The following is a 57,671-nucleotide window of genomic DNA, read 5'->3' on the forward strand; positions in this document are numbered from 1 at the left end:
GTACACTGCTAGGTGCCAGGTCCACTGAAAATCTCTTCTGCCCAGCTTTTTATACATTTCATCTGCATATTGAAAGTGTTTTTCTGCCGTTTCTTTATCTCCTAAATCATTGCAAATTAATGCCAACTGATGATATGCCCGAGGTAAATCATCAATTAAACCAAGTCTCTCTTTAGTACTAATTTCTTCTTGGATTAGTTTAAGAGCCTTGTCCAACTCACCCCAATCTCTATATATGCTTGAAAGAGTTGTTCTTTGCGAATATCTCTCCTCTTCAAATTCTGAAATCGAATCGTATTCAGAAAAATATTGTTCTCTCGATGCATTATAGTATTCTATAGCTTTAAAATATTCCCCCAGTGCGTAATAGGTAGCACCTATATGCTCTAAAAAATAAGCAATTAATTTGTGTTCCTCATCACGTTTTGCAAATTCAATTCCTACTTCTAAAGTTTCAACCGCATCATTTAATTTTCCACTCCATAATAGTGTATTTACTTTTTCCAATACAACTTCATACCATTTTGTAATATGAAAAGTGTTAGCGCTAGAAAGAATTTCGTTTAACACTTCTAAACTTTCATTGATAAGTCCTGCTCTTCGTAGAACAACCGCTTTTTGAAAACATCCATTTAGTAAATTTTCCTTATCATTATGGAGAACAAATAACTTCAAAGCCTCGTCTATTTGTATAAGCGATTTATCCAACATCCCCTTATGATTATAGATAACACCTTTAAGTAGCATAACGTGTGGAGATTTTTGAATAAAGTCCTTAGGAATCTTTTGCAACCAGCGACTTATGGTCTGCCAATTACCTAATTTAATCATCTTTATACCTGATTTTTCAATAATTGAAACAGCTTTTTCATAAATGTCCGCAAGTATGTAACTTTCTACAGCTTGCTCATAATATTCTTTATCCGCAAAGTATCCTCCTGCTTTCTCTAAAAGCATTTTCTTTCTATCACCTAAATGTTTCTCTAAGAAACCTTTAAACAAATGATGATATCTGTAAGATACTTCTTCTCCTTCAAATTTAGTCAGAAAAATATTTTGCTTTATTATTTTTTCCAGCAAATCATTACTATCTTCTCTTTCAGTTAATATATTGCAAATATCCGGTGTTATAAAATCTAATACAGATGTATCGATCAAAAACATTTGTAATTCTATAGGTAATTTTTGAAACACTTCTTCTGCAAAATAGTTATAAATCTCTTCACGATTTTTCCATTGTATAAGTGTATTTTTTTTACTATTTTCCAAACTTAAATCTGTAGATTTAATTAACGATAAAGCAACTGCCCAACCATCCGTTTCCAATTGAAATTTTTCAATTATATCATCTGTATAATTACTTTCTTTTTGAGAATTAAAAAGTGTAATAATCTCTTCTTTACTAAATCTCAAGTGACTATATGTAATTTCATTAACTAGTCCATGGGCCTTTAGCCGAGCAACATTTAATGGCAATGCATATCTACTTGAAACTATAAGATGTACACCTTCAGGGAGACATTGAATAATTTCTTCAATAAATTTATGAATTAGTTTTTCATTAATGACATGATAATCATCCATGATAAATGTAAGCCCTTCTTTTGCTCTTGCTTGTAACTCATTGACAAGCAATGCAACAATTAATCGTACTTGTTGTGAAATATCTTCATTTTTTTCAATAAAATCTAAAGTTTGCATCCCAAAACGGGGGATTTTTTTTGAAATTCCAGCTATAAGGTATTTAATAAATAAAGTAAAGTCATTATCAAATTCATCTAATTGATACCACACAACTGGATTATTTCTTGTAGATGCGAATTGTGAAATCAATACCGTTTTACCATATCCAGTAGGAGCTGATACTATAGTCAATTTCTTATATTCAATACCAATAAAGTTTTCAATTAATCTTTTACGCCAAATAGTTTCCATTCCAATTCTAGGTGGATTCATTTTTGAATAAAGTATTTTATCTATAGATTGCACTTGATTAATCTCCTTAATTATGTAAAATTTTTAATGTAATATCGACCGCCACCATTTTTTCGATACATACAGGGCTTGGTCAGTGCACGAATATAGGCATATGTACTGTAATTGTGATAAGCTATACATTTTGACAAATTATTTTCCTTTATTTTATCAGCATAACCGACAAATTTCCAGTAAAACTTATTTTTATCTACTGATGATTAGCTATATATTTTTGTATGTTGCTAGAAAACATAAAAAAAGGAACCAAAATTTATACAATCTTGATACCTTTGATTTTACATTTTATCTTATTACTTATTACAGCTAATATTACATTTCAATCTCAAAATAAACAGCCGATGCATCGTCACTTTTTTTAAATCTAGGATATTTTATACCTTCCTTATCTAGATTTTCTATATTTCTAAGATTTTCGTATAGCAATGGGATACCCTTCTCTTCAACTTGCAAAATAAAATTTTCTTTTTCAATTACATGATATTTATCAACTAACGCTGAAAATCCGTCACTTGCCATCAATATCTTCATAGGCTCACTTATTTCTAAAATACCTTGCGAGGCTTTATTGACTGCTCTTATATCAAAACCTAAAATCCAATATCCTTTTTCTGTATTAAGCAGCATTCGGTGATTTCTAATCATTGGAAGAACAAAACTTTTTGCTTCCCATGCTGAAATATTATGCTCCAAAATTGTTTGATTTATTGCATCATAAACTTTTTGATCTAAAACAGATACTTTTTTATCTGTTATTTCTTCCATACTATCTTTTTTTTGTATTAAAATAGGAGAGTCTCCTAAGGAAAAATACTCTATACCATTATCATGCCATTTTAAAACTGCAATTGAGCTTGAAGGATAATCAAGCTTACTGCATGGCTTGCCATTTACAGCTTTATGAAAGTCTATTTTCACTTGAAGTATTCCATTTGTAATGATTTCACAAAGCGGAATATCATTTTTCAAATTGTTCGATAAATATAAATCCCACCATTTCGTATACCATCTTGCATCACTTTTTTCACCGGTTAATTTAGCACCACTAAGTCCAGTGGCTCCATCTAATAACCAAGCGCCATACTCATTGATACCCGCCACATCTTCGTTAGCAAAATCACCAGCTTCACATAAAATCTGTTTATTTATAATTTTCATATCCGTCGCTATTTATAGCTACCTCCTACAATATTTCTTTATCTAATTTTAAAATCAATGTCATAGCTAAAAAACAAATAAGTATAGTCAATACTCCATATGACATAGAAAGACCAATATCATACTCTTGCATTGCGTTTACCATTGCAATTGAAATTGTACGATTATATACTCCATAAAGCAAAGCAGACATGGTATACTCCCCTATAGTTTTTATAAATACCAAAGCACTTCCTGAAATAATAGCAGGAGATATAATAGGTGCTGTAATTCTTTTGAAAGTGTAAAGTGGACCAGCACCAAGGCTTCTTGATGCATGCTCTAAAGAAGTATTAAAACTCTCAAATGCAATAATATTCGTCCTCATAAAAAGAGGAAGTGATGTAATAATATATGCTATTGGAAGAATCCAATAAGTTCCAATAAGAATATGATTTAAAATAAAGATGTTTTTTACATTAAATGCATTAATCAGGTTGATTGCGATAGTGCTTACAGGCATTGCAAGCGGCAACATGATAAGAAGTTCTGCAATTCTATTTATTTTGTTTTTCCTTTTTGTTGTTAAATATGCTGTTGGAATCGAGATACACAGCCCAACTACAACTGTTATGATGGACATATTAATACTGTTTAGAAATGGTTTAAACACTCTTCTTTTTGAAAATAATTTTTTGTAATTTAATAAACCAAACTCTTTAGGGAAAATATCCATCATCATGGAACTTGATTTTACAAAAGAAAGCAAAAATATAGCTATTATTGGAACTATAATCAAAATAATCGTGGCTCCAATAATAATATTGACTATCCATCTAAGCAAAGGCATCTCAATTTTCTGTTTTGATATTGGAACTACCCTTATCATCGACTCCTGTGCACACTTACTTTCATAATATCTTATAAGATACATAACAGAAATACCCATAATCATTAAAATAACAACTTGCATAGAAGCAATATTCATGTAGTTATTTGCTTTTGCAATCATAATCTGTGTGCTTAAAACTCGATACCTACCACCTATGAGATTTGGAGCAGAAAATGAGCTAATTCCAGAAATAAAAGTTATAATAGCAGATGATAATAGGGCAGGTAAAACTTCAGGAAATAAAATAGATGTGAATATTTTCCACCTGGATGCACCAAGTCCTCTTGCAGCATCTATAGTTGAATAGTCAACATATTTCAACGCAATATAGACATTAAGGTAAAAGTAAACATACTGAGTATAAGTATGTACAAACATGATTCCTCCAAGCCCGTTAAAATGAAACGGAATATTTTTCAATCCTAATATTAGTTGTATAGATTTTGTCACTAATCCGCTCTCACCATAAAGCTGGATAAATGCTATTACTATAATTACCCCTGGTACCATCATGGGACTCAAAAGAATCATATGAATAAACTTCTGATTTTTCACCTTTATAAAACTCATATAAAAGGCAAGAGTTGTACCTACGATTCCACATAATATAATAGTAAGGACCCCTAAAAACAAAGTATTTTTAATTACATTCAGATTGTTTTCCAGTGAAAAATAATCCACATAATTTTGTATATCTACCCCTGACTCTGTATGAAAGCTTAATCCAATGGTGTTTAGCATTGGAACGACAATAACTCCTATTAAAACCCAAAACAAAACAAAGTAGCAGCATATTTTTAAAATAGCACTAAAAGAATTTTTTTTCATCCCACATTCTTCCTCCTATTTTAATTCTTTGGAAAAGACAGATATACAATACAATTAGGCTGTTTCTTTTCAAGATTTTCTCCAGTATTAAGTTCTAAAACTTTAACTAATTTATTAAAAACTATAAGGTCATATTCTATTGTACTTCCATTAAATATTGTATTTCTTATTTCACCTTGGATTGAAAAAATATCTGATTTTTTAACATTCATTTTAATCATTTCGGGTCTTATAAATATTTCTTCTCTTCCTGATATGTTTTGATTGATTCCAAATGTATTTATTTCACTCTGCGTAAATACATTGGATTCACCTATAAAATTTGCTAGAAACTGATTGGTTGGACGCATATAGATTTCTCTTGGAGTACCAATCTGCAAACACTCACCATTCCTTAAAACTGCTACTGTATCTGAAATTGAAAGTGCTTCTTTTTGATCATGTGTAATAAATAACGTTGTAATTTTTAGCTTCTGTTGAAGAATATGTATTTCTTCTCTTGTTTTATCACGAAGGGCTGCATCCAAATTGGACATTGGCTCATCTAATAATAGTACTTTAGGTTCAATTGCAAGTGAGCGTGCAAGAGCAACTCTTTGCTGTTGTCCTCCAGAAAGTTCTGGAATTTTTCTTTTTCTATACTCATACATGCTTACAAGATCTAAATATTCTTTAGCTTTTTCATCCATTAATTTTCGAGATAACTTTTTTAATTTCAGACCATATAAAACATTTTCTTCAACGCTCATGTGGGGAAACAGTGCATAGTTTTGAAATACTGTCCCGATATTTCTTTTTTCTGGTGGAAGGTCTGTAATATCCTGCTCTCCAAGAAAAATTCTTCCATTTGTTGGCTTTAGAAACCCTGCTATAATCTTAAGTATAGTTGTTTTTCCACATCCTGAAGGCCCTAACAACGTATAAAGCTCACCATCACGAATTTCTAGATTTATATTTTTTAAAACCAGATTGTCACCAAACTTATGCTCAATATCTTTAAGTATAACTTTCACAACTATTTTTCACCTCAATTTAATGTTTTAATATTGTTAATATAAAAAAGAAAGGCTGTCTAAAAGAGTAAAGTAAAATAATTATCTTAAAAATGATAATACACTTTTAAATTTCTTGTAGATAGCCCTTTGCATTCTATTTATTATTCTTTTTTTAAATCTTTATCTGCATTTCTGATTTCCGAATCCCATTTCTGTAACCATTCGCTTTGTTTTTCAGATAAAACTGACCAATCAACATCCATTGCTTTATACTCTGTCTGCATCCATTCGGGACAATCTTTGAGGGCCGAGTTCAAAGTTGGTATTCTGTTGAACTCATTAGCAAACATTGCTTGTATTTCTGCACTTCCTGCAAATTCAACAAATGCTTTTGCAGCATTTGGATGTGGTGCACTTTTTATTGCAGCAACCCCATCAGTAATAATAACACTTCCACTTTCAGCATCTATTATTTCTAAAGGCATATTATTTTGGGTAATATTATCAATAATAGAACTTTGTGTTGCATAGCTAATTGCAGCTTCTTTCTTTCCAATAGATTGGAACAACATTGTTCCACTATTATAATAATTTTTCATATTTGTATCTAAATTTTTTAAGAAACTCCACGCTTCGTCTATTTTATCATTTCTATATGACTGGAATATTAAACTCATCATTGTAGAACGAATAGAAGAGGATGCTGAATCTCTTGAAACGATAAGTCCTTTATACTCTTCTTTTGCTAAATCAGCCCAATCCTTTGGTGCTTGCTCATTAGTTAACATTTCCTTATTATAAAACATCATTACTGGTGTTTTTATTGTACCGTACCAGTTACCTTCCGAATCCTTGAACATTGAATCTAATTCACCTGCCCACGTAGGAGTCGTAGGCTCAAAAATTCCTTCTTCTGTCATCTCAATAAATAAAGATGAAGCTCCACCAAACATAATATCCGCCTGTGGATTTTCTTTTTCTGCTCTAACACGGTCTGCAAGTTCTCCTTTTAAATTGATAAATTCAACTTCTACTCCTGTTTTTTCAGTAAATGCATCAGATACTGCCTCTAACATTTCCTCTGAATGAGTAGAATAAATTACTAATTTGTCCTCTAATTCTGACGATGCACCTGTTGGTGTTTCAGCTGATGCGTCATCCTTAGGTGTATTGCTATTGCATCCAGCAAGTCCAAAAACCAGAACTAAAGATAGCAATAGTATTAATACTTTTTTCATTTTGTTTCCTCTCTTTCGTAAATCTATTGTAATTTTTTATAATCAACAACATATTAAAGCAAACTGCAAATTCAATATATATTGTTTTTCCAGTAATTTTAACATCATTACTAAATTTTGTACAATAAATTAATTTCATAGTAAATATGGTTCGTATGACAATCTTCTATAAAAGAGTTGCTAAATTTACGCTAAGAGGACCTCTATATAAGAGTTACTATACTGCAAAGGATTGGTGCTATGATGATTGCGGGAAGATAATTTGCTACTTTAATTTTTGTAACCCCTATTATATTTAAACCAAGAGCTACTATCATAATAGAACCTGCACATGTGATTTCTGCTATAGCATATGATTATCCTTTCTTTTTTTTATAATTTTACTATTGATGTTAATAATTGTAAAGTTTTATTTGTAGAAATTGATTGGAAATACCAAGTCACAGTAAATTAACTAAAAACATTAGTCATAAACCCAAAACAGCATCCAAAGTAATACTCAGATGCTGTTTATCATGATTTTTTGATTTTTTGTTAATATTTACTTTTTAATTATATCAAGCTCGACTTCTTAAGAAGCCTCTGAATCATAACGGCTACCTCTGCTCTTGTTATATTATCATTAGAAGCTATCTTGCTGTCCCCTTTACCTGAAGCTATACCTGTTTTTAAACAAGAAGCAATATAGGTTTTAGCATAATCTGCAGTATTAAAGGAATCAGTAAAGCTCTCCAGAATTTTTTCAACTTCATCTGTTTCAAATTCTGCTTTTAATCCAGTTATTTTCATTGCTCTTGCTATCATGGTCATTGCTTGTTCTCTTGTAATTTGAACTGTTGGTGCAAAATTATTCTCATCAATACCAGATATAAGTTTGTATTCATGTGCTGTTTTAATATATCCACTGTACCATTCACTGTCTTTAACATCGATAAACGGGTTATCTCCCATTCCTGGTTTCAATCCCAGTGCTTTAATCATAATAGCTGCAAATTCAGCTCTTGTTATATCTCTGTCCGGTTCAAATTTACCATCTCTCATACCGCTTATTACCATTCTTGACCCCATGTCATTCACTGCATCTTTAGCCCAGTGATTGTCTACATCTTCGAATTCTACAGAGTTGTAGATAACTGAGTAGATGCTGTTGGTCAAGCTATTGATTTTTGCATAATATTTACCGTCTATTTCAACAATCTGTGTAGGTACGTGAGAGAATGTCCCATCTTCATTTAATACTACTCCAGTAGTTATCCTTGAAGGTTCTATTTCTTCTAGTATGGCAATGGTTCTTTCTATGTATCTTTTGAATTTGGATAATTCTATTGCTTTTTCTCCATTTGCACATGTTATTTTAAATTCTATTGGTTTTGCTATAATTTGATAGCTATTATTATTAGCTGTATCTTCTACTATTTTGGCTAAGTCTTCTAGCGGTTCCGCTACGCTTACGTTTATTTTTATATCCTTAAGCTCAATTTGTCTGCCTAATTCATCCGACACATTGTCTATATTTATTTCTGAAGCAGGTAGTGTATATGTTACTCCTTCTGTTTTTATTTCTAGTACTGCTTCTTTTATTTCCATGTTTTTAACTGTCTGTCCGTTTAATTGACAGTCTACAACTTTTGCTTCATTAGTAGGCGATATTGTAACGACTGCATTATTTTCTTCATCTTGTAGTTTTTCTTCTATTTTTTTATTGTCAAGAATAATCGTTGTAACAATTCTGTTTTCTACTCTTGTTGTGCTTTCTGTTGCTGCCATTTCTCTTCTACCGTTAACTAGAACTTCCACTCCATTTTCTTTAGAGTGACTTCCACTTGATGATTTATGTGGAGTTACTTCATTGGAAGCTGATGATTCTATTCCAGATCCCTCTATATTAACAGCTTTTACTGTAAAAGTATAAGTAGTACCATTTGATAATCCCGTTACGGTAATAGGACTATCTGTACCGTTAGCTATTATATTGCCTGGGCTTGAAGTTACTATATATCCTGTTATTTCACTTCTACCATTGTCAGTTGGTGCAGTAAAACTTATTATTGCTTGTCCATTGCTTGCTATCGCTGTTATTTCAGTTGGCGCTATAGAAACTGTTCTTGGTATAGCACTAACTTGAGCAGTATTGGTAACCCTGTGTTCAGAATCCAAAACTTTTACGGTAAATGTATACAAATTTCCGTTGGTCAATCCATTGACATTGTAACCAAATACACTATCAGCTACAGATGTTCCATTTCCTAGGTAGTCATCTCCACTGTATACAGCGTAGGTCACCGCACCTGGAATAACAGACCATCTAAGTTTTATTGTTTGGTCATCTGGCTCTGTTGTGATAATTAATGTACCAGGTTCATCAACAGTGTATTGTTTGGTTAATATACCGCTGTCAATCATTCCTGTTTTTTCCGCTATTGCTTTCACTTTAACAACAGTACCTGGATTTCCTGTAATGGATATTGGACCGTTATATATTTTACTGCTATAAGTTGGTATACTTCCATCCATAGTATAATGAATTGCTGCTCCGCTGGTTGTTGTTGCCAATGTTACATTTGTACCTGAAAGTATTCTATCTTCTGCCGGGTTTACTGTAGGAGTCAACACGGTTCCTGCTGGAACAATATTTCCAGTTGCTGTAAATGTTGATGTAGATAGTTGATAGTTTTTTGCATCATCACCAACAAGTTTGATACCCGTTACATTTACACTTTTACTGTTGCCTATGTTAGCATCTGCAAATACTGCACTTGACGTAGTAACATGTGCATAAACATCATCTCCAGCAGCTTTCCAGCTAATAGTAATACTTTCAATAGTTGCTGCTTTTGAACCATCATATACTTTGTCACTAATCACAATATTGCTAACTTCTACACTCTTTTTTTGTATATTAGCAGTAAGAATAGGTTGTTGCAAATCATAATACAATGCATCGGTGCCATCTAAGGTGTATCCGCTAACCGTCACAATTTTGTTTGTTCCTACATTTTTATCTGAGAACTGACCTACTACATTACTTGCATCCAGCTTTACTTCATCACCAGCGTTAACGTCTCCTTCCAATGTTCCACCAGTAACTTCCGAACTAGTAGCACCGTCATAGACTTTACTTGCTGCACTTGATTCTGTGACTGCCAAATTTTTTTTAGGCTGAATGGTATAACTTAACATAGTTGTAGAACTGTCTTCATACCCCACTTCTACTCCATAAACCTTCAATATTACTTTATCTCCTGGATTACCAGTTATGGTAACTGTCCCTCCGCTATTTATATAGTCGTCATCAATGGTAGGATTCTCTGGTGCTAGTCCCATCGTATAGTAGAGTGCAGCTCCATCATTACCTGCTGTCGTCAGCTTAACACTTGCCCCACTTTTGATTACTGCATTGTCTACAATGTCAGATATAGGTGTCGTGACAATACCAATATTAGCAATATTTCCAGTAGTAATATAATTATCACTAGCAAGTGTATAGTTTGCTTTGTCACTGCCGCCCAATGTCAGACCTGTCACCGATACCTGTTTTTCATTTCCCACCAAAGCATCTTCAAAAGTTGCTACTGCTGGTGTCGTACTATAATCAATAGCTACATCATCCCCGTCCACCTTTCCAGTCAATGTTGCTCCTGTGATTGTGGCTGTTGTATTTCCATCATAAGATTTATTAGCAATTGTTATACTGTCTACTGTTACTGTTCTTGCTTTTATATTTCCAGTAGCAGTTCCTATGGAAGATATACTATAGTTTGCACTGTCTTCTCCTGTAAGTTGAATATTGCTAATCGATGCGGCGGCGCCTGTTGTGACATTAGCATACCCATCATATGTTGCCACTGCCACAGGTACATTTACTGATACGTCATCTGAGTCAACTATACCGATGCTAATTGGAATACTCGTGACTATCGCATCAGTAGTTCCGTCATATATTTTATCTTCAATTACGATAGTGCCCAGAGTCAATGCTTTTTTTATAATATTTGCGGTTAAGGTTGTATTTAGCGTGTAATATTCTGCATCAATACCCTCCAATGAATATCCGCTGACCACCGCAATTTTTTCATTTCCAGCATCTGCTGTAAGAATAGAAGCACTTGGTGTTCCCGAAAGAGTTACTAAATCCGTTCCAATTATCCCATTTAATCCTACACCTGTGAAATCTCCGGTTACATCTGTATTCCCATTATATTCTTTATTGTTCAGTGTAATGCCTGTCAATGTCAATTCTGTTTTAGATTGAACTGTATAGGTCATATCTGCTACTACGCTGTCTGACTTACCTGATACTGCTGCAATAGCTTTAATTTTTAGAACATCTCCATATTTAAGTTCAGGCAATGTAATAGCACCACCGTTTGAAATATGTGTAGATGTTAATATCGTTGGCTCATCTGGTGTTGCATCATTCAGAGCCGTAGTATAGTAAATGGTCGCTCCCGTTTCGGAAGACAAGGTTATTTCTGCATTTTTCTTTATAGTGCCGTTGTTCATAATTACCGACCCTATTGGTAATTCAGCTATGTCTAGCTCCAATACATTGCTTAAATTCCCTGCTTTATCCTTCACACGAATGTAGATACCCTTTGTTCCTGAAGATAAGCTTGTCAGATTAACTGTGTTTTCGCCAATTATACATGCTTTTCCGGTTACGCTTGTATCAATTGTTGGTGGATCCTCTCCATGTTCCACAATTTCATAATAATATGTACCCACCTCATTTGATGTAAATTTTAGAGTTGCATTTGTATTACTTGTTCTACTTATTTCCCCTAATGTAATAGAAGGTTCCGTATTGTCTACTATAAATGAATTCACGCTACCTGCGCTTCGTGTGTTATCATCCGTTTGATACAAATATAATTTGTACGTTCCTTCTTCAAGTAGGTTCGGAAGTACTACCGTTGAACCCGATGCATAAGTTAAATCAGTAAAGGCTACACCATCCTTACTAATTTGGAGCTTTTTATTTACCATATCGCTAATTGAACTTAACTTCAACGTACCACCTTGCTTTATATTTTGACCAGAATATATAATCGGCCCATTTTTCAGAACAGACAAATAAAAAGTACGATTATCGCTTCCAATGACCATTTGTTTTGCACTATTATTAACTGCTGTATCTCGAGTAGCAGTTGTTGCCCATTTATCAAATTGATAGTCTGACAACAAATAGGAAAGATTAATAATAGCTTTAACAATTCCATAATCTCCATCTATACTGCTGATTTCATTATAACCTGTAGAACTGTTTAAAGCACCTTTTACTGTTATTTCAGCACTATTCTTACTCCATACAGTCACGTCATATAGTGTTATTTTACCTGTATCATCAGATGCTGTAGATATTGACTTTATAACTTTTGGTGATTTTGAAATAACCTTTCCATTTGTGTTTACATTTATTATTCCATTTATATTTGAAATTGATGATCCATTATTGTATTCAGATTTAACCGTACCACCTGTGATGTTTATTGTACCACTGTAAACATTTATTGTATTGGCATAGGAGGATAACATTGCATTACCACTGATATTTATTGTACCAACACCAGATTGGAACACTGCCATACATAGAGTGTGAGCTGAATCTGCCCTAACATTCCCGCCTGAAATATTCACTGTTCCTTGACTGTTACTAATTGCATAACTTTGTGATGCTGAAGTTGTTTCGACTGTTCCTCCTGTCATATTGACTACACCTGAAACATTATAAACTCCATAGCCCATTTTAGCAGTTGCTCTAATTGTACCTCCTAAAATATTTAATGTACCTGCTTGATTCCTTACTGCATGTGCACCATTAATATCTGTTGTAAACACTCCATCTTTTATATCAACCGTTCCTCCATTGTTAAATACGCCGTTTGAATATATTGGTACAGTTGTAATAAGCGTATTAGGTCCATCTATTGTCAATTTTGAGTCCGTACTATTTATATATACAGCCTTTGATCTATTGCCAGAAACACTATATCCGCTATTATTTGTAATTTCTATATCATAAAAAGCGACTTGTTCGCCACCATTAACCACTAACAAATATTCATTATCTACGCTGCTTGTAACCTTTCCTGTATATGTGGCAGCTTTAAGATTGTTATTGTTTTCATTATCTTTGGAAACAGTTGGAATAGAAAGTGCAGTTGTACCATCCCCAAATTGAATTACTTTTTCACCTGCTCCATCACTTATAGCCAGCGAAATAGCATTACTAATATTCGGTGCGGTTCCAACCTGTGTACCTCCACTTGTGCCTGTATACACATCGTAACTGGTTCCGTTTGCAATAATTCTATGGGTAACAATAACCTCAGCACTTACATGTGAAGTCATTCCCAAAAGAATCACCATGATTATTATTGTTCCCAATATCTTGCTTACTTTGTTAAAAATATTCTTCATATTTTTCTCCTTTACGTTGATTTTCTAAACAATATTAAAAGCTATATTATCTTCCAATGTTACTTATAATTTCATCAATAGTTATCTGACATAGACTGTCCCATATAAGGATATTTTCGTTTTTAACCCAAACAGCTTTAAATCTGTTTATATCAGCAAGCTGGCTGAATCTGACTGTTTGCAATCTTGGTTTCATATCATATATAATTTTATGGTGGTTATTGAGTTCTATTGTCAATGTATAATCATCACTGGGTAATATATTTAAAATTTTAGCCATATCTAACATCCCTTCATAAATGCAAATTAAAAAACTCCACTATAAAATTATAGCAGAGTTTTTTAATGCGGTATATTATCGCATAAGATACCTTTTTTCTATTTAATTCTACGTTATTCTATTAATTTCCTTTATCTACATATAAATTACATTTTACACTTTATCCAATAAATTGAGTTCCAACGCTTTTTTAACAGCAGAAGCTCGTCCATTTACATTCATTTTACGATAGATCGATGTAATGTTCTTTCTTACAGTGACCTCTGCAATATAAAGTTCTGAGGCAATATCTCGATTGATTTTTCCTTCAACAATAAGCTGTAATACATCCTTTTCACGACTCGTAAGTATAGATAAGGTCTTTACGCAAGTCTCCTTATCATCCAGATGCTTACAATAATTTGATGTATATTTTAACAATTGTTCAAAATAAATATCTTTAGAATCATTCATATGAAACTTATAGAGTATTGGCAATAAATATTTTCCATATTCAGCAAACGAAAGAAATATATTATCTGCTCTTCCGATTTCCAATGCTGATAAAATAGATTTTTTAGCTGTCTCTATTCCATACAAATAATATTTAGCTATAGCATCCATGATATGCATATGAAGATAACCAAGTTGGTTGTTAAACTTATGAAAAATATGCATCATCTCTTCACATAAAACTTCTAATCTCAAATAATTCAATTCATGAAGAAGGTATCTGCCATAGATTATATAGTTGAATCCCATTCCCTGATATAATATATCACTAAATCCGATATCCCCTATGCTAAGCCATTTTGCAAAATATGCTTTCTCACCTGTTATACTTGCAATATATCCTGAGCATAAATCAAAGGCACTAGTTAAAATAGGACTGTTACAAGTCTCTACTTCAGAATTCAAGTCATCCATAATCTCAAATGCTTCCTCGAATTCTCCTTTCGCAGCACTGACTCTTGCAAGAACAAATTTAGCACATATAATAACAGATACCTGTTCCATAGTATTGGCCTTGTATATTGCTTTATAGGCATATCGTTCTGCTTCATCGAGATTTCCTGTCTCAATGCAGTATTCTGCTCTTATTTGATATTCAAAACCCATGCCACAGCCGCTTGCCATTTCCGTATAATGGGGAACATACGCTTCTAAATGCTCCATTGTCAAACGGAACTTTCCTAGATCACGATAATACATAAACAATACATGTGGTGAACCAAAAGTGAAAATTTTATCTTTATTCGCAATTGAAGAATGTCCCTGCAACATTTCATGTGCCTTTCGAAGGCTATTATGCATCAAAGTTAAATCGTTAAATGAAGTATACGCACGAATTAGTTCTGCCTCCCCCATAATTCTCTTTTTAATATCAGGAGAGACATCTTGAATATTCTGATAACGTTGTTCAAAATCATGTAACAGGTTAGTCCCTTCAACACTATTAACATTCGTGACATAAAAACCAATATAAGCAAGATATCCCATAGGATAATTATATTTTATTTCATTTGGAATATGTTCGAATAAATCTAATATGTATTGAGTGTTGCTATCAACAATTCTGGTCAAGTTTTTTTTCTCAAATTCATTAAGAATCATACCATATTCTTTTGCCTTTAATAAATAATTTAAACCTGATAGAATATCTCCATTCTGTATACACCATTCTCCTGCACGCTTATAAAGTTCCTCCACTGTTACTTCTAAAGGATATTGCAGTAATAAATTCTTTAAATAATTATTAAAAATATTATGAATTCGATACACGCATCCTTGTTCATCAAAACGAATAAAGGAATTTTCATAGCTTAGTTTTTTGACAATCCATTCAGCTTCTGCATTCCCGGTTACATATATAGCCTGCTGTGGTGAAATACTATCCAATACACACAAGGATTTCAAGATCATTACTTCTACGTCCGAATAACGACACATAACTGCAGTTTCGATTAGTTTCTCAAGGTTTCTTCCAGTCTCAACTCTATTAATTTCACCATATCTTTGCATGATCAAATAGATTGCCGATATCCACCCCTCTGATATCACGTAAATCTGCTTAGCAATGTCATCAGAAATTTCAAGCCCATATAGCATAAAATAATCAATAATTTCACCACTGTTAACCTCAAATAAATCACTTTTAATATGATAACAATATCCTTTTAAGCATAATTCTTCTATGCCCATTTCCGGAATTATCCTTGTAAGAACAAGAACATGAAGACCCTCTATATCTGCTCGAATAATACGTTCCATCATTTTGTCAAATTCATTTGATTGACATAAGTGATAATCTTCAATCACTAAAACAAAATTTTTATTATAGGTATAATCTTCAATAATTTTCAAAAACTTCTCAACTTGTGAGTAATCATTCGGAAACCCTAATGTACGAAGTTTACCACCTATCTCTGGATTCGTTTTTGCCAATTGTCTTGTCAAAGAGTCCCATATATACTGTGGTGATTTTTCTTCACTTTCAATTGACAAATATGCATATTCTATATCTAAAGAATTCAAGAAATCTCTCGCCGCAGTAGATTTTCCGTAACCCATAGCTGCTGTTACAATTGTTAACGGGTAATGCAGTATATTCTTAAGTTCATCATTAATACTTTCTCGCTTCAAAACATGTTGTCGATTTAACATTTTCTTCCGCCCTTCTGTCATATTTAGTAAAATATCTTTTCATCTTTATATGAAATTATAATAAATACTCAATTGTCGTTATATTTTCTATTTATACCTGATTTAACTTAACTTAATCAAGCTTGTACAGTTAAATATTTTGCGCAAAATCTCTTTATACTCTATCTTTTCTTGTAATTTTACTATTTATGTTAATAATTGTAAAGTTTTATTTATTGATAGTAAAGAAGACCAATCTTACATTGGCCCATGCTCCTCTACCCTTTTAAGTTATCTTGTATTCCATAAAGTCTTTTATCATTAAATAACTTTATGTAAGGAACACTTTCCCAGTACTCATCGTAAAATTCTATGACAATTTCGTATCAGCTATTTAAGCATCTGATTATTCTGAAAGAAGCCTTTCCAAGGATCATCTCCTGCAATTCTCAAAAGTGCATCTGACATGTTGATACCGTCTGGGGCAACTGTGTCAAGTTCATCCCACGCAATGGGCATGGACACTCTAGCACCTTTTCTCGCTCTCAGTGAATAAGGGGCAATACTTGTAGCTCCTCTTCCATTTCGAATCCAGTCAATGAATATCTTATTTGTGCGCTTAGCTTTTCTGACATTACTTGTGTATCGTTCAGGCCACTTTTGCTCCATAACTTCAGCAACGCGTCTTGCAAAATCATGAAACACATCCCAAGTCACGACTGGTTTAAAAGGAACAACAACATGGTACCCTTTGCCTCCACTAGTTTTGAGATATGAAATCAGTGAAAGTTGGGAAAGAATATCTTTGATATCCAACACACCTTGGCGCACTTGACTAAGATCCATTCCTTCATCTGGATCCAGATCAAATACCATTACGTCTGGTTTTTCAAGCTCGTCTACAGTGCTTCCCCAAGTATGAAATTCTAGTGTACCCATTTGTACTTCATATATAATCCCGGATGCTTTATCAATATAGAAATAATCTTCCTTTTCTCCACTGCTGTTAGAAGTAGGTATTGTTATGATTCCTTTGCTGTTCGGACCGGGATGTTTTTTATAAAAGCATGTCTGTGATATTCCCTTGGGACAGCGGACAATGCTTAGTATTCTATGGCTCACATAGGTTAGCATGCGCTTTGAGACCTTTTCGTAGTACCGAATTACATCTTCTTTTGTGATTTCAGGATTATCGAATATCACCTTGTCCGGGTTGCTAATCTTTATTCCTTCAACAATTATGCTATTTGCATTTAATCCTATTGTTTTCTCAACTTCTTTAACGGGCGGTTCGTGCTGTGTCTCACACTCTACTTTTTCCCTTTTTATCTCTTTAGGGTCCTTATCCGTCCGAATTCCTTTAAAGCTTGCCTGCCTTAATAGATTATCTTTGGTCCATTCTGCAAATTTGATTTCCGCGACCAATTCTGGTTCAAGCCATGTAATTTTTTCTTTAGACCGGGTCTTTGGTGCGATATTGAAAGGTGAATCTATCCTCTTTAAGTTCCTGAACTTTTCCTCAAGTACTTTCGTGTCAGTCTCACTTATGCCAGTGCCAGCACGTCCTGCATAGACTAATTTCCCACCCTCATATACACCAAGGAGAATTGAACTTACTCCACTTATTTTTTTATCAGTAAGCGAATATCCTCCAATGATAAATTCTTGCCTTTTGTCGCATTTAAGTTTGATCCAGTCTCCGTTCCTTGTTCCGCTGTATATGGAATCGGCTTTTTTACCAATTATACCTTCCATGCCTGTTTCACAGGCAACAACAAAACTTTCCTTGGCATTTCCTCTGACATAACGACTATAGTAGAGATTTTTGGGCGCATCCTTCATCAAGGTTTCAAGCATCTCTTTTCTTTCAATCAATTGGTATCCGCGAAAATCTCTTCCATCAAGTGCAAGGAGATCAAAGACGATATAAGTCAAATTTTGAGTCTTTGAATTTTTCATATAGTTCTGTAGCGCATGAAAATCCGTCTTGCCTGATGCATCTGTTATAGCCATTTCTCCGTCCAGGACCATCGCCCTTCCGGCCGCCCAATCAATGAGAGAAGAGGTGATTTCATAAAACCGCTTTGAATAATCATTGCCGTTTCTGGTTATTAGCCGAACGTTATTGCCTTCCACAAAAGCTACTATCCTAAAACCGTCGTATTTCAACTCATAAAGCCAATCATCACCTTCAGGTGACTTGTTGACTAATTTCGCAAGTTGAACATCAGCCACGCTGAAAGGGTTCCTTGTGATTTTTTCATCTTGCCCTGCTTCTATTTCAATCATGGTGCGCCCGGTCCTGATGCTAGTATTAAATTCTGATATTCCATCCACACTTTTAACATATTCATCTTTTTCTTTCAACAAAAGCCAACTAGTCGACCTTTCCCCATCTTTTGCTTTCAGCCGAACTAAAGCCCACTTTCCCTTAAGACGCCTTCCTTTCAAAATAAACTTCAGTGCGCCTTCACTGAGTCCTTCTTCAACATTTCCATGAGGTTCCCAGAAGCCCTCATCCCAGAGCATAATCACACCACCACCGTATTCCCCCTTAGGAATAGTCCCTTCAAAATTTCTGTATTCCAGTGGATGATTCTCCACCTGCACGGCAAGCCTTTTGTTATGAGTATCACAGGAAGGACCTTTGGGCACTGCCCAGCTCAATAGAACCCCCTCCCATTCCAGACGCAAATCGTAGTGGTCTCTACGGGCCATATGGTGTTGGACAACAAATCTCAGACCTTCTCCAGAATTTTCTGCATTGCCTTCTGGCTCAAAGGTCCTTTCAAAATTCCTTTTTTGATTGTACTCGCTTAGTTTTGCAGTCATAAAATCATGCCGACTCTCTATCTTTTTTAGCTTTCTCAACACTTGCTTTGAGTGCATCCATTAGGTCAATGACTTTGCCCTTACTGTCGGGCTCAGTGGCAACAACCTCTTTTCCAGAAATTTTCATTTCAATGAGCTCACGGAGTCTCGTCTGATATTCATCTTTATATTTTTCGGGATCAAATGGAGTATCCATAGAATTAATCAGTGTTTTTGCCATATTAAGCTCCTGCTCAGATACTTCGGGCTTAGTATATTGTTTTTGAATCCCTTTGATATCGTCGGCATAGAACATCGTGGAAACAAGGATACCGTCCTCCCTTGGAATGATCGCCATCAATGTGTCATTCGTGCCCATAACAGTTTTACCTATAGCTATTTTCTGTTCAGCCATTAGCGAGGAGCGTAACAACTCAAAGGCCTTTTCTCCTCCTGCTTCAGGAGCAGCTTGATAGGTTTTGTCATAATAAACAGGGGAAATCTGATTTAATTGAGCGAAATGTAGAATTTGAATGGATTTTTCTTTTTCAGTTTTAATCTTCTCAATCTCATCATCTGTGACAACAACATACTTGTCCTCGTCATACTCGAATCCCTTTACAATGTCTTTCGCAGTAATCTCCTTACCGCAGTGTGCACAAGTCTTCTTGTATCGAACACGGCTATTGTCTTCCATATGTAGTTGATTGAAATGAATGTCATTATCTTGAGTGGTTGTGTACATTGCAATGGGAATTGCAACCATACCAAAAGTTATTACCGATTTACGTGATATCATAATTAGAAACACCTCCATAAATTATTATCATTATTATCACCATAAATCAATAAATTATTTAGAGCAAACAAATAATAGATATAGGAATATGAATACCTGTTTTTAATTAAGACCATCATCTATCAATATAAAATAGAGAAATCCCCTAAAACACAATTTTAACAATCCTACTTGGTCTACCTCTTGTTTCAATTATGTGCTTTCCAACCTCTTTTAAATACTTTGCATCTTCAAGTTTCAAAATAATTCTATTAGCAGTTCTCACTGTAACTCCTAATTCTAATGCTAATTCTTGTGCTGTAAATTCACGTTTATTTGATTGCTTAATTATACAATTAATTTTGTATACAGTATTAATGCTTAGCTTTGAATTATTGGATATTTCAATTAAACGTTCATTGTACATTTTTTCATCTATTGTTGTTATTTGAGTATTTTTTATAGGTCCAACAATATTTTTTTGTTCATACATTATAAAGGCTGTATCATTACCATATAAACTTGACCTATTACAAGCTATTAAAGAATGCTTCTTAGCTACCGATAAGGATTCGCCATATCCAACCCCTATATTAATTACAAACCTTGTATCTCTAGGTATTTGAGAAAGAAGTTCAATATTATTAAAATTGTCTGTCAATAACTCTAACCTTTTACTATTACATATAATTACATAATTATTATTGTTAATCGTATAAAGTGCTCCTTCTAATTTTTGACAAAACACTGCAATATATTGTGATGCCACATTTATTTCTAATATTTCTTGCAAATCATTATTATTCAATACATAAAAATCACTGTTTTGAGAAATTTTTATAGTTATTATAGAAATTTCATTATTTTCCGTCTTTTTAATTTTATCCCTTAATATAAGGGTTTTAACTTTCGATATATAATTTTCCATACTAGGAGTTAACAATGCGCATGGAATATTATTTTTTTTTAAATTATTATAAATTTCCGTTATACTTGTTATACATATAGATGATAACTTGTTTTTATAATTCTTAGTGTGCTCTTGTTCTGCCTTAGATACAAAATTATATTCTTTAGTTTTAATTTCAACAATATTTACTTTTAAATTTCTCGTGTCTAGGGATAAAGAATTATATGTTTCAACAATAGAATTATAGTCCATAGAATCAATACTGATATCATAAATATTAAAATTAAATTTATTTGTGGATTTAAGTAAACAATGAACAAGGTCTTGCTTTTTTATTGAAACATATGAAGATGTTATGCTATTATTAATCCTTTGAGATATCAACAAAAAAGGTTCTATCCCGGTATATAGAATGGCATCACAATGTTTTATATTCTTCTCTATTTCCAAAATAGCAAATTTAATATCTACATCAGTATTAAATATAACCTTATATACTTCAATATTAAAAAAATTATGATATATAACTGTCTCTAAATCATTTATATAATTTGAATGACCGACTAAACAAAGTTTAAAATTCATAAAATCCTCCATCATTGGTATTTATAAATTATATATTAAAGACAATTTATAGTCAATATACAGACAGCCAAATCTATGTTATAATTATAAAAATAAATTGTATAATAATAGGAGGTTTAACATGAAAAAATATGTAGCAGAGCCATTTAAAATTAAAATGGTTGAAACTATTAAAATGACAACTAGAGAAGAAAGAGAAAAATATTTAGAAGAAGGTAATTATAACGTATTTTCATTAAAAAGCGACTATGTTTACATAGATTGCTTAACTGATAGTGGAACTGGTGCTATGAGCGATACTCAATGGGCTGGAATTATGACTGGAGATGAAAGTTATGCTGGTGCAAGATCTTACTATAGGCTTATGGATGCTGTAAAAGATATTTTCGGTTATAGATTTGCACAACCAGTGCATCAAGGTAGAGCTGCTGAAAAGGTTTTGTTTCCTTGTTTATTAAAGGAAGGTCAATACTCTTTATCTAATATGCATTTTGATACTACACGTGGACACATAGGATTGTGTAAAGCTAAACCTATAGATCTAGTAGTTAAAGAAGCTAGAGATACTGTAAATTATGCACCTTTTAAAGGAAATATGGATTTAGAGCGTTTAGAAGCATTTATCAATGAAGTTGGTAGTGAAAACGTTGGTATGATCATAATGACTATAACTAACAACACGGCTGGAGGACAGCCCGTTTCAATGCAAAACATTAGGGAAACTGCTGTTATAGCTAAAAAATATAATCTTCCATATGTTATTGATGCAGCAAGATTTGCTGAAAATGCATATTTTATCAAAACTAGAGAAAAAGGATATGAAGATAAATCAATTATTGATATAACTAGAGAAGCTTTTGGATATGCTGATGCATTCACTATGTCTGCAAAAAAAGATGCTATAGTTAATATGGGCGGTCTAATTGGAATCAAGGATAACGAGGAGCTTTACAATGCAGTTAAAGGATATACTGTTCCATATGAGGGCTTTGTTACATATGGAGGATTAGCTGGACGCGACCTAGAAGCACTTGCTATAGGTTTGTATGAGGGAACTAATTATGACTTCCTAAAATATAGAATTGGGCAAGTTGAATATTTAGGAGATTTATTAAAGGAAGCTGGTATTCCATTCCAATATCCTGTAGGTGGGCATGCTATATTTGTAGATGCTAAAAAATTATTACCACACATTCCTTATTTTCAATTCCCAGGTCAAGCATTGGCATGTGAATTGTACTTAGAAGCTGGTATAAGAGGTTGTGACATTGGTTCATATATGCTAGATTTAGACCCTGTTACTGGTGAACAACCAGAAGCTGAAATGGAATTTACTAGACTATGTATTCCAAGAAGAGTATATACACAAGCTCATCTAGATGTGATTGCAGAAGCATTAATCAATATTAGAGATAATGCTCATACTATAAAAGGCTATGAAATTACATGGCAACCAAAGGTATTAAGACACTTTACAGCAAAACTTAAACCACTAAAATAGAATTATGTTCTCTGCTTTTTCTTTGATGTAACTATGAATTATTAAAATGATAGTGGAACAATACAATGCTACAATGCTGTTGCTTTGACGGCGAAGAAACTTATCTCTTATTGAGTTTCTTCGCCGTCTGTAATTTTTGACAGCATTGTTTTGTCATGCTGTCAAGTTGTTGCGATAACTGAAATGATTTTTAAGCAGTTGCATCCATATTGTTGTATCATGAGCTAAAATACTGTTAGATGAAGTAAAACCCAAAATCGACCCATTGTCTCCAGAAAACAAAATAATATTTGCCCTTGGTTTTATGCAATCAGTAAACTTTCCTGGAAATGCTAAATGGACTGTAGTTACCAAAGGTCCTCTTACTGGATCTTTTCTAGATTCAGCTGGCACTGGTGCTTGGGCACCTCAATTAAAAAAAGCTGGTTATGATGTTTTAATTATTGAAGGCAAATCTGAAAATCCAGTGTATCTTTATATAAATGACGACAAAATTGAATTTAGAGACGCATCTTCAATATGGGGAAAAGATACAATAGAAACATCAAGAATAATAAAAGAAGAATTAGGTGATAAAAGAATAAATGCTATCAACATAGGTCCAGCTGGTGAAAATTTAAACCCAATAGCTTGCATAAGCTGTGATGGACATTCTTTTGCTGGAAGAGGTGGCGCAGGCGCTATAATGGGTTCTAAAAACCTTAAAGCTATAGCTGTATGGGGTACAAAACAAGTTCCTGTAGTAGATTTAGAAGGAGCTCAAAATTTAGCTAAAGAATTAATGGGAAGACTCCATGAAACTGCAAAAGGCGGTGGAGGAACTCCAGATGTTATGGTTCCATTAGAAGAACTTGGAGATGTTCCAATTAAATACTGGCGAGGTGACATTTGGCATCATGGTGCCAAAATGATAGGTACACCAAGATATACAGAACTATTGAATGTTAAACCGCTTCCTTGTCAAAATTGTCCCGTAGGATGCCATAGACATATTCATTTAAAATTAAAAGATGGCAGTATACTTGATGGTAACGGACCAGAATTGAAACTCTTGGAATGTTAGGCTCTTCTCTTTTATTAGAGGATTTAGAAGCAATCGCAATAGCAAACAATAAAGCAAATAGAATGGGAGTAGATACTGTCTCATTAGGAGCATTTATTGGTTTTATTATTGAGTGCTATGAATCAGGATTTTTAAGCGAAAAAGAAATAGGTATGGTGCCAAATTTATGGTTAACAATGGCGGACTTACAATAACTGAAATTGGAAAAGAGCTAAAATTAACTACTGTCTTAGACTATTCAAACATGGAGCTTCTTAAAACTTCAGAAAGAGGCATAGCGTTACAAAGACTAATAAACGTTAGAGATGGTTTAAGTAGAAAAGATGATACTCTCCCACCAAAAATGCTACAGGCAGCAATAATAGGAGGAAGGGCTGGAAAGAGCCCTGTAGACTTTGATAATATGTTAAGTGATTATTACAAATTAAGAGGCTGGGATGAAAATGGAATACCAACACCTGAAACGCTTCAAGACTTAGACCTCCAAGATTATATTCCACTTCTGCCATAGACTAATCATAAGCAAAGGATGTTGCCTCATGGTAAAAATAAAATTCTTCGGTGTTTTAATAAATAAAATGCCAGAAAAAGATGATAAAGGTTTTTGAATAGTTGATGGAGCAGGAAAGACTATAAAAGAATTGCTAGATTTATCTTTGCTGAAGGACACAAATATAAAATATACACTATTTGTTAATAACGAAAAGCAAGATATTAATTACGTACTAGAAGATAATGACGTTTTAACTGTTCTCCCACTGCTAGCTGGTGGCTAAATATTAAAATCAAATAAATTAAAATATAAGGAGGAAATTCATGTTAAAAGATGGAAAGCTCTTTGGATGAACTTATAGCATCTACTGGAAAAACATTAAACGAATCAAAAGAAAAATTAAGTGTAAATGCAGGTGCATTTCACTTAGTACACTGTGGAGGTAGAAGGGCCGGCATAGATAGCAGAATTGATGAAGTAGCAAAAGAAATTAAAGCTGCAGCTGGAGATATACCATTCATAGTAGAGTTCACTTTTGGTGAATATGGTTACGAACAAGATGGCATTAATACTTGCGGCGGGCTAATGCTATCCTTTACAGGATTTTCAAAATAACAGCAAATAAATCTATCTGTAGTTGCAGATAGATTTTTTTCACTTATATCCAAGCCTCTTTGATATTTCAATAGCAATATTAACAATATAGTCAGCTATAACATTTATTTTTTCATCTGGGAGCTGTTCTAAATTACCACTGCCGCTAACAGCAGCAATAACATCTCCTCTATAATCATATATTGGAGCTGCAATACAACGTTGTCCAATAGTTTGTTCTTGATTATCCATAGCCCATTTCTGAATTCTAATATTTCGAAGGTGTTTTTTAAAACTATTTATGTCGCAAATTGTATTTGCAGTAAATCGTTCAAATGTACAATTTGCCATTATCTCTTCTAGTTCCATTTCAGAAAGTGATGATAATAAACACTTTCCAAGGGATGAGCAATATGCTGGTGTCCGATAACCAATTTGTTTATATAATCTCATATGTGAATAAGTTTCTAATTTTTCAATATAAACAACATCTAAGCCATCTAACACTCCAAGATGAGATGTAAGATTATATTAATTAATAGTAATATAGCTTATTATATTTTCATACTTATAATCATTAGTAACATCAGAAGTAGGGTCATAGAATATACCATCAAAATAGACTATAAGATGACTTTTTTCATAACCTCTTACATTGATAATACAACACTTTGGAAATTCAACCATTTGGCCATAAGTGTAAACGGGTTCTTCATGGGAAAATCCAAAATAGTCAAGCGACTCAATTACCTTGCTTATACTTGCCTGCCATTTTTTACTTTTCATTAATTTAATAACTTCATCTACTGAAATACCAGCTAGCATTGCAAGGCATGTCTGCCCACAAAAACCAATATCGGGTTGCTTCTTATAGCTTATACTATCAATAATTCTTATAGGATTATCTTTGTTATAAGGGCTGCTATTATTTATTCTAGTAAGTTGATTAAGTAAAGTAAAATGAACACTGTATTCACTTCTTGAATCCAACTTATTAATAACATCCTTATTAACTGGAATAACATAATCACCATTTCCCTTTGGTATAAGTTTGCATTCAAAAGGTATATCTTCAATAACAACCTTAACAGGAATATTTCCTCTTTTCTTACATGTTTCCCAAACATTAAATGGAATTTTAATGAATATTCTGTTTCCTTCTTTATAATAAACTGACCTAAATGAATAATTCATAGTTTAATCTCTTTTCATAATTAATTTTAAATTGGTGTCATTACTTTTTCCACTGCATAGGTATTTCATTTTGTATTTTCATCTACTTGTTCATTATGGGAACAAATCCTTCTTTCAAATAAAAATTGACTGTACGAACATTCTTTTTATAACAGATAACTAATACAAGAGTTTAACAGAGTAATGGAAGAGACTAATAAAATTGCTTTAGCAACTAGTTTAAATAATATACCCAATGTTAGAGTAGTAAATTTTTGCTATAATCATCAAAATAAAGGTATTGTTTACTTTTCATCCTTTAGAGGTCTTCCAAAAACGTTGGAAGTTTCAGAAAATAATTATAAACTCTCAATAAATCTTTAACTCTACAAATTATCTCTTCCCTTACATGTGCAGGTTCAAGGCATTCACATTTGTCACCATAACTAAGCAACATATTATATCCAAATTCATTTTCTTCAAATGGAAAGTTTACGATTAACTTACTTTCCCCATAAGGCTGAATACTTTCTTCTCCGCAGTGCTCTACCATCCTATCTCTTAGGGATTCATGCACCAATAGCTTTATTACAATAATGTTTTTCTTTATATTGTCCCAGACACCCAATGGTTTATTATCAAATTCACGTGGAATAAAAATTTCGTCTATAACTTCTAGCGATGACATACGAGATAGTTTAAAAATACGAAAATCCCATCTAAAAGTGCAGTAACCTTGTAAATACCAATTTGATTCCTTCAAAACTAACCTGTAAGGCTCAATTTTACGGTTGCTTTTTTTACCAGAACTATTTGAATATTCAAAGGATAAAAACTTTTTCTCATCCAGTGCCTTTTTAATGTTTTCAAGGTTGGGCTGCAGCTTCTTATTTCCAATCCATGGTGCTAGATCAATAGTGATTTGGCTTGACTTCAATTCAATATCCCTAATCTGTTCATTTGGAATTAAGCCTTTTACCTTTGCAATAGTACTAATAATTTCGTCATTTGTTATTGCACGTGAAATGCTACCAAGGCTCATTAAAAGAGTTGCAATATCTGAAGTAGTAAATAGTTTCTTGTCAATTTTGTATTCCTCCATAATTCCAATACCACCGTTAATCCCAGGATAAGTAATTATAGGTATACCTGCTGAGTTTATCGTTTCTATATCTCTATATATAGTCCTGGTACTTACTTCAAATATCTCAGCAAGCTTAGTTGCACTAATCTTTTTACGTTCAAGTAATATCATAATAATGGAAATTAGCCTGTCTATCTTCAATTTTATCAATCCTTTATAATTTTATTTCATCATATAACTATGACATACTGTTGTCAAGGTTATACGATAGAATAAAACTGTATTAAGAAGATAACCTTAATATTAATTTAAACAATAGCTTATAAGGGAGATGAAGATAACATGAATATAGTATTAGGTGCATCAGGACAGATAGGTTCAATGCTTGTCGATAATCTTTTAAAGAAGGACCAGCCAGTAAGAGTTGTGATCCGAAATAGTTTAAAAGCACAGGAACTAAAAAATAAGGGCATTGAGGTTATTATTGCCGATTATACAGATTTAGAAGCATTAAAAAAAGCTTTCTATGGAGGAAAGTCAGTTTTTCTATTAACACCTGAAAATCCTGAATGCAATAACTTCTCAAAGGAAACTCAAATTCTTTTAAACAATTACAGAGAGGCTATTTTACAATCCGGGGCTACTAAAATTGTTGGGCTATCATCCAGTGGGGCGCATATCGAATCAGAAGCAGGTAATCTAGAGGCTTCATATATGTTGGAACATACCTTCTCTGAAATTAATATTGAACAAGTTTATGTTCGACCTGCTTATTATTTCAGTAATTGGCTAGGGTATTTGGATTTAGTTAAGAACTATGGAATTCTACCAACCTTTTTTCCACCTGAAATGAAGGTGTCTATGATTGCTCCACCAGATGTTGCTGAATTTTTGTCAAATGTAATGATTTGTAATACCAGTCAAGAACGAATATATGAAATAGCTGGGCAACAGCTTTATAGTTCTTTGGACATAGCAAAAATATTTGGAGATGTATTAAATAGAAATGTTGAAGTACAGCAAGTACTGCCTGAAGAATGGGAAAATACATTGATACAAGCAGGTTTCTCAAAAGATGGAGCAAAAAATCTCATGCTTATGACACAAGCAGTAATTGATGGTAAAACAAAAAACGAAACCATTAATCCAATTCATTTTTACACAGATTTTAAAAAATATTTGATAAATAACTTAACAAACAACTAGATTTTTAATTAAATAATAAATTGAGCAAATCTGTTAGCTTAAATTGACGCTAAAGATTTGCCCAAACTTTTAATTATTATAATCGGTTATATTTACCGGTTATTTTTCCTTGTTGAAAGTAATAATAATCTTTTTTCTATAAGCTTAATACTCTTTATTATTTATAACCATTAGAATCATATCTGCTGCCTTTTTTGCACCTCCGGCAACTTTAAAACTTGAAGATATTTTATTCGCATTTTCTTTATAAGCATCATCATTTAATACCTGTTCAATTGCACCTTTTATATGTTTTGGGTTATTCCCTTTAAGCATAATTCCAGCGCCTAGTTCTGCTGTCCGTTCTGCAACCAATCCTTGTTCGCTATGCTGCGGAAATAACACCATAGGTACACCATAGTACAAACTTTCATTTACACTATTCATTCCACAATGTGTAAGAAAAACATCGGATTTTTTTAGCACTTTAATTTGGTCTACTTTATGTTTTATTTGAAAATGATTCGGTATTTCCCCCAAATCAGAAATATCTGTTTTTTCACCCACAGACATAATCACATTTACATCACATTCCTTTAATGCCTTAATGCAATTTTCGTAAAATTTATTATTTTTATTCAATACAGTACCTAATGATATATAAACCGTTCTGCGTTCACCTTTTTGTTCTTCTGTTTCCGTATTTGCTACAGAAGGCCCCACAAACGCATATTTATCCGAAAACGTTTCAGACATAGGCTGAAATTCCTTGGAAGTGTAGACTATTGTGTTTGTATCATTATCATTCTGGATGATAGATATAAAATTTTTAACATTATAGCCGTTTTCTCTTAAAAGCTCTATTTTTTTATTAATGCGCGGCATCCCAACAATACTACGTATTAATTCCCCTATGCCAGGCTTCATCAATTTTGCTGAATATTTATTAAATGCAAATGTTGTAGTTGAACATACATACTTAATATTTAATTTTTCAGCAAATAGCTTTCCCCAGAAACATACAGAATCCGAAACAATGCAATCTGGCTTGAATTCTCGTAACTCTTGGCACACCTTCTTATCTAAATTAATTGTAGAAACAACAACCATTTCAATTAAAGCAGCAAAATCTTTTCCAATCTTTTTTTCATCTTCAGGACGTAGTTCAGGCAAATATTCATCGCAACTAATAAACTTTGCTCCAACGAACTCAATCCTTTCTTTGAACACATCAAAAGAGTAGTACCAAACTTCATGTCCTTTTTTTGTTAATTCCAGAACTACTGGTATAGTTGGATTTGTATGACCATGGGCAGGAATACTAAAAAACACTATTTTACTCATAATAACTCCTATTCTTTGTTATAACTTAGAGATAATAAAAACTAAATTTCTTCCTTGCCAAATGCCTGATCTGAAAATTTCTGAAAAAGATCAAACCTTTGTATAGCTATTCCACGTTCAACATCTGCAAGCAAAACAAGTGTATCTCCTGGTTGAATATTAAATAATTCTCGTGCCTCCTTAGGAATAACAATTTGTCCTTTTGAACCAACCTTAACAGAACTCATATATTTTCCCTCTGGCTTTTCCTTCGTTTTGTCTACATTGTTATCTTTCATTTCTTAATCTCCCATTCAATCTATTTCTGTTTTTTACTACAAGTATTACTTGTAATACAAATCATACCTCTTGTATTGATAATACTCTACAAATATTTAACTGTCAACAAATATATAAAATAAAATAAAAAAAGGTGCTTTCTTATGATATTTGAAAGCACCTTTGATATGTGTTCCCTTAAATTTATAAAGATTATTTCTTTCTTGTTATAGGCAACCATACCTCACATTTGTAATCCGGTGATTGCTGATCTCCTTCAAAATAAACCTCTATGTCAGGAGCATTTGCATATTCATAACCTGATGTTGGTAGCCATTCTGTTACTATACGTTTTTGCAATACCTGTATGGCGGAAGGCATAGCACCGATGCATTCAAAAACTGCCCAAGTACATTCAGGTACAGTATATTCTGTCAACTCTTCAGGTGTATCCTTGTCGGTGGCTGCTGCAATGTAATAATCAAAATCCTTACCGTTCATGCAGGTGCTTACTCCTAACAATCCAAACGGTTCCTTGTCAATCAGATTGAGTATTGTTGGAACAACCCCACTTTGTATAGTCTTTTGCCAGAACAATGGTACTGCTGCAAAACATTCATCAACATTCATACTGTAGTGCTCTTTCACTCCAACAATCTTAAATGCTTCCTTTGTTACAATTTTGTAATTCATCTCACTATCTCCTTTAATTGCTATTTTGAAGCTGATGTGAGGATATGCCTTTAGTGATACTCCCTGTTTTCTTGCTGCAGTCGGAGAAATACCGTGGATATTGTGAAAAGCTCTATTAAAAGCTGTAGGTGAGTCATATCCATATTTAAGGGCTATATCAATAATCTTCTCTCTTCCAGTTTGCAAATCGAAAGCTGCCATTGTCAGCCTTCTTCGTCTTATATATTCAGAAAGTGAAACATCTGCAATATAAGAAAACATCCTTATAAAATGAAATGTTGAACAACACGCAATCTGTGCCAATTTATCATAACTGATCTCTTTGTCAAGGTTTTCTTCAATATAATCCACTGCTTCATTTAATCTGGATATCCATTCCATCACATCATCTCCTTCAATTAAATCATATAGTAATTTCACATTAAAATCCTCTCAATTTTTGCACTAATTTGAGAGTTTTAAAACTAAATAGCACATGGTGAAGTTTCTTATGTCTTAAATGTCTATAATTTGAGGGATTTTCTCTTTTGTAATGACGCCTCCACAGAAGCGCATTGTCATAGTGCCATCGGGTCTATACCATTCCCTATAACCTTCAGGTTGACTATTCATCATCTTACCTTTTGACCATGGAGTAGTCCCATTAGCATGGTATTTTTACTACTATATCACGTGCGGTTTATTATTTTTGCTCTATTTCTGTAACACATTCGCTTTTAATCTTTCCTACCAGAAACTGCAAGGCATCAACAACATGCGGTCTGATGTCACCACCTATAAGCACATACATTATGTCATCACCCAGTTTAAGATACCCTTCATTTAACCAAACTCTGACATGAAAAATTCCGTCCATCTTATAGGTTTCTTCAATAAATACATCAACCTTTGAGGCATCATATACAAATTCCATTCCTTTTACCAATGAACCATCGTCAATACCCTGTCGAACCTTTGCTTTAGGTGATTGACGCACAACGCCATTATGAACCAAGAACATCCCTTCCTGCAAAGATACTGGGTCATTTTTAGCCTCTTTTAACCATTCATCAATAGAGGGTGATTGCTTTTTTAAATTTTCATAATTCATCCTACAGTTCTCCTTATAATAATAATTTGAAAATAATAACTAAATAGTACAAAAATACTATCATAATTTTACTCAATGGTCAACAATTGGTTTATCTTGAAGTCGGCAAACCAAAATTGCTAATTTCTTTATACACTTCAAACCCAACATTCTTCATAAAAGCAACCTCTCCTGAAAGCTTTTTACCTAGCAACCTTTGAAGCTGCTGGTCTCAAATATAAAAAAATAGTTTGCAGATTTGTAGTAGTAAATAACAAATTTAAGAAAATTATGCCTTTTTAGGCTATCGCATAATAAAAAATTAAGTGACCGCAAAAAATCCGGTCACTTTTGTTTATCTAAAAAAATTTTATTTTTCCATTAGATTATACAGCAACTGTGCCATCTGAGCACGTGTTGTAATTTCTCTAGGCAATAGATTACTATTGTTTCCACTTATAATATTTGCTTCAATTAAATAATTCATTGCTTTTTGTGCATATGTTGCAACATTGCCGCTATCGAAAAAATCTGATAAACCCTTTTCAGACACCACTTTTGGTAATTTTGCGGTCACTTCAAGTGTGTTATATAACATTGCAAACATATCCTCCCTGGTTATTTCTTTTTCAGGTGCAAAAAAATTATTTCCAATACCTTCTGATATCCCCAATTTCTTTGCCGTTGCCAAATAATCAGTATAATAAGTATTTCCAGCATCAGTAAAGTTATTTTTGAAACTTTCATACCCTTTTATTTCATATGTTTTCAACAACAATGTTATGAATTGACCTCTTGTAAGTGGTGCGTCAGGACTGAAATTACCATTTCCCGTGCCAGAAGTAAGATTACGAGCAGCTATGAAGGTTACAGCTCCTTGATACCATGCTTCTTCAGCTACATCGTTAAATCTTATTTTGTTGTACCCTATTGCATATGTTGAGAAATGGTTTGTGGTAAACACCACATTTCCCGTTTTGTCATCATAACGGCCATTTGTTACTATTTCAAGTTCATTTTTGTCATTGATGTAGTATATAATGATAGCATTTATGTCCTCGCCTGCTTTCAGAGTATATGGTACCGATACTGTGACATTTCCTCCAAACTTTGATACGTCCTTGCTTCCTTTTTTAACACTAAAATCATATAGTGCATGTTTTCCTATCTTTTCTCTAATTTCATCAGAGAATTTTGAAATATCAGCTTTTGCTATGGTGATTGTTACATCACCTGCAGCTGAATCAGATACCGTACCGATGGAAGCCTCATCAAATGTAATACTTCCAACACCGCTGGAAATAGTTAAGCTGTCAAGATTCCCAGATGAAATATCTTTAATGGAAATTTCAGGAATAATTGTTTCAATTACACTTGCTCCCTTGTCTCCACTAATTTTAATATCTATTTGAGACTTTTCAGTTTTTAAAGATACTTCCTTTGACATTTTTATAGCTTCATTTATCTGTTCCTTTATTACTTTGCTTGTAGCCCTTCCCTTGTCATCCACAGTTGTAGCGACTGTTATGACCGCTGTGTTGCCTGTAACCGTAGTTTCTGTTTTAGCTGTTGGTACTGTATGAACTGATGACGAGCCGCCATCATCTTTGCTGCCGGAATCACCTACATATGTCCAATGAGCATATATTATAGTATCTTGTTTAAATACGGTTTCAGCCGTTATTTTTTCACTGCCGCTTGGTTTAGTAAACCAACCTTCAAATCTATAGTCTTTTCTGGCTAAAGCAGTTAAGTTAGCAAGCTTACCGCCATTTTCTGTAAATTTACTTGTAGATGACATTGTGCCATAGTTTGTATTAAGTGTTATCTTATATTCCTGTGTAGGTTCTGATACATTCACGTATATTGCTGAAGCTGTAACAACACTCTTTAGCATTCTAAACTTTGCTGTAGGATTTACTGAGTTTGTTCCACCTATGAAGCTTACTTCTGGTTCTACATTCCATTTTGAGAACTCTTTCCCTTCTGGGGCTGTGTTTGCTTCTATTGTGACTTGTGCTCCTTCTTCGTATTCACCTGTTCCTGTTCCAGCTACTACTGTTAATTTGTATTTCTTTGTAGGTTCTTCTTTGCTCCATTTTGCATAATAGGTTTTATCTCCACTGATGGTATAGGGGAATGTAGCTTTGTTATTGAACTCTGCATCAGAGTACCAACCACCAAAGTTGTATTCAGATTTTGTCGGCGTGTTTGGTTCTAAGATACTTTCACCTGTGGTATCACCCCAGAAATATATATCTTTTACATCTGTGCCACCATCTTCATCAAATATTATACTGGTACTTGGTTTAGTGTAATCAGCATCCTTATTTAAAACCCCATTTGTTGAAATTCGAAGCAGACCGCCACTATATTTTACTCGCCATTCACTTTGATATCCATCTGAATATTCATCGTCTATATAGGCCTTTCCTCCTTGTACTTCAATTCCACGAACAAAGCCCTTTGAATTAAAACTTCCGCTTTTTAGAACTAATTTATCTGCTGCTATTGAAAAGCCCTCAATATTAATAGTAGGTCCATCAATATTTAAACTACCATCATCGGACAATAGACCAATGGAATCTGTATTATTTCCATAGCTACTGTTTACATTAAGTATTCCATTTCCGGTATAGTGAGAGCCAGAGATATTTCCCGCTAACTCCGTACCTCCACAATTATTAGTTCCTAAAATTTTCACATTATAGGCACTAATTTCATATTTACTAATAGTCATATTATTAAAAGTATATGTGGACAGATTGTTTGAATCTATCCATATAGCACTAGGATTCTTGCCTGTCAGTGTAAAGTTTGCAGCTTTCTTTGCCGTTAAAATGGTTTTCCCTTCGCTTTCACTCACATCATAATATTCGGAACTATCATATATACTGTTTATATTCACGGTTACATCGTTTAATATGGGCTTAGTAATAATACCTTCCTGTTGTGCCACTGAACCGGTTACTTCAAATGTACCGCTGTTATTTACAGCCTTTCCCATTACATCTCCATCTATATATATCGTTCCGCCATTATTTGTAACAGTTGTATTGCTTTGGGTGCCTGCTTCATACCAAAAATCTCTGCTAGGGTCGCCTTCATTGTTTACTCCTGCTTTGGTAATAAATTTAGCACCTGTACTTACTGTTACGGTTAAGGTATCTCCATTATCTGTTAGAGCAGCGGAATAATTGTTTCCTGTAGAATTATCCAAATATAAGCTTCCGCTTTGTATATCTAACTTGCTTCCATCGCCCCCATAAATACCCATGGGGAATTTACCACTATCAGCAGAAGCTGTAATAGATGGACCATTTATGGTGCAATTTTTGCCTTCTATATCAATACCCTTACCACCACCTGTTATAGTAAGATTTCCTGTACCAATTAAGCTTAAATCTTTTGTGGATAATAGACTATAATCAGCTTTAAGGCTGTTATCACCTATTAACTCTAATTCCATATCATATTCAGAGTTATAATTCACTCCGTTAAAAAGTGCTGCATCTACGCTGGCTCCCGCAAAAGCAAACATCTTAGTGCCAGAACTGATTATATGGGCATTATTAAAAATAATTTTGCCGTTATCAGGTCCTTTAACCGACAAAGAATTATTTGTTCCTGTTAAGGTTATGTTTCCCTCTTTTAAAGTTAACAGTTTATTTGGAGTATCCACAGTTCCGGTATATTCCCATTTTGAACTTGAAATTTTATTTTTATTTAATTTTGAAATATCAATTTCTGTTTCATCACCTTTATATGCTGTTGAATTATCTTCATAAATAGCAACAATTGTAACAGCTTCATTTGGCATTGTAAATTTAACTGTTAAGTCATCCTTTTCTGTGCCATCTACAAAAGTTACGCTTGGTGTAATTTCCCATTCCTTAAACATATATCCTGTGGCTGCATCATTGGCAGTAATTTTCACAGTCATACCTTGCACTGCCTTTTCATAATCGGATGTACCTTTTGTTATTGAAATGAGATTAGAAAATAACGAAAGCCCATTTACAAAAACGGTACCTCCTGTCACAGTTTGTATGCCTGATACAGTACCTGTTACATTTACTTTACCGTTTTCAACGGTAAGATTACCTTTTGTATTACCGTTTACCGTAACATTTGTATCCGAACCCTTTACGTTTAGATTTCCATTAATTTTTCCATTATTGGAGCTTTCTCCTGTTGTTAAAGTGCCTCCCGTGATATTTACACCATTTCTTGTATAAATTGCATCACTATTATCACCGCCATATGCCTTGACGTTGCTGTCTGTAATATTAAGAGTATCAGAATATATGGAGCAATTTGAACTACTTTTTAATTTCACTTCGGAATTACCCGATATGGTAACACTGCCTATTGATGCACTGATACCTTGAAAAGATACATTTGATGCAGTTTTAATAGCGGAACCTGTAATAACAATGTTTCCGTTTAAAGATTTCATACCACTAGATTTATTACTTATTTCTTCGAATGTAACAATGCTGTTATTTATAGCTATATCATCCTTTGATTTCATACCACATGCAAGCTCCCCTGAAGTTTTTGTAGTGATATTGGCATCTTTAACCACAAGTTTGTTTGCATATATCGCATCACCGTTTGTAGCATTAACGGTAAGATTTCCTCTGATTATATTAAGTGTACCGTCTCCATAATGAATATAATTTGAACTTACATTTTCACCCGCAACAAAATTTATTTCATCTTCACCATAAAACATTATCCTATCGCCCATATTACCTGACAATGTAAAAGTCTTTGTTGCTGCCACCCAGCTCCAACCACTGCCGTTTTGATCTTTTGTAGCATCAAGCGATGCATAAACTCCAATTTGTATCTGACTAATTCCACCAACCGCATATGCCTTTACAGGTGTTATAGTCAAAACCATAGAAATTATCAAAAATATTGATATGATTTTTCTTTGCATTTACTTCCCCTCCTTTTTTAATATGATTCTCCTAATATCATTTGCATTATCTCATTGTAGGCAAGTTCACCCACAGGTACTCCATTTTTGTACCAGTGGACAAATCCTCCATCTGTGTCCACTGACAGCCATATTGCAGAGTTTTCTAAAACACCAAAACGAAAGCCTTTAAATTTAGGCTTCATATCTAAAGTTACGCAATTCCCTGTATCAAAAGTAATTTTTAACACCCCGTCATCTAAAGGTTCCACCGATTCAATGGGCTGTCCTTTCATACTCCCACCTCCTTAAATTTTATCAAATAAAAGCACCACTGTAGTAATTATACAGTGGTGCTTTTATTTGGTAGTGTGACTATTTGTCACTGTTTTTTTATTTTCAGTAAGTCATCAAGTTTTGTTCGCTTATTCTTTGTACTTCCGTCTATGTTTAATTTATCAAATATCCGTGATAATTGATTTCGAACCGTTCCATCAGCTAAGTGCAACTCTTCTGCTATTTCCATATTAGTCTTTCTCAATGCTGCTAATTTTGCTATTTCCAACTCCCTTTTAGATAATCCATAGTCCTCATATTCTCCCCAACATTTTTCTTGTATCTTTTCCTTGCCTTTTTTGAATTCTTTTGATAAGGACTCTATATTGTTCATTACCTCTTGGTGTATATTTTTTTCTTTGAGTTCCTTCAACAAATTTCCTATATAAACTTCACTTTCTGCAAAAGGCATTATAATATGATCGGGAGCTGCCATATTTAATGCATATTTTAGCTCATCTAATGCTTCATTATGCTTATTTAGTTTTTCTAATGCGGCTGATAATTGTATATGCAGCCAAATTTGGCACATTACATTATTGTACGCACTGTATATACTTTTACAATCTTCAGATCTTGCAACTACTTCTGTCCACTCACCCTTTGCAAGCAAAATCTGATTGTAATAAGTATGAAGCATTGGCAAAGCGGGAAACATAACAAGCGCTTCCGATAACCTTCCTTCTAAAAACCACTTAGGTGAACTTTCAAGATGTTCTAATAAAGAATATATAAAACCTTGACTAATCTCCAACGTATTTATAAGGGTATATTGTTTTTCCCTCAATAACCATTCTCTGCAGTCTTCACTGCAGTTTTTTATTTCTTCTACATCTCCCTTTAAAACAGCCATCCTCATAGATAGAATTCTTGAATTTATCATTATGCTGAACTGATTTTTTCTCTTAGCTGCTGCCATTGCCATACGATTTGATATATCTGCCTCTGTAATCTGACCCCGCTCATAGCATAAATCAGCTAAAAAACTATGTTCTGAACCATTGCCGTGTCCATCAGATATTTGATAATAATGGGGCATACATTCCTTCATCTCTTCATTTTCTTTATCTGCCCCACCTACAGTTCGATGGTACATCATAAAAACAGACGGAGCCGAAAACGTCCAAGCACCCCTTGAGTCTACACTTAAGGATGTTCTGCTAAGTAAAGAATTTGCCCTTCTGTGATATGCACTCATTGCAGATATATTATTATAACTAAGGAAACTTTCCGATACTTCTGCATCTCCTAAAAGATTGTTTTTTTCTTCTTGGGTTAGTACCTTATCTTGTTCTAAAGATTTAAGCAATAACATCTTCATTCTTTTTAACTCAGGAATATTGTGAAATGAAAACATCTTTAGCATAGTCGGAGTAATGGCGGAAGGATGTTTCAATATAATTTCCTCAGGACATTCCTTTACCCACTTGAAAAGGTCCTGGCTATGTTCAGTGTTTAGACTTTTCAATTTATCTTTTTCTATGGTGATAAATATTCCATTCCAATCCTTTGCTTTATAAAATGTATAATATGCTTTGATATATTCCCCTGACTTAATATATAAATGACCTAACCTTGAATAATTTTCTTTTCTGTAATCTTCCGACTTTTCAGAGAACTTCTGCCTTGTACATTGCTGTAACATATGATGGTATCTATATATTCCGCAATCGTTCTTAGTTATAAAAGCATTGTTTTTGGTCAAGGATTCAAGTAACTTTATAGCTTCTTCGTTTTGCCACAGATATATAGCCTGATTTTTAGTAAATTCATCAGTCATCCCGCAAAGAATAAGGAATTCACGACTTTTTTCCGGCAGTGGATCTAGTAATATCCTATTGATTAAAGTAAATATATCTTCAGTATTTGTAAGCCAAGTGCCATTTTGCACGTAGGATTTGAAATTTAAATAGATCATGGAAATCCAACCCTCACAGAGTTTAGATAGTTCTTTTATCTCTTCCTTATCAGCCTGAATTTCGCAATATTTGCCATAGCCATACAACTCCTGTTCTTTAAGTTTCAAATCTTCCACAGTTATCTCACACAGGAGGTTTCCCAGACGCATCTTATCTTCTTCACCAAAAATTTGATTGCGAGATAGAAATATTATATGGAATTTTTCTGTCATAGTTCTGGAAAGAAAGACAACAAGAGGTAATATTTCCTGTTGTCTCAGTATATACAAGTCATCGATTATTAAATAAATCGGAATGTCGCTTTCAGCAAAGGTATCCTCCAACAATTCTGAAAATATAGAAATACTTCTTGGGTCCTTGGGAAATCCTAAAGCTTTCATTTGTTCTTCCAATATAGGGTATTTTTTAAAAACCCTGCATAAACCTGTCCAAAAATCTGTTATGGAATTAGTTACTATCATTTGACGCAGTATTATAGCATCTTTTTCTTTTTTAACTTGTTTTTTTGCCCACCAATCTATTGCTGTTGTTTTTCCAAAACCCATTGGTGCAATAATAGTTGCAACTGGATGTCTATTTATTTCGTCTAATCTTCTTTTTAGCCGTTCAGTTATGTATATTTGATTTAAACGAAGATTATAATTCAATAAAAACGCCTCCTTTAAATATCTCCTCAACCATACGAATTTATCTATGCTATCCACTCAACCCTAATTTGTTTTTCAGTACCTCGATATGTTTCCTTAAACGTAAAAACACACTTTAAGTTGAGTAGTTGATTTAAATGTTATACCACAAACTCAGTAAATTAATCCAATACTGATAACCAAAGTTTTTCTGATTCTATTACCAATTCCGATACCAATTTTATGAAAGGTTCATAGTTCATTGTTGTATGTGAAATATCCAATACATCGTAGTATTTTACCCTATCTTCATTTTTAATAATTATTGGAGTATATCCATTCTTCATTAGTTCAAAATTTAGTAGAAGTCTTGATGTCCTACCGTTTCCATCAATAAAGGGATGAATTTTTACAAATTCACCATGTAATAATGTTGCCCTTACAACTGGATGGTAATCTATCCAATTATTATAATATTCTTCAATAAGTTTTAAGTGAATCAATATATCCAAAATCAAATTCTAATCCAAAGTAATTTTTATTAATAACCTCCCTTGCATCAATCGGCTTAGAAGCATGGGAAGGTATTGACCAATTCCGGCCAATCTTAACAGCACCTTCGATTCGACCTTCACGGCATAATACTCGTATTCTGCTATCACTTATTCTCCATTTTTTGCTTGCTTCTTTTATACTTATATAGTTCATCAATTTCACCCCATAATCATTTTAAACCTATATCGGAATAATATTTTTGAAAAAACCTATTTCTTCTAAATTACTTATCTTATTTAGTATTTCATCTTCAAATACAATCTCATCTCCAATCGCGAATCCATATTGTATACGGTTATTAATTTCATCAGTCCAGGTAACGGAACCTATAGAATCATTTAAGAAAAACATATTTCTAATATCAACATTGTTTAGTCCCCTCACATAAATTATCAGTTCATTTTCATATATTGCAAAATTTTCAGCTTCATTATCCTGACCAAAGGAGCTTCCTGACGACCAAAATCTATTTTCACCATTTTTATCTATTAAAGGATATAAATTTGGTAATTCTACCTTCTTATTACTGATGTTATCAGGATATTCAATATACAATCTATAATTTACCTTTCTAAAATCAGCTTTTTCAGGATTATCTACTTGCTGCTTATCTAATGCTGAATATTCTTCATCAGTTAAAGAAGAAACTACAATACCTGAATATATGGGATTTGGAACTGTGCCTACATAACTAAGATTATGAATATCCCTATAGTCATCATATGTAATAAACTTAATTTTTTCATATGGCTTTTCAACATAGTATTTTGAGTGTATCTTGTACACATAATATATTTCTTTATTATCCCCATTGTTGTCAATTTCAATTTTAATAAAGTATGGAGTCTTTGGAATATCACTGTAAGAAGTTTCTCCAGTAGGATCTCCATTGTTTAACTTTAATATTGTATCTATCTTAGCATTGGTATCAATTATTTCTCTTGTAAATACCAAATCATAGTCTTCATAACCATATAACTTTACACTGCTTGACAGCAATGCTGAATTAACTTCTGAATCTCTGCCAACTTCCAAGGGCATTAAAAATTCATAAATTTTGTATGTATCGTCTTCAGTACTTTTTCCAACAATATAATTTCGAGAATAAACACCATCCCCCCATTGAGGAAGATACAATGATTTATTAAAACTATGCTTTTGTGTATATACTGCATTAATTATTTCATATTCTGTTAAATTATATTTTTCAATTATTTGTTCAACATTTTGAGATTGTTTACCAGGTACAGTGCTTAAACTATGCAATACATAACTGGTGTAATTTTCCTGGTCTGTGTTCTCGCTTTCATTTTCTAGGCTGATCCTTAATGGCTCAATGTTGGCTAGTATATCTTTTTTCTTGTAAATTTCTCCATTAACAGAATAAAGAAAATCAAGATAAATTAATTCTTCTTGTTTATTTTTCGGCGTATCCTCAGAAATAAAATATTTATCCCCCAATTTTACAAATGAAGTTCCGCTAAATTTATAAGAATCATCTTTTGTAATTGGAGATTTTGAATCAGTCCCGAATGATACTGCCACAGCAATAACAATAACAGCAGCTAGAATAACAAACCAAAAGGATGGCTCTCTATAATTCAATACATTTTTAATTCTTGATTTTACGTTACCTTCCCCAAATGCCAATGGACTTAACAATCCATTTTGTTTTACTGAAAAAGACAGCAATGACCTGGAATAATCAGCTCGTATATCTTCGTCCGTATGCTTCATAACACTTTCATCACAAGACATCTCCATGTCCTTTGCCATAAGATAGTACGACAACCAAATAACAGGATTAAACCAATGAATGACAAGAATGAAAAAGGCAATTGGTTTAATTAAATAATCATAGCGTTTTATATGAATTTCTTCATGTTTGATAATATAGCTCATTTCATTTTCAGATATATTGTTAGGAACTATAATTTTAGGATTAATAATACCCAATACAAAGGCTGTATTAATGCGGTCAGTTTCAAATATGTTATCATAAACCAATGTAGCCGTAGAAAGATTATGATTTAATTTTATATATGTAATTATTCCGTATGCTACAAGTGCTATAATTCCTAATATCCATATAATAGAAGCTATTTCTGTTGCAACTTCCATTGGATTTATACTCACTGCTGTATCCACAGGAATCAGTGTTGCCTTAATAGTCTGTTTAACTGAATTGTTTATGATGTTATTAGTGACATTTATTTCAGGAGCTTTAGTGTTAACGATATCAATAGGCATCGGATTATCTTTTGATGGCATGAGGCTTAAAGCACTTTCCAATGAAAAAGGACAAACTAATCGAAACAAAACAACTGACCAAAGTGCATAAGAAAAAATCTTAGGAGCCTTATTTAATAATAATCTGGCAACTATAACTGCCAAGACAGCAAAGCTCGCTGTAAAGCTCCTGTATAAAACTTTTAAGAAAATGCTACTCATTTCGAAGCCTCCTCAATCATTTTCTTTATTTCTTCAGCTTCTTTTTTTGTCAATTTTTTATCCTTTAGAAATGCTGCCAAAAATGATGGAAGTGAATTATCAAAGGATTTTTCTAAGAGTGTTTCGCTTTCATGTTTTTGAACTTGTTCTTTAGTTATTAGAGATTTAACAATAGCATTTTCATTTATTAATATTCCTCGCTCTGATAACTTTCTTATCATAGTGTAGGTCGTTGATTTTTTCCATCCTAGTTTTTCTAAGCATACTTTTGATAGCTCAGTAGAATTAACAGGCTCCAACTCCCAAATAATATCTAAAAATTTGTATTCCGCATCAAAAAGTTTAAATTCTTCCATAATATTACACTCCTTAGTTTATTTCGATAAACCTTCCTAATTAAGTCTACCACAATAAACCCGTTGTGTAAAGAAGAATAAAGCTTTGAATCCCAATCTTTGTCTTAACCAAAATATTCTCTATCGCATATCCAATAGCATAGTAAATAAATTTAGGAATGTCATAAATTATTTTTGAACATTCCTTGAGCTCCTTGAAAAATATACAATCAGTTTTTTCAGATACCACTTTTCCTATAAGTGTCTGTCCTGTTTCCATTTTAAAATTATCGTTATTGTGGGGGAAACTTCGTCCTTGATTGCAAAATCCTTTGTCAGCACAAACTCGGTGCCTTGCTTTTCCATTGGAATTTTTTCTTCACTGAATTTTAGGAATACCGCAGTTGTTTCAGTAAGTGTTTTTGGCTGTAATTTAAAAGTTACAAGCACTTTCAGTGTTTGCAGGTTGAACTCACCGATTTTTGACTCAAATTCCGTCCTTAAACCACTATATGTTGTGGTCAAGTCTTATCATTTCTCCTCTGAACCACAATTTGTCATCAGAATTATACTCTCAACGTGTGTGGACCACGGAAATTGATCTACTGTTTGTATTTTTTCTAACTTGTAGTTTGCATTTTCCAGAAGCTTTACATCTCTTGCTAAAGTTGATGGGTTACATGATACATATACAACTTTATTTGGTGACATTTTTATTATTGTATCTATTACTTCTTTTTCACAACCTTTTCTAGGTGGATCTAATATTATAACATCTGGCACGATGTTTTTATTATAAAGCATTGGTAATATTTTCTCTGTTTTACCTGCAAAAAATTCAGTGTTTTCAATATGATTAAATCTTGCATTTTCTATAGCATTTATTATGGATTGTTCTACTATTTCAACTCCATATACCTTTTTTGCATGTTTTGCTGCCATAAGTGAGATAGTTCCAATTCCACAATATAAATCAAAGCAAATATCATCTGGTTTTAACTCTGCATAATCTAAAGCAATTTTATAAAGTCTTTGCGTTTGTTGAGAATTAATTTGAAAAAATGTATCTGGTGATATGGTGAAAATCAAATTATCAATTGTATCATTAATAATTCCTTCTCCAAATAGTGTTATATTTTTATTGCCCATTATTAAGTTTGTATTTTTATTGTTAATGTTCTGAACAACAGTTTTAATTTCCTTAATCTTTGATGTTAATTCTTTTAATATTGTATCTTTGTTGGGAAAATATTCTGTATTGGTCACAATAATCAACATTATTTCATTTTGCTTATTGCTTCTAATTACAAGATTACGGATTATTCCTTTGCTTGTTTTTTTGTCATATGGTTCTATATTGTATTTTTTCATAGCACTCTTAAAAAATTTTATAATTTCATCTGCTTGTTTATTTTGCAGCATGCAACTGCTTATATCTACAGTGTTATAGGTTTTTTCTTCATATGGTCCTATAACTATTTCATCATTTTTTTTAGTTACAGAAAATGCTGTTTTATTTCTATATCTAAAAGGTTCTTCCATTCCTATTGTATCATTTATAATTGTTTCATCTATATTTACCGATGTTCTTTTTAATTCATTTATTACTCTATTTTTTTTATATATAAGTTGTTCTTTATAATCCATGTGCATAAGCTTACATCCACCACATTGAGTAGAATATTTACACGAAGGGTCAACCCTATCATTAGATTTTTTAATTATTTTCAACAATTTCCCAATTGCATAATTTTTCTTCTTTTGCGATATTTTTATTTTAACAAAATCTCCAGTTATAGTACCTTCAACAAAAACTACAAAATCATCAACTTTGGCAACACCTTTTCCTTCATAATTTATATCCATTATATTTACTTCAATTATTTGTCCAATTTCTAACATGTTTACTCCTACTTTTTTATTTACTTCAATTATACTATCCATATCCTTATTGTCAACACAAATTGGTGCACAAAAAAACATGGAAAATATCAATATCTCCATGTCTTTTCTTATTTTCGAATATATCTTTATGCTTTATTTGCTAGTTCTTTTTTCGCCTTTGATTTTTGTAAGATTATTAGTAATACAAGTATCGCTAATCCTATAAAATCCTGATATACATTTTCAGTAATCAACAATAGTGATCCTACGAATACTACTGGTTTAAAAAGCATAGGGAGCTTTGTATACACATAACCCTCTGTAGCTATTCCAATCATCAAAACACCTATAATAGATGTAATTACTACACGAATTGCTAGCAAAGGTGTAGTATCTATTAATAGCAATGCTGAATTATAGACAAACATGTATGGTACTATGAATCCTGCTAATGATAATTTAACTGATTGCAAACCAGTCTTCATTGGGTCTCCGCCTGAAATTCCAGCCGCTGCAAATGAAGCAAGTGCAACTGGTGGTGTTATATTAGCAAACATTGCAAAGTAGAATACAAACATGTGTGCCGCTATATTGGGAACTCCTAATTGAATTAATGCTGGTGCTGCAATTGTTGCAGTAATTAAATATGCTGGTATTGATGGTAATCCCATTCCTAATATCATACATGTAATCATTGTCAATACTAATGTTGCTAACAAATGTGAACTACCAATCTGAATAATTGCATTGGCCATGTTTAACCCAAATCCTGTTAAACTTACAACTCCAATTATAATTCCAACAACTGCACATGCAACTGCTACTGATACCACCGAGCGTGTACCTTCTTCAAATGCATCAAGTATATCTTTTACGCTCATTCTAGTTTCAGGTCTAATCATACTTACTGCAATTGTAACTATTATTGTTAGAAATGCTGAAAATATAACTGTTTTTCCGCTGAACAAAAGCATATAAAGCAAGAATATAATCGGTATTATTAAATGTCCTCTTGCCTTCATTACTTCTTTTACTTTTGGTAAATCGGCCTTAGGAATACCTTCTAAATTATTTTTAGATGCTCTCAATTGAACCTGAATCAATATTCCCAAATAATATAACAATGCTGGTATTGCTGCACTTATAACTATAACGCCATATTTTACACCTAGCATTTCTGCCATAATAAATGCTGCTGCTCCCATTATAGGAGGTAATAGCTGCCCACCAACTGATGATGAAGCCTCAACTGAACCTGCGAATTCTTTACTGTATCCTGTTTTTTTCATCAAAGGAATCGTAAATGCTCCTGTTGTTACAACATTTGCAACTGCTGAACCATTTATACTTCCTAAAAATCCACTTGCTATAACTGCAACTTTTGCTGGACCACCTTTTGTATGTCCTGCAAGTGCAAGAGCTATATCGTTAAAAAACTGTCCCATTCCAGACTTATTCATTATTGAACCAAACAATATAAATAAGAATATATAACTAGCTGCAACATTAACTGAGGTTCCGTAAATTCCCTCTGTATTTATAAAAATATGGTTTACTAGCTTTGTCCAATTGTAACCTCTATGAGCAAATATGCCTGGCATTGATTGCCCATAAAGACCATAAAGCATGAACAAAATACTTAATATGACAAGTGGCCACCCTGAGATTCTTCTTGATGCCTCTAGCACTGTAAACACAAGTATAGTACCCATAATTATATCCATAGTATTTGGTGAACCCATTCTATTAATAAAATTACTGTAATCTAACCAAACATACGCAGCTACTGCTAATGCTAAAACTGCAAAAATAATATCATACCATGTTGGTTTTTTCCTGCTTGTATTTTTTGTAGCAGGATATAAAAAGAATGTCATAAATAACATCATTGCAACGTGTAATGACCTGTGTTTATGTGTTGCTGGATAACCTATAAACGAAGTAATAAAATGATATAAAGCTATAATTATTGCGATCCAAAATATTGATTTTGCTAGTGTTTTACTTTCAAATTTCCTGGTCTTTGACTCTTTATCAAACTTTTCTAACAGCTCAGTTTGTTGAGCTTCTATATTTTTGTCTTTGGCGTCTAGTGAAATCTTGGCCATATTGATAACATCTCCTTCACAACTAATTTTAATGGTTCATGATGTGGTAAGTCACTACCTTTTATTATTTCCTCATCATTTAAACCTATATATTCAAGTGCCGTATTGGAATTAATCCAATTAATTTCTTCAAAATTCTGATCTAAATTACTCATTACAACCATTCCATCTCTTACTTCAACTATACCTTTATTTTCAGGGATTCCTGCTCCAAATCCGGCTACTTTGATTTCGTATAACTGCAGGCTATTATTATCAAGTATTTTGTATTCTTCTATCCATGGTATATGCTCAAACGAATGTATCCATTTATATTTTAGAACTTCCCCTGATTCTACTCTGATTTTTTCGTATACTTCTCCTGTTTCTTGATGTGAAATAGTTAGAACCTTGGTATATCCAATCTTTAAAAAAACACTTAGTGCAAATATTGAGATAAACATAAATATCAGAATTTTTTTCATATATGATGAAGCACCGAAATGCTTCATCATCTTATTTTTACTTTTCACCTTATTTAGTTATACCTTGTTCTTCGTAATATTTTACTGCACCTGGATGGAAAGGTATATCAACACCTAAATGAGAATTTTCTAAAGAAATGTGTTTTGCAGCTGTTGCATGTGATGCTTTTATATCTTCAATATTTTCAAATATACCTTTTGTTAAGTCATATACAACTTCATCAGGTAAATCCTTGCTCACTAGCATTATATTTCTTACTGTAACTGTATTTATATCACCATCTGTTCCATACGCGTCTGCTGGAATAACATCAGGAACAAAAAACGGATATTTTTCTGTCAAGTTGTTCAAACCATCTCCTTCTATAGGAACTAATACTATGTCAGCAGTTGTTCCTAATTCCATAACTGTAGCATTAGGAATACCACTTGTTACAAATACTGCATCAACTAAACCATTTTTCATTTGGTCTATTGCTTCACCATAGTTTAGATAGTCAACTTTACTATCTTCATATGTCATTCCATGTGCTTCATACATCATTCTAGCATTTAATTCAACTCCTGAATTTGGCGCACCTATACCAACCCTTTTACCTTTTAAATCTTCAAATTTAGTAATGCCTGTCTCTTTAGTTGTAACTAATTGAACATAGTTAGGGTACAATCCCATTATTGCTCTTAAATCAGTTGCTGGCTCTTTTCCTTCAAATGCACCAAATGCATCATATGCCTGTGCTACTGCATCTGACATTACTATAGCTAATTCTGCATCTTTATTTGATATTAAACCTATATTTTCTACAGAAGCACCTGTTGATTGTGCTGAAGATTTATATCCTAATTTATTTTGGAACACACTTGAGAAAGCTCCTCCTATTGGATAATACAAACCACTTGTTGGACCTGTTGCTACAGTAATGAAATAATCACTTTTATTTATTTCTGCTTGTTGGTCTTGTTGTTCTGTTGCTGGTTTTTCAGCTGCTGGTTGTTCTGGTGCAGCATCATTACCTCCACATGCCGTTAACACTGATGCAGCTAAAACTGTTAACGATAATAATAAAGCAATTTTTTTCTTAATCATAATTCTCCTCCACTTATTTTTATTATTTTATAATCTCTTATTAACTAGCATCTTATATATAAGCAAATTTTGTGCCAAGAACTTTTATTTTTAGTAAATTCTATAGATTACTCAAATTTCATAAAAATAAATACAACATATTAATATGTTAATACAATTTTATAACATATCGGCAATTTTTGCCTATAAAAAAGCGGCAAAAATTGCCGATATGAATTTTTTGCCGCTTTAAATCTTAATATTTCATCAATTTAAACCATATTCATTTATTTTATATCTTAAGCCACGTTCACTAATCCCAAGCATTGTAGCTGTAGCTTTTTTATGACCATTATTTAATTCCAAAGCTGCTTTTATCAATTTCTTTTCTGCTTCTTGTAAAGTTAATCCTACAAGACTCTCAGTACCAATACTGGTTCCCATATTTAAGTCTAATTCATCGTTTATATTAATTTTTCTATTTTGAACTTCTACAGGAAGATTTTCAGTTTCAATTACATCGTCTTTTGCAAGTAAAACTGCACATTCTATAATATTAGACAACTCTCTAATATTGCCAGGATAATTGTAGTTAAGTAAGCAATCCTCTGCTTTCTTTGATAATCCAATAACATTTTTATTCATTGAATTATTATAAATATCTATGAAATGATTGCTTAAAAGAGGTAAATCCTGTACTCTATCTCTCAATGGAGGCAATATTATTTCAAAAACATTAAGCCTAAAATATAAGTCACCTCTAAATCTTCCTTCTTCTACTAGCTTTTTTAAATCCCTATTGGTAGCAGCAACCACCCTAACATTCAATTCAACTGGTATATTGCTTCCCAGCGGAGTATATCTTTTTTGTTGAAGGACTCTCAAAAGTTTTGACTGCAATTTAAATGGCATATCTCCTATTTCGTCTAAAAATATTGTTCCATTATTAGCATATTCAAATTTACCTTGTTTATCTGATAATGCCCCTGTAAACGTCCCCTTTTTGTGTCCAAAAAGTTCTTCCTCTAATAAACCCTCAGGAATAGCCGCACAATTTATTTCAACAAAATTTCCATCTTTTCTCTTCCCAGAATAATGAATTGCCCTTGCAACTAACTCCTTGCCTGTACCGCTTTCTCCTGTTACAACAACACTTGTATCAACATCTTTAAGCTTTTCTATCATATGAAACACATTTTTCATAGCAGGACTTTTACCTATTATTCCATTATAACTATTTTCATCACCAAGTGTGTTTTCAACATATTTTACTTTTTCATTATTCCTTTGATACTCTAATGCTTGAGTTATAGAATCTTCAAGTATGTTCAAATCCAACGGTTTAGTAAGGTATGTATATGCTCCTTTTTTTATAGCATCTACTGAAGACATTATAGATCCATATGCAGTCATTATAATAACCTGAATAGATTTGTCTAAATTTTTTATTTCTTTCAACACATTTATTCCATCAACCATTCCAATTTTCAAATCTAAAAGCACAAGGTTATAACTTTCCTTTATAAGCATATTTAAACCTTCTTTTGGATTTATAGTTGATTTAACATCATATTTATCTTCTAAAGCAAATGTTAACGATGTACATATATCAATTTCATCATCAATTATCAATATTTTCCGTCTCATAAAAATCTCCTTTAAAAGTTATTATAATTTTTGTACCTATATACTTTTTACTTTTTATTGTAATTTCTCCATCATTGTCTTCAACAAGTTGCTTGGATAAAGGAAGTCCTATTCCGCTACCTTTAATTTTTGTTGTATAAAATAATTCATAAACATTATTTAATTCATCTTCACCTATGCCTATACCGTTGTCCTCAACCGATATATAAACTTTATTACTTGTTCTCCATGAGTTGATTATTATTACATAGTTTTTTATCTCATTGCTATAAAGTTTCATTTCAGATATTGCATCTATTGCATTAAGCAATAAATTTAACAATACCTGATTTATTTGATTTTTATCTACACTTATATATAAGTTTTTATCAACATTTATTTTCAAATCAATATTGTTACTACTTATTATAGGTTTAGATAAAAGTACACAAGATTCTATTACATCCATTGCTAGAACCTTCTCAACATTTCTAGTTCTAGGTTTTGCATAATTAATTAGATTTTCAATTAATGTATTTACTCTTTCAACTTCTCTAGGCACTACTTGAGATATTTGTTTTTGAAACTCTAAATTATCTTTTTTTCTAGGTAAAATCTCAACATATGTTTTTATAGAGGTCAGAGGATTTCTAATTTCATGAGCTATTCCTGATATTATTTGTATTAAGGCTCTATTTTTTTCTTTTTCTGCTGCCTGTGCCATATAGATTTTTTCATCCGTAACATCTTCTATTGTTATGATAGCGCCTCTAGTTTTTTTCTCATAATCATTTAAAGGATATATTACATATCTAAATGTCCATTTTCTATCCTTTGTTCTATATTCCATCTCTTTACCCATATAACTTTCACCAAAATTAAGTACTCTCTCAATATTATTATCAAGCATCATATTTATAGGAGAATAATCATATACACTCTCACCTATTGGTACATATGTACAACCACAAATTTTAAGGCAGTTTTCATTCATTGTAGTAATCTTGCCTTCATTGTCAAATATTACTATACTTCTCGGACTACTTTCAGTTATAAGGTTCTTAAGTTCATTGCTATTTCTAATTTCAAGTATCTTCTTTTGAAGTTGACTATTTGAATCACTTAACTCTTTTGTTTTTTCTTCTACTTTATGATGAAGATTAATATTAACATATGCAACTGCAGAAAGAATAAGCAATACAACAACAATTACTATTGACATTACCCATAAATTTCTTTTAATTCGTTTTTGATTTTCTATATTTTTATCATTAATCCATTTATTGTATATCTCTTCATATTCACCATTCATTTTTAGTTTTCTAAGTTCTGAATTGATAGTATTTAATAACCCATTATTTTCTTTTCTCAATCCAAGATAATAATTAATTGGTGTTTCATAACTATTACTTATAACATATGACTCTGTTAAATCATTTTTATCTAGTATATATTCTAATACATGTCTTACCCCTATCATCATATCTGCTCTTCTCATAAGAAGAAGCTCTATAACGGATTCTTGATTAAATGCAACATTATAATTTGCCTTTTTAATATTTTTTACAAACTCATACTCAATAGAACCTCGTTCAACTGCTATTACAAGTGGTGATACATTTAAAGTGTTTTGAACTCTACTAGCTTTACTTTTCAACATTGCAATTGAAATTGTAGATTGAACTAAGCTATCGCTTACTTCCATGACATCATCAAGTTCATTCATATATCTAATTCCCATAATCATATCAAGTTCTTGACTTTTAAATTTTGATAAGCACTCATTTAACGGCATTGGAATCATTACTAATTCAATGTTATTATTCTTTGCAATTTTATTTATCAAATCTATATTAAATCCCTTATAAACACCGTTTTCATGAAACTGATATGGTGGCAAATTTGGATCAAATCCAATTCTTACAATTTTTGTAGGTATTTCATTTTCTACATAACCAAAGCATATGACTGTTGTGATTAATATTATAAATATTAAAACTAATATAAACTTAATAATTTTCACAAACATCACTCCTTCTCGCTATTTTACAATATATATTAAATCATATTACTAATTCATTGTAAAGTAAAAACAGCGTGGTTTAATTCACTAACTAAATAAATTCTATTTATTTAAGTTCAAAAATGTTAACATATTTATAATATTACTTTTTTTAAAGTATAAAATATTGCATTTTATAATTCATAATAATTATTTTTTATTCCAATATATATTATGAATTGACTAATACCAATTGTAGTGTTATAATTACCATGATGGTAATTTTTTTACCATTAACTAATAGTAGTTAGTATAATTTAAATTTTGGCAAATGTCAAAACTAAAAATTTAATAATATTATAGTTTAGGAAAATGTTATCAAAATAAAATATAGTTGAGGCTAATAATGTATAAAGATATAGAAAGAAAATACTTAATGAATATGTTTATGACTTTCATTGATTTTCTATCAGAAATATATGGAGAAAACTGTGAAATAGTTCTTCACGAAATAACAGAAGAAAGTTCATCTATAATTGCTATAAAAAATGGTCACATTAGCAACCGCACAATTGGAATAGAGAAAGATGATATATTAAAAAAACAAATTGAAATTTCTAAAGGTAATAGCTATTCAGCTAACAGATTTCATAAAACAATTGAAGGCGGTGATATGAAATCTAATAGTTTTTTTATAAAAGATTCTTCTGGTGAATTGATTGGTATATTTTGTGTCAATATAGACCTATCCTCCATAATTACGCTTAATAAGCTTACCGAAAAATTCATTTCACAGTTTATGGGGAACACTTTAAATGACAATCATAAAGCTAATGAGGAAGAAGAAAGTATAGAAGAATATACATATCGTATCATGAAAAAAATTGTCCATCAACCAGAAATTCCGGTTGATAGGATGAATATGGAAGAAAAAATTAATATTTTGAGATTATTAAAAGAGAAAGGTGTTTTTAGAATAAAAGGTGTTGTAAGAGAAGTAGCTAAACAACTTGATGTTTCAGAAACAAGCATATATCGATATTTGCGTGAAATAGAGTGACGAGGAGGTGATTACTTGCCTTGTATTTTAATAAAAACAAAAAAAACAAATACAACTGTAGATTTAAAATTATTAAGTGAAGATTTATCAAAATCTACTGGAATTGATATTAACCGAATTTCTATTATCGTGGATTATTATAGTGATAAGGATTTTTTTAACCTAGATGATAATTTAATTATTTTTGTTAATATTTCTGAGAATAATCAAAAAGATCAAATCGAACTTTTATGTAATAAAATATCCTCTTTGTCTGAAAGCTATTTTAATAAAAAACAAAATAGTTCTGCAGTTATTTGTAATCTTATACAAAAAGGATATTTCTATTTAAATGGTATGAGAAAATGAAGGGAGAAAGTAAAATGAATAAAGCGAGTAAAATTTTATTACTTCATGGTGCATGGCATAATGGCAGCTGTTGGATGGAGGTTCAACAATTATTAAAAGAAAAAGGTTATGAATCAGAAGCTTTAACATTACCTGGTAATGGAGAGGATGACGACAAAGTTGTTACATATGATGATTATGTAAAATATGTTTCTGAAAAAATCAACAACCAAGATAAACCGGTTATTGTTGTAGGACACTCTAGTGCAGGACACATTTTACAGATGGCTATTCCAAAGGCGAACGAAAAAGTTGAAAAAGTAATATTTAATAATGCATGGTTGCTTCCTCATGGAAAATCCCAATTTGATTTTGTTCCCGATGAAATAAAAGAAGGTATGAGAACTCTTGCAAAAGAAAGTGGTGATGGTGCTATTCCTATTGATATTATGTTTGTAAAAGGAATGTTAGCTACGGAAGCTTCAGAAGAATGTATAGAAGCATTGATGGGCAAGCTTGTTACTCAACCCCTAGTAATAATGGAAACAAAAATAAATGCAAATGATTTTAACCAATTAAATATACCTCTAGTACTATTATATTGCACTAAAGACAAATCTGTTGCACCAGGAGCATTTTTAGATATGTTTAAAGCACAAGGGCAAAATGAGGTTGTGGAGATAGAATGTGACCATGAAGGCTTATTTACAAACCCAAAAGTATATACAGAAGGACTCATCCAATGTATTGAGATTTAATTCAAAATTCTACGCTATTTAAAAGAATAAAATACTCCCTTAAACATAATAGTTAAAATACTAAACTGCTATCTTTAAAGGAGTATATTTTTTATCTTTGTACTTAACAAGGTGCAAATCAGTATCTATTATTTCAAAAATATTAAATATACTAATGTCCAGATACTACAATTTTACCATCTTTGGTTAGACCTACTGTTGTTTTTGAGTTTGAGGCTATTTTTATTATGTTTCTCCATGATTTCGTGTCCATTTGGCCATAAATGTTGTATCCAGTTGTTAGTACTCTACCATCTTTAGTAAGTCCTACTAGATGATGAGCACCCGTAGATATTTGAACTATATCTTTCCATTCATCTGTTATTTTACCCTGGAGATAATCAGTTACATAAACTTTTCCATCAGTTGTTAGTCCTGCTGTAAAATTAGGCGATAAACTTAAACTATCTATATCTGTCCAACCTCTGAATATATTTTTGTTAAATACATTGTAGCCGGTTGCCATGGGTAAATTACTTGAATTAATCGCAGCTGTATTGTCATTACCAGCATAAACTTTTATTAAATCTTTCCACTTCCATACTGCAGCCCTGTTTGAGCTTGTATTTCCAACTACTTTTACTTCATTATTTTCAATATATACTGTATGACTTCGACCTACGGACACTGAATTATCTGTATCAGTATATAACATATTTATCAACTTGTCATATTCAGCACTTGAATAACCCAAAGAAGACTTTCCGGTAGAATTTAGCTCATTTAAATATTTTTTTACATTATATAAATCTACAACTCCATGGCCGCTTCCCTTATCATTTTCAATACTTAAAGCAGTATCATACAATGCGTAAACTATGTCCTCACTATTAAGTTTAGGATATCTGTATATTAATTCTCCAATTATTCCACTTAGCTTACCTGATGAAAAAGATGTACCTGTTTTTTCTACAAAGCCATCTTCGCTATCTAGAAGTAATATTTTTTCACCTTCCATCAATAAATCGACATCATCGTTGCAGTTAGAAAACTTGCTAATATAATATGTTCCATCTTCATTAATCCCACAGGACCCAACTGATATTACGCCATCATAGGCAGCAGGGAATGAATATATATCATATCCTGAATTTCCTGCTGCAGATACAAAAACAACTCCCTTTTCTAAGCCATTTCTAATTTTTTCATAAACATATTTATTTGGACTTGAACTTGAAAAGCTCATATTAATTACTTTTGCTCCACTATCTATTGCATACTGTATTGCATTTCCCATTTGCTCGCCATAATCAGTTTGTATATCAAGAACATTTATTTCAATTGGCAATATTTTTATATTGCTGCTTGAGTCCCACAGATTTTGTGCAATAAAAGATGAATACTTGACTGCGGCTCCAGCAACAGCTGTACCATGTCCTGTATCATTGCTTTTATCTATAATAAAGCTCTTTGAAAATAAACAGTAATTCTTTATATACTTATGTTTTATATTTATTTTACTATCTATTACGGCAACAATAATTTTATCTGTCTTTACTGTTTTAGCCTGAGCTGCGAATATAAAAATATTTAAAATAGAAAATACGCAAACAAAAATAATTAATAACTTTTTTAGTTTCATAGTTACTCCAAACTTTTTATTATTATTAAATAGTTTAATTAAAATAAGGCTGTTATTTAAAATATTTATCATACTAAATTATATACACTGATTTGTAACAGCCTCATTATCTAAATCTCTAATACATTTTGTATTACCTAAATTGTTTTAGATAGTTATAAATCATTACAGCAGCTTCAGTTCTTGAAGCATTGTTCCTTGGTTTAAATGTATTATCATCATAGCCTGAAATTATACCGAGTTCTACAAGTTTAGAAATTTCTTCCGACGCCCAACTACTTATACTGCTGCTATCATTAAACAACCTATCACTTTTCTCTTTAGAATCTAATGCTCTTCCTATAATTGTGGCTATTTCTTCCCTGGTTATATAATCACTTGGTGCAAAGTAATTTTTATTTTCCACCTGTTTACCATTTATTAAACCATTCATAACTGCTGCCTTGATGTAAATCAATGTCCATGATGGCAAGTTGTCATTGTCAGAAAACTTAAGTTCTACATCCTCAGCTTCACTTAAATTGATGTTTTGTGTTACAACAAGCAATTTAACAAATTCAGCCCTTGTAATATTTGCATTAGGATTGAAAATTACCTCATCATTGATATTATATCCATTGATAATATTTAAAAAATTCAATCCATAAATATAATCATATCCCCAATAATCAGGTGCTATATCTTTAAAAATATCCTGTGTAGGATTAGCCAATGCAATATACATACCTGGTTTAGTTATATTTGCTGTTACAGATTTTTTGTCAGTTGACATTTCACCGCCCTTATAAATCAAAGTACCTATTTCTTCATCATAATAATAAATATAAGCATTTTCCGCATTTGAGACAGGTAAAGTAAGCTTAGCTGGTTTAGCAAAATCTGTTACAAGATTTATATAATATGGTTGGCTTACTGAAAATACTCCGCTTGGTATATTCATTCTCTCTAAAAGGCTTTGTATATCTTTGAATGCAAATATATCAACATTATCTAAATAGTACAGTAGAGCACCTTCTGGAATTTCAAGTATTACACCATCACTGGTTTTTATAGTTCCACCTTTTGTTGACATTTCACTTCCTGCAAGCCATGTTAACAGCTCCCTTGAATAAACCGGAGGATAATATTTAGAGCTTGGCCTTTTATCTCCTGATATGTCAATAACTATGCTATCACTTATTGAAGCTCTATCTGTTACAAAAAACTCTGACTTCACAATTACTGTACCATCATATATTGCAGTTAAAACACCATCATCGCTTATAGCTGCAAATTGACCACCTTGTATTATACTATATTCTACCGAACTATCTGGTAGTTTTTCACCTAAAGCATCATCGAGTGATATATATGTTGATAATTTTTGAGTTGTTTTTGTAGTCATTAATTTTAATTCTGGAACTATAGAAATATCACTTACTTCTACTAAATCATTTAAGACACTAATCTCCTTTTTGGTTACATTGTTAGCTGAATCTCTTACCTCAAAGTTTAGTTTAGACAAATATGCAGTTTTAAAATCTATTTCCGTATGAAAATTACCATCTGCATCTGCATCATAGTTGACATTATTTATTGTAACAGTAGCAAATGGATCAGTTGTTCCTGTAACAGTTATTTTACCATTCGTTGCAACCGCTCCGTCCTTAGGCTCTGTT

The 57,671-nt window shown here is 32.3% G+C and carries 43 protein-coding genes and 2 pseudogenes (2 of these 45 only partly in view); 9 read left to right on the top strand and 36 right to left on the bottom strand.

Features of this window, described 5'->3' with window-relative positions:
• The 12 genes from J2Z76_RS16940 to J2Z76_RS01365 form a co-directional block, all read right to left on the bottom strand.
• Positions 1-1,989, bottom strand: partial view of an AfsR/SARP family transcriptional regulator gene (locus J2Z76_RS16940; protein ID WP_209510176.1) — the 5' portion only. The gene continues 1,329 nt to the left of window position 1, outside the view; only the first 1,989 of its 3,318 coding nucleotides appear in the window; it begins with the start codon at positions 1,987-1,989; its stop codon lies off the left edge, out of view.
• A gap of 318 nt (positions 1,990-2,307) precedes the next feature.
• Positions 2,308-3,153, bottom strand: coding sequence for a protein phosphatase 2C domain-containing protein (locus tag J2Z76_RS01315; protein ID WP_209510177.1), 846 nt, complete (start codon positions 3,151-3,153; stop codon positions 2,308-2,310).
• 25 nt (positions 3,154-3,178) lie between these two features.
• Positions 3,179-4,852, bottom strand: a complete 1,674-nt coding sequence (locus tag J2Z76_RS01320) for an ABC transporter permease (protein WP_209510178.1) — start codon at positions 4,850-4,852, stop codon at positions 3,179-3,181.
• A gap of 20 nt (positions 4,853-4,872) precedes the next feature.
• Positions 4,873-5,865, bottom strand: coding sequence for an ABC transporter ATP-binding protein (locus J2Z76_RS01325; RefSeq protein ID WP_209510179.1), 993 nt, complete (start codon positions 5,863-5,865; stop codon positions 4,873-4,875).
• A gap of 143 nt (positions 5,866-6,008) precedes the next feature.
• Complete coding sequence (locus J2Z76_RS01330; RefSeq protein WP_209510180.1) at positions 6,009-7,085, bottom strand: extracellular solute-binding protein; 1,077 nt, start codon at positions 7,083-7,085, stop codon at positions 6,009-6,011.
• 203 nt (positions 7,086-7,288) lie between these two features.
• Complete coding sequence (locus tag J2Z76_RS01335; protein WP_342455005.1) at positions 7,289-7,432, bottom strand: DUF554 family protein; 144 nt, start codon at positions 7,430-7,432, stop codon at positions 7,289-7,291.
• Positions 7,433-7,637: 205 nt separating this feature from the next.
• Positions 7,638-13,505, bottom strand: coding sequence for a YDG domain-containing protein (locus J2Z76_RS01340; RefSeq protein ID WP_209510182.1), 5,868 nt, complete (start codon positions 13,503-13,505; stop codon positions 7,638-7,640).
• Positions 13,506-13,551: 46 nt separating this feature from the next.
• Complete coding sequence (locus J2Z76_RS01345; RefSeq protein WP_209510183.1) at positions 13,552-13,785, bottom strand: DUF2442 domain-containing protein; 234 nt, start codon at positions 13,783-13,785, stop codon at positions 13,552-13,554.
• Positions 13,786-13,938: 153 nt separating this feature from the next.
• The gene (locus tag J2Z76_RS01350; protein WP_209510184.1) at positions 13,939-16,428 is read right to left on the bottom strand and encodes a LuxR C-terminal-related transcriptional regulator; all 2,490 of its coding nucleotides are present in this window, start codon (positions 16,426-16,428) and stop codon (positions 13,939-13,941) included.
• A 369-nt stretch (positions 16,429-16,797) separates the two neighbouring features.
• Positions 16,798-19,239: a DNA ligase D gene (gene ligD / locus J2Z76_RS01355; protein ID WP_209510185.1), complete on the bottom strand. Its 2,442-nt coding sequence runs from the start codon at positions 19,237-19,239 to the stop codon at positions 16,798-16,800.
• Between the two features lie 4 nt (positions 19,240-19,243).
• The gene (ku, locus tag J2Z76_RS01360; RefSeq protein ID WP_209510186.1) at positions 19,244-20,017 is read right to left on the bottom strand and encodes a non-homologous end joining protein Ku; all 774 of its coding nucleotides are present in this window, start codon (positions 20,015-20,017) and stop codon (positions 19,244-19,246) included.
• A gap of 145 nt (positions 20,018-20,162) precedes the next feature.
• Positions 20,163-21,491, bottom strand: coding sequence for a winged helix-turn-helix domain-containing protein (locus J2Z76_RS01365; RefSeq protein ID WP_209510187.1), 1,329 nt, complete (start codon positions 21,489-21,491; stop codon positions 20,163-20,165).
• Positions 21,492-21,612: 121 nt separating this feature from the next.
• Here J2Z76_RS01365 and J2Z76_RS01370 point away from each other — a divergent pair, with 121 nt between their 5' ends.
• The 4 genes and pseudogenes from J2Z76_RS01370 to J2Z76_RS01390 all read left to right on the top strand — a co-directional run bounded on the left by J2Z76_RS01370 (position 21,613) and on the right by J2Z76_RS01390 (position 25,163).
• Entirely contained in the window at positions 21,613-22,992 is a 1,380-nt protein-coding gene (locus J2Z76_RS01370) for a tryptophanase (protein ID WP_209510188.1), read from the top strand.
• Between the two features lie 232 nt (positions 22,993-23,224).
• A pseudogene (locus J2Z76_RS01375) lies at positions 23,225-24,249 on the top strand (aldehyde ferredoxin oxidoreductase N-terminal domain-containing protein).
• On the top strand, positions 24,222-24,566 hold the full coding sequence (locus tag J2Z76_RS01385; RefSeq protein ID WP_209510191.1) for an aldehyde ferredoxin oxidoreductase C-terminal domain-containing protein: 345 nt from the start codon (positions 24,222-24,224) through the stop codon (positions 24,564-24,566). The pseudogene J2Z76_RS01375 and the gene J2Z76_RS01385 overlap by 28 nt, the downstream one beginning before the upstream one ends.
• A gap of 315 nt (positions 24,567-24,881) precedes the next feature.
• Positions 24,882-25,163: an FIST C-terminal domain-containing protein gene (locus tag J2Z76_RS01390; protein ID WP_209510192.1), complete on the top strand. Its 282-nt coding sequence runs from the start codon at positions 24,882-24,884 to the stop codon at positions 25,161-25,163.
• 39 nt (positions 25,164-25,202) lie between these two features.
• Here the strand turns inward: J2Z76_RS01390 and J2Z76_RS01395 are convergent.
• Both J2Z76_RS01395 and J2Z76_RS01400 read right to left on the bottom strand, forming a co-directional pair.
• Positions 25,203-25,655: pseudogene (locus tag J2Z76_RS01395) on the bottom strand (IclR family transcriptional regulator); the annotation flags it as partial.
• An 18-nt stretch (positions 25,656-25,673) separates the two neighbouring features.
• On the bottom strand, positions 25,674-26,336 hold the full coding sequence (locus J2Z76_RS01400) for a DUF1905 domain-containing protein (RefSeq protein ID WP_209510194.1): 663 nt from the start codon (positions 26,334-26,336) through the stop codon (positions 25,674-25,676).
• 183 nt (positions 26,337-26,519) lie between these two features.
• Here J2Z76_RS01400 and J2Z76_RS17030 point away from each other — a divergent pair, with 183 nt between their 5' ends.
• Entirely contained in the window at positions 26,520-26,699 is a 180-nt protein-coding gene (locus J2Z76_RS17030) for a hypothetical protein (protein ID WP_425347550.1), read from the top strand.
• Here J2Z76_RS17030 and J2Z76_RS01405 read toward each other — a convergent pair.
• On the bottom strand, positions 26,635-27,600 hold the full coding sequence (locus tag J2Z76_RS01405; RefSeq protein ID WP_209510195.1) for a helix-turn-helix transcriptional regulator: 966 nt from the start codon (positions 27,598-27,600) through the stop codon (positions 26,635-26,637). The genes J2Z76_RS17030 and J2Z76_RS01405 overlap by 65 nt on opposite strands.
• Positions 27,601-27,741: 141 nt before the next feature.
• Between J2Z76_RS01405 and J2Z76_RS01410 the strand changes: the two genes are divergently transcribed.
• Positions 27,742-28,605, top strand: coding sequence for an NmrA family NAD(P)-binding protein (locus tag J2Z76_RS01410; RefSeq protein WP_209510196.1), 864 nt, complete (start codon positions 27,742-27,744; stop codon positions 28,603-28,605).
• A 144-nt stretch (positions 28,606-28,749) separates the two neighbouring features.
• On the opposite strand, the gene J2Z76_RS01415 is transcribed toward J2Z76_RS01410, so the two are convergent.
• The 19 genes from J2Z76_RS01415 to J2Z76_RS01505 all read right to left on the bottom strand — a co-directional run bounded on the left by J2Z76_RS01415 (position 28,750) and on the right by J2Z76_RS01505 (position 52,268).
• Positions 28,750-29,928, bottom strand: a complete 1,179-nt coding sequence (locus J2Z76_RS01415) for a macrolide family glycosyltransferase (protein WP_209510197.1) — start codon at positions 29,926-29,928, stop codon at positions 28,750-28,752.
• A gap of 41 nt (positions 29,929-29,969) precedes the next feature.
• Positions 29,970-30,206, bottom strand: coding sequence for an AbrB/MazE/SpoVT family DNA-binding domain-containing protein (locus tag J2Z76_RS01420; RefSeq protein WP_209510198.1), 237 nt, complete (start codon positions 30,204-30,206; stop codon positions 29,970-29,972).
• 193 nt (positions 30,207-30,399) lie between these two features.
• Complete coding sequence (locus tag J2Z76_RS01425) at positions 30,400-31,260, bottom strand: AraC family transcriptional regulator (RefSeq protein WP_209510541.1); 861 nt, start codon at positions 31,258-31,260, stop codon at positions 30,400-30,402.
• 301 nt (positions 31,261-31,561) lie between these two features.
• A complete protein-coding gene (locus J2Z76_RS01430; RefSeq protein WP_209510199.1) occupies positions 31,562-31,969 on the bottom strand; it encodes a molybdenum cofactor biosynthesis protein MoaE in 408 nt (135 codons plus the stop codon).
• 349 nt (positions 31,970-32,318) lie between these two features.
• Entirely contained in the window at positions 32,319-36,896 is a 4,578-nt protein-coding gene (locus J2Z76_RS01435) for an S-layer homology domain-containing protein (protein ID WP_209510200.1), read from the bottom strand.
• Between the two features lie 17 nt (positions 36,897-36,913).
• The gene (locus J2Z76_RS01440; protein WP_209510201.1) at positions 36,914-37,171 is read right to left on the bottom strand and encodes a DUF2442 domain-containing protein; all 258 of its coding nucleotides are present in this window, start codon (positions 37,169-37,171) and stop codon (positions 36,914-36,916) included.
• An 86-nt stretch (positions 37,172-37,257) separates the two neighbouring features.
• Positions 37,258-39,777 carry a helix-turn-helix transcriptional regulator gene (locus J2Z76_RS01445; protein WP_209510202.1) on the bottom strand — a complete coding sequence of 840 codons (2,520 nt, stop codon included), beginning with the start codon at positions 39,775-39,777 and terminating at the stop codon, positions 37,258-37,260.
• Positions 39,778-39,938: 161 nt separating this feature from the next.
• Positions 39,939-40,268 (bottom strand): Fic family protein, encoded by a 330-nt coding sequence (locus tag J2Z76_RS01450; RefSeq protein WP_245210261.1) that lies wholly within the window; start codon positions 40,266-40,268, stop codon positions 39,939-39,941.
• Entirely contained in the window at positions 40,237-40,464 is a 228-nt protein-coding gene (locus J2Z76_RS01455; RefSeq protein ID WP_209510204.1) for a helix-turn-helix domain-containing protein, read from the bottom strand. Before J2Z76_RS01455 ends, J2Z76_RS01450 begins: the two co-directional genes overlap by 32 nt.
• A gap of 27 nt (positions 40,465-40,491) precedes the next feature.
• The gene (locus tag J2Z76_RS01460) at positions 40,492-42,762 is read right to left on the bottom strand and encodes a DUF5301 domain-containing protein (protein WP_209510205.1); all 2,271 of its coding nucleotides are present in this window, start codon (positions 42,760-42,762) and stop codon (positions 40,492-40,494) included.
• A complete protein-coding gene (locus J2Z76_RS01465) occupies positions 42,759-43,118 on the bottom strand; it encodes a BlaI/MecI/CopY family transcriptional regulator (RefSeq protein WP_209510206.1) in 360 nt (119 codons plus the stop codon). The genes J2Z76_RS01460 and J2Z76_RS01465 overlap by 4 nt, the downstream gene beginning before the upstream one ends.
• A 46-nt stretch (positions 43,119-43,164) precedes the next feature.
• Positions 43,165-43,377 carry a hypothetical protein gene (locus J2Z76_RS01470; RefSeq protein WP_209510207.1) on the bottom strand — a complete coding sequence of 71 codons (213 nt, stop codon included), beginning with the start codon at positions 43,375-43,377 and terminating at the stop codon, positions 43,165-43,167.
• Positions 43,353-43,622 (bottom strand): hypothetical protein, encoded by a 270-nt coding sequence (locus tag J2Z76_RS01475; protein ID WP_209510208.1) that lies wholly within the window; start codon positions 43,620-43,622, stop codon positions 43,353-43,355. Before J2Z76_RS01475 ends, J2Z76_RS01470 begins: the two co-directional genes overlap by 25 nt.
• Before the next feature lie 6 nt (positions 43,623-43,628).
• Positions 43,629-45,041 (bottom strand): 23S rRNA (uracil(1939)-C(5))-methyltransferase RlmD, encoded by a 1,413-nt coding sequence (gene rlmD, locus J2Z76_RS01480; RefSeq protein WP_245210262.1) that lies wholly within the window; start codon positions 45,039-45,041, stop codon positions 43,629-43,631.
• Between the two features lie 86 nt (positions 45,042-45,127).
• Entirely contained in the window at positions 45,128-47,089 is a 1,962-nt protein-coding gene (locus J2Z76_RS01485; RefSeq protein ID WP_209510209.1) for a TRAP transporter permease, read from the bottom strand.
• The gene (locus tag J2Z76_RS01490) at positions 47,071-47,583 is read right to left on the bottom strand and encodes a DUF1850 domain-containing protein (protein ID WP_209510210.1); all 513 of its coding nucleotides are present in this window, start codon (positions 47,581-47,583) and stop codon (positions 47,071-47,073) included. The genes J2Z76_RS01485 and J2Z76_RS01490 overlap by 19 nt, the downstream gene beginning before the upstream one ends.
• Before the next feature lie 19 nt (positions 47,584-47,602).
• Positions 47,603-48,640 (bottom strand): TAXI family TRAP transporter solute-binding subunit, encoded by a 1,038-nt coding sequence (locus J2Z76_RS01495; protein ID WP_209510211.1) that lies wholly within the window; start codon positions 48,638-48,640, stop codon positions 47,603-47,605.
• Between the two features lie 246 nt (positions 48,641-48,886).
• On the bottom strand, positions 48,887-50,266 hold the full coding sequence (locus tag J2Z76_RS01500) for a sigma-54-dependent transcriptional regulator (protein ID WP_209510212.1): 1,380 nt from the start codon (positions 50,264-50,266) through the stop codon (positions 48,887-48,889).
• Entirely contained in the window at positions 50,241-52,268 is a 2,028-nt protein-coding gene (locus J2Z76_RS01505; RefSeq protein ID WP_209510213.1) for a transporter substrate-binding domain-containing protein, read from the bottom strand. The genes J2Z76_RS01500 and J2Z76_RS01505 overlap by 26 nt, the downstream gene beginning before the upstream one ends.
• Positions 52,269-52,653: 385 nt before the next feature.
• On the opposite strand from J2Z76_RS01505, the gene J2Z76_RS01510 reads away from it, so the two are divergent.
• Genes J2Z76_RS01510 through J2Z76_RS01520 form a run of 3 tightly spaced genes read left to right on the top strand, consistent with a single transcriptional unit; the run spans position 52,654 to position 54,392 of the window.
• Positions 52,654-53,307 carry a helix-turn-helix transcriptional regulator gene (locus tag J2Z76_RS01510; protein ID WP_209510214.1) on the top strand — a complete coding sequence of 218 codons (654 nt, stop codon included), beginning with the start codon at positions 52,654-52,656 and terminating at the stop codon, positions 53,305-53,307.
• A gap of 15 nt (positions 53,308-53,322) precedes the next feature.
• Positions 53,323-53,655: a hypothetical protein gene (locus tag J2Z76_RS01515; RefSeq protein ID WP_209510215.1), complete on the top strand. Its 333-nt coding sequence runs from the start codon at positions 53,323-53,325 to the stop codon at positions 53,653-53,655.
• Between the two features lie 14 nt (positions 53,656-53,669).
• Positions 53,670-54,392, top strand: coding sequence for an alpha/beta fold hydrolase (locus tag J2Z76_RS01520; RefSeq protein WP_209510216.1), 723 nt, complete (start codon positions 53,670-53,672; stop codon positions 54,390-54,392).
• Between the two features lie 151 nt (positions 54,393-54,543).
• On the opposite strand, the gene J2Z76_RS01525 is transcribed toward J2Z76_RS01520, so the two are convergent.
• Positions 54,544-56,013, bottom strand: a complete 1,470-nt coding sequence (locus J2Z76_RS01525; protein WP_209510217.1) for a S8 family serine peptidase — start codon at positions 56,011-56,013, stop codon at positions 54,544-54,546.
• Positions 56,014-56,146: 133 nt separating this feature from the next.
• Positions 56,147-57,671: the 3' portion of an S-layer homology domain-containing protein gene (locus tag J2Z76_RS01530; RefSeq protein ID WP_209510218.1), read on the bottom strand. The gene runs 4,793 nt beyond the window's last position; only the last 1,525 of its 6,318 coding nucleotides appear in the window; its start codon lies off the right edge, out of view — the gene reads right to left on this strand; the stop codon is at positions 56,147-56,149.

Source organism: Sedimentibacter acidaminivorans (genome assembly GCF_017873955.1).
In the GTDB taxonomy this organism is placed as follows: domain Bacteria; phylum Bacillota; class Clostridia; order Tissierellales; family Sedimentibacteraceae; genus Sedimentibacter; species Sedimentibacter acidaminivorans.

Bases quoted from the DNA above. Each gene is read 5' to 3' on its own strand.
- J2Z76_RS01315 (WP_209510177.1), bottom strand. From the start codon at position 3,153: ATGAAAATTATAAATAAACAGATTTTATGTGAAGCTGGTGATTTTGCT.
- J2Z76_RS01320 (WP_209510178.1), bottom strand. From the start codon at position 4,852: ATGAAAAAAAATTCTTTTAGTGCTATTTTAAAAATATGCTGCTACTTT.
- J2Z76_RS01330 (WP_209510180.1), bottom strand. From the start codon at position 7,085: ATGAAAAAAGTATTAATACTATTGCTATCTTTAGTTCTGGTTTTTGGA.
- J2Z76_RS01340 (WP_209510182.1), bottom strand. From the start codon at position 13,505: ATGAAGAATATTTTTAACAAAGTAAGCAAGATATTGGGAACAATAATA.
- J2Z76_RS01345 (WP_209510183.1), bottom strand. From the start codon at position 13,785: ATGGCTAAAATTTTAAATATATTACCCAGTGATGATTATACATTGACA.
- J2Z76_RS01350 (WP_209510184.1), bottom strand. From the start codon at position 16,428: ATGTTAAATCGACAACATGTTTTGAAGCGAGAAAGTATTAATGATGAA.
- ligD (WP_209510185.1), bottom strand. From the start codon at position 19,239: ATGACTGCAAAACTAAGCGAGTACAATCAAAAAAGGAATTTTGAAAGG.
- ku (WP_209510186.1), bottom strand. From the start codon at position 20,017: ATGATATCACGTAAATCGGTAATAACTTTTGGTATGGTTGCAATTCCC.
- J2Z76_RS01365 (WP_209510187.1), bottom strand. From the start codon at position 21,491: ATGAATTTTAAACTTTGTTTAGTCGGTCATTCAAATTATATAAATGAT.
- J2Z76_RS01370 (WP_209510188.1), top strand. From the start codon at position 21,613: ATGAAAAAATATGTAGCAGAGCCATTTAAAATTAAAATGGTTGAAACT.
- J2Z76_RS01385 (WP_209510191.1), top strand. From the start codon at position 24,222: ATGGTTAACAATGGCGGACTTACAATAACTGAAATTGGAAAAGAGCTA.
- J2Z76_RS01390 (WP_209510192.1), top strand. From the start codon at position 24,882: ATGGAAAGCTCTTTGGATGAACTTATAGCATCTACTGGAAAAACATTA.
- J2Z76_RS01400 (WP_209510194.1), bottom strand. From the start codon at position 26,336: ATGAATTATTCATTTAGGTCAGTTTATTATAAAGAAGGAAACAGAATA.
- J2Z76_RS17030 (WP_425347550.1), top strand. From the start codon at position 26,520: ATGGAAGAGACTAATAAAATTGCTTTAGCAACTAGTTTAAATAATATA.
- J2Z76_RS01410 (WP_209510196.1), top strand. From the start codon at position 27,742: ATGAATATAGTATTAGGTGCATCAGGACAGATAGGTTCAATGCTTGTC.
- J2Z76_RS01415 (WP_209510197.1), bottom strand. From the start codon at position 29,928: ATGAGTAAAATAGTGTTTTTTAGTATTCCTGCCCATGGTCATACAAAT.
- J2Z76_RS01420 (WP_209510198.1), bottom strand. From the start codon at position 30,206: ATGAAAGATAACAATGTAGACAAAACGAAGGAAAAGCCAGAGGGAAAA.
- J2Z76_RS01425 (WP_209510541.1), bottom strand. From the start codon at position 31,260: ATGGAATGGATATCCAGATTAAATGAAGCAGTGGATTATATTGAAGAA.
- J2Z76_RS01430 (WP_209510199.1), bottom strand. From the start codon at position 31,969: ATGAATTATGAAAATTTAAAAAAGCAATCACCCTCTATTGATGAATGG.
- J2Z76_RS01435 (WP_209510200.1), bottom strand. From the start codon at position 36,896: ATGCAAAGAAAAATCATATCAATATTTTTGATAATTTCTATGGTTTTG.
- J2Z76_RS01440 (WP_209510201.1), bottom strand. From the start codon at position 37,171: ATGAAAGGACAGCCCATTGAATCGGTGGAACCTTTAGATGACGGGGTG.
- J2Z76_RS01455 (WP_209510204.1), bottom strand. From the start codon at position 40,464: ATGAACTATATAAGTATAAAAGAAGCAAGCAAAAAATGGAGAATAAGT.
- J2Z76_RS01460 (WP_209510205.1), bottom strand. From the start codon at position 42,762: ATGAGTAGCATTTTCTTAAAAGTTTTATACAGGAGCTTTACAGCGAGC.
- J2Z76_RS01465 (WP_209510206.1), bottom strand. From the start codon at position 43,118: ATGGAAGAATTTAAACTTTTTGATGCGGAATACAAATTTTTAGATATT.
- J2Z76_RS01470 (WP_209510207.1), bottom strand. From the start codon at position 43,377: ATGGAAACAGGACAGACACTTATAGGAAAAGTGGTATCTGAAAAAACT.
- rlmD (WP_245210262.1), bottom strand. From the start codon at position 45,041: ATGGATAGTATAATTGAAGTAAATAAAAAAGTAGGAGTAAACATGTTA.
- J2Z76_RS01485 (WP_209510209.1), bottom strand. From the start codon at position 47,089: ATGGCCAAGATTTCACTAGACGCCAAAGACAAAAATATAGAAGCTCAA.
- J2Z76_RS01490 (WP_209510210.1), bottom strand. From the start codon at position 47,583: ATGATGAAGCATTTCGGTGCTTCATCATATATGAAAAAAATTCTGATA.
- J2Z76_RS01495 (WP_209510211.1), bottom strand. From the start codon at position 48,640: ATGATTAAGAAAAAAATTGCTTTATTATTATCGTTAACAGTTTTAGCT.
- J2Z76_RS01500 (WP_209510212.1), bottom strand. From the start codon at position 50,266: ATGAGACGGAAAATATTGATAATTGATGATGAAATTGATATATGTACA.
- J2Z76_RS01510 (WP_209510214.1), top strand. From the start codon at position 52,654: ATGTATAAAGATATAGAAAGAAAATACTTAATGAATATGTTTATGACT.
- J2Z76_RS01520 (WP_209510216.1), top strand. From the start codon at position 53,670: ATGAATAAAGCGAGTAAAATTTTATTACTTCATGGTGCATGGCATAAT.
- J2Z76_RS01525 (WP_209510217.1), bottom strand. From the start codon at position 56,013: ATGAAACTAAAAAAGTTATTAATTATTTTTGTTTGCGTATTTTCTATT.